Source organism: Bradyrhizobium sp. KZN70725 (assembly GCF_055264925.1).
The window spans coordinates 110,623-166,345 of record NZ_JBUYWT010000016.1 but is presented as its reverse complement, the minus strand read 5'-3'; the positions used below and the strand labels follow the sequence as shown (position 1 = coordinate 166,345).

The following is a 55,723-nucleotide window of genomic DNA, read 5'->3' as shown; positions in this document are numbered from 1 at the left end:
TGGTCGTCGCGCAATGCATAGCGTCGCATCGGCCGGCCCCTCCAAAAGCCGACCACCCATGAATCACTTATCCCCTGATTTGGGAATCCCTCAACTGAAGACAGGCTCTAGTCCGTGCTGCGGCAAATCTCCGCAAATGTGATGATACAGCGACAACAGCGGTTTGTTGACAGGGATCGGGCCTTTTGGCTCAATCGGGGCGGACATAGGCGGCTTTCGGCGCTCCAGACACAAGGGCGTGAAGGCGGGATGCAACGAGCGATCGGATAAGAATCGCCGGGCATCGGGGAGGGAACGATGCTGGACTTTGTTCAGCAGCTCGTCAGCGGCATCGCGCTCGGCTGCGTTTACGGCCTGATCGCGCTCGGCTTCGTGCTGGTCTACAAGGCAACCGAGGTCGTCAATTTCGCGCAAGGCGATTTGATGATGCTGGGCGGTTTTTTCGCCTTCACCTTCATCGGCATGCTCGGGCTGAATTACTGGGTCGGGTTCGCCGGCGCGGTGATCTGCATGGCGCTGTTCGGCATGCTGGCCGAGCGGCTCGTGGTGCGGCCGATCCTCGGTTACCCGCAATTCTCCATCATCATGGCGACGATCGGGCTCGGCTATTTCCTGCGCTCGGTCTCCGGCATGATCTGGGGCACCGACGACTTCAAGATCGAGACGCCGTTCAGCCAGGGCGTGCTTCGGATCGGCAGCCTGGTGCTTGCCTACGACAAGCTGTCGGTGATCGCGGCGACCATCATCCTGTGCGCGCTGCTCTATCTGTTCTTCAACCGGACCACGCTCGGCACCGCGATGCGCGCCAGCTCCGAGAACATGCTGGCTGCTTATTACATGGGCATTCCGGTCAAGCGGGTGGTCTCGATCGTCTGGGCGATCTCGGCCGCGGTCGCGACCTGCGCCGGCGTGCTGCTGGCGCCGATCACCTTCATTCATTCCAATGTCGGCCTGGTTCTGGGGCTGAAGGCGTTTCCGGCTGCGGTGCTCGGCGGCTTCGGCTCGATCCCGGGCGCCGTGGTCGGCGGCGTCCTGATCGGCGTGATCGAGAGCATGGCCGGCTTCTATCTGCCGCAGGGATGGAAGGACGTCGCGCCCTACATCGTGCTGCTCGCGGTGCTGCTGCTCAAGCCCGAGGGCCTGTTCGGCCTTCACGTCCGGAAGAAAGTCTGAGGAGCAACGGATGCGGTTTCTGTTCAAGACCGATTACGAAGACGACATCAAGCTGTTCCCGCATTCGGGCTACATCTATTCCTACGGCCTGTTGCTGGCGGTGCTGCTGATCGCGCCCTACGTGCTCTCGAGCTATCTGATGAGCCAGCTGGTCTTCGTCTGCATCTACGCGACCGTCGGCGTCGGGCTCTTGATCCTGACCGGCTTCACCGGACAGGCCTCGCTCGGCCATGCCGCGTTTCTTGCGATCGGCGCCTATACCGCGGCCTATCTGCAGCAGTTCAATGTGCCGTTTCCGGTCTACTTCCTCGCCGCGGGGTTGTTGACCGGCGTGGTCGGCGCGCTGGTCGGGTTTCCGGCGCTGCGGCTGCAGGGCATCTATCTGGTGATCGCGACGATCTCCTTTGCGTTCATCGTCGAGGAGATCCTGGCGCGCTGGGAAGGCGTCACCAACGGCAATGAGGGCATGCGGGTCAAGACCATGCAACTGCTCGGCACCACGGTGTCGCGCGACGGCCCGACCTTCTATTACCTCTGCCTTGCGGTGCTGGTGCTGACCATCGTCGGCACGCTCAATCTGCTGCGCTCGCCGACCGGGCGCGCCTTTGTCGCGATCCGCGACAGCGAGACCGCGGCGCGCAGCATGGGCATCAATGTCGCGCTCTATAAGGTGAAGTCGTTCGCGATCTCGGCGGCGATCACCGGCTTTGCCGGCGTGCTGTTCGCGCACAAGCTGTCCTTCATCTCGCCCGAGATGTTCACGCTGCAGCTTTCGATCGAGTTCATCATCGTGATCCTGATCGGCGGCACGTTCAGCCTGCACGGTGCGGTGCTGGGCGCGATCTTCCTGGTCATGATCGATCCGTTCCTGACCTATCTGAAGGACGATATGCCCGGCGTGATCGGCGGCATTGCTGCCACCCTCGGCGCCGGCACCGAGCGCGCGGGCCATATCCAGGACGCGGTCGCAGCCTTCGCCTCCGCCAACGGACTGAAGGGCGCGATCTACGGCATCATCATCGTGCTGTTCGTGCTGTTTGAACCGCTCGGACTCTACGGCCGTTGGCTCAAGATCAAGCTCTTCTTCCAGCTGTTCCCGCTCTACAAGCGCGCCACCTTCAAGCGGCAGAAGATCTATGTGAAATCGGAGCGGAACAGATGAGCTATTTCCGCGCCGAGAACCTGTCGCTGCATTTCGGGGGCCTCAAGGCGGTCGATGCGGTCAGCTTCGCGGTCGAGAAGGGCGAGATCCTCTCGATCATCGGGCCCAACGGTGCCGGCAAGAGCTCGATCTTCAACCTGATCTCGCGGATCTATCCGCCGACCTCCGGCAAGATCTTCTTCGAGGATCAGGACATCACCCAGGAGCCGGCCTACGATATCGCGAAACTCGGCATCGCCCGCACCTTCCAGAACATCGAGCTGTTCGAGAACGCGACCGTGCTGAGCAATCTCCTGGTCGGCCGCCATCGCCATTCCACCACCCGGCTGTGGCAGGAACTGTTGTTCCTGCCGAGCGTTCGTGCCGGCGAGAAGGCGCATCGCCGCCGCGTCGAGCAGGTGATCGAGTTCCTCGATCTCGAGCCCTACCGCGACAAGCTGATCTCGGGACTGCCTTACGGCGTGCGCAAGGTGATCGAGCTGGCGCGGGCGCTGTGCTCGGAGCCGAAGCTGATCCTGCTCGACGAACCGTCCTCCGGCCTCAATGTCGAGGAGACCGACGACATGTCGTTCTGGATCCGCGACATGAAGAGCGAGCTCGGCATCACCGTGCTGATGGTCGAGCACGACATGACGCTGGTCAACCGCGTCTCCGACCGCGTCATCGCGCTGAACTACGGCCGCGTGCTGGCGATGGGCTCGCCGTCCGAGGTGCAGCACCATCCCGACGTCGTCGCAGCGTATCTCGGCGCATGAGGATGATGCCATGAGCACAGCGGACATCATCCTGAAACTCTCCAACATCGAAAGCTATTACGGGCCGATCATGGCGATCCGCGGCATCAGCCTCGAGGTGCCGCGCGGCCGGATCGTGACGCTGCTCGGCGCCAACGGCGCCGGCAAGACCACGGTCCTGAAGACGATCTCCGGCATCCTCGACCCGCAGAAGGGCTCGATCGAATTCCTCGGCAAGCCGATCCAGCGCATGGAGGCCGACCGGATCGTGAGGCTCGGGCTGAGCCACGTGCCGGAGGGGCGCGAGGTGTTTCCGTTCCTGTCGGTGCGCGAAAACCTGATGATGGGCGCCTATCTGCGCAAGGACCGCGACGGTGTGGCGCAGGACCTCGAGCGCGTCTACGGCTATTTTCCGCGGTTAAGGGAGCGGCTCGGCCAGCCGGCCGGGCAGCTTTCGGGCGGCGAGCAGCAGATGCTGGCGATCGGGCGGGCGCTGATGAACCGGCCGACGCTGCTGTTGCTCGATGAGCCGTCGCTCGGGCTGTCGCCGATCCTGGTGAAGGAGATCTTCACCATCATCCGCCGCGTCAATGAGGAGCAGGGCATGTCGATCCTGCTGGTCGAGCAGAATGCCAAGATCGCGCTGGAGACGGCGCATTACGGCTATGTGCTGGAGATCGGCCGCGTCGTCATGAACGACAGCTGCGAGCGGCTGATGAATTCACCCGATATCCAGGAGTTCTACCTCGGCGCCAAGGAAGCCGGTGCGCGCGGCGAGCGGCGCTGGAAAAAGAAGAAGACGTGGCGTTGAGAATGACTGGGCGCTGGCAATGGCGCCGAGGAAGGTTTGGCACTGAACGAGAGTTGGAGCTAGATTTCAGGCCCGCTTCGCCAACAAGACCGGCAACACAAGCCGGCGCGTGAGACGGGCGGCAGAGGAGGGAGCGCGCATGGCCGGACCAGCGGTGCTGACGGTTGCCGACACGATCGCGAGGAGCTTTCTGCTCGCGGTTCAAACGCGTGGCGACAGGCCCGCGATCCGCGAGAAGAAGTTCGGCATCTGGCAACCGACCAGCTGGCGCGAATGGCTGCAGATCTCCAAGGACATCTCCTACGGCCTGCATGCCACAGGCTTCCGTCCCGGCGACGTTGGCTCGATCATCGCCAACGCGGTGCCGGAATGGGTCTACGCCGACATGGGCATCCTGTGCGCCGGCGGCGTCTCGTCCGGCATCTATCCGACCGATTCGGCCGCGCAGGTCGAATACCTCATCAATGATTCCCGCACGCGGGTGATCTTCGTCGAGGATGAGGAGCAGCTCGACAAGGTGCTGACCTGCCGGTCGCGCTGTCCGACGCTGGAGAGGATCGTCGTGTTCGACATGGAGGGCCTCTCCGGCTTCTCCGATCCGATGGTGCTGTCGCTCGCGGAATTCACGTCGCTCGGCCGCAATCATGCCTGGGGCAATCCGGCGCTGTGGGACGAGATGACCGGCAGCCGCACCGCCTCCGATCTCGCGATCCTGGTTTACACCTCCGGCACCACGGGCCCGCCCAAGGGCGCGATGCACTCCAACCGCAGCGTGACGCACCAGATGCGCCACGCCAACGATCTCTACCCCTCGACCGACAGCGAGGAGCGGCTGGTGTTTCTGCCGCTCTGCCACGTCGCCGAGCGGGTCGGCGGCTATTACCTCTCGCTCGCCCTGGGATCGGTGATGAATTTCGCCGAGAGCCCGGAGACGGTGCCGGACAATCTTCGCGAGGTGCAGCCGACCGCATTCCTCGCGGTGCCCCGGATCTGGGAGAAGTTCTATTCCGGCATCACCATCGCGCTGAAGGATGCGACCCCGTTCCAGAACTGGATGTATGCCCGCGCGCTCGCGATCGGCAACCGGATGACCGAGTGTCGGCTGCAGGGCGAGACGCCGCCCTTGTCGCTGCGGCTCGCCAACCGCGCGGCCTATTGGCTGGTGTTCCGCAACATCCGCCGCATGCTCGGGCTCGACCGCTGCCGGATTGTGCTGACCGGCGCCGCGCCGATCTCGCCGGATCTGATCCGCTGGTATCTCGCGCTCGGCATCGACATGCGCGAGGTCTACGGCCAGACCGAGAATTGCGGCGTCGCGACCATGATGCCGGCGGATCGCATCAAGCTCGGCTCGGTCGGCAAGGCCGCGCCCTGGGGCGAGGTGATGATCTGCCCGAAGGGCGAGATCCTGATCAAGGGCGATTTCCTGTTCATGGGCTATCTCAACCAGCCGGAGAGGACCGCCGAGACGATCGACGCCAAAGGCTGGCTGCACACCGGCGACGTGGGGACGATCGACAATGAAGGCTATGTCAAGATCACCGACCGGATGAAGGACATCATCATCACCTCCGGCGGCAAGAACATCACGCCGTCCGAGATCGAGAACCAGCTCAAGTTCTCACCCTATGTCTCGGATGCGGTCGTGATCGGTGACAAGCGGCCGTATCTCACCTGCCTGATCATGATCGACCAGGAGAATGTCGAGAAATACGCCCAGGACCACGACATCCCCTTCACCAATTACGCGAGCCTGTGCCGCGCACGCGAAATCCAGGATCTGATCCAGCGCGAGGTCGAGGCGGTCAACGTCAAGTTCGCGCGCGTCGAGACCGTCAAGAAATTCTATCTGATCGAGCGCCAGCTCACGCCCGAGGACGAGGAGCTGACGCCGACCATGAAGCTGAAGCGCAGCTTCGTGAACAAGCGCTACGCGGCCGAGATCGCCGCCATGTATGGCGAACGCGCGGTAGCATAGCCGAGGAGAAAGAAATTGGCGAAGGAGCGAGCAGGCCCGACCCTTCGCTTAACATGGGCCATGTAAGGAGGAGACTGCAATGTCGAAATCGCTGAAGGCGCTGGGCCTTGCGGTGAGTGCGCTGGCGCTGACCTGTCTGCCGGCCGCAGCCCAGACCAAGGTCACCAATGAAGGCATCTCGCCGACCGAGATCGTGATCGGAACGCATCAGGACTTGTCCGGCCCGATCAAGGTCTGGGGCGTTCCGGTGTCCAACGGCATGAAGATGGCGGTTGAGGAGATCAACGCCGGCGGCGGCATCAACGGCCGCAAGATCAAGATGATCCTGGAGGACAACGGCTACGATCCGAAGAAGGCGGTGCTGGCCTCGCAGAAGATGGTCGAGCGCGACAAGGTGTTCGCGATGATCGGCCCGATGGGCTCGCCGACCGTGCTCGCCGCGCAGGACATCCTGTTCGATGCGGGCGTGTTGCAGCTGTTCCCGCTGACGGCCGCCGAATTCACCTTCAAGTTCGATCCCGCCAAGCCGCAGGAGCGGCTGAAGTTCAACAACCTCCTGCCCTATGTCGAGAGCACGCGCGCCGCGCTCAAATACATGATGGAGTGGAAGAACTTCAAGAAGCCCTGCATCATGCATCAGGATGACGAGTACGGCAAAAACGTGCTCGACGGCTTCACCCAGCAGCTTGGCGCGATGAAGGTGCAGCCGGCCTCGGTCACGAGCTACAAGCGCGGCGCCTCCGACTTCTCGGCGCAGGTCGCCAAGATGAAGGCCGATGGCTGCGACCTCGTGGTGCTCGGCACCGTGATCCGCGAGACCATCGGCGCGATGAACGAGGCCAAGAAGCTCGGCTGGGATGTGACCTTCCTCGGCGCCACCCCGACCAACGTGCTCGAAGTGCCGGCGCTCGGCAAGGATGCCGTCGAAGGGCTCTATGCGGCCTCGGGCTTCGAGATTCCCTACGAGGACACGGCCAAGGGCAAGGTGAAGGACTGGCTGGTGAACTACAAGAAGATGTTCAACACCGACGCCAATACCCAGGCGATCATCGGCTACAACGCGGTGATGACCTTTGCCTTCTACGCGCAGAAGGCGGGCAAGGATCTCTCCGGCCAGAAGATGCTGGACTCGCTGGAGTCAGGCGACAAGTTCCTCGACATCTTCAGCTCGCCGCCGACCAAGTTCTCCAAGACGGATCATCTCGCCAACACCATCACCCAGGTGCAGCAGGTCAAGGGCGGTCGCTGGGTGCTGGTGAAGGATAATCTGATGTTCTGACGGGCAGTCGCTCATCTGGATTCACTCGTCATTGCGAGGAGCGAAGCGACGAAGCAATCCATCTTTCCGCGGAGGGATGGATTGCTTCGCTTCGCTCGCAATCACGGAAAGTATGTCTGGCCGGCTCTTAGTTCGTACGCGCCGCCGGCCGCCAAGCGGCCTCGGCGACGAGCGGGGCATCGACATAGCGGCTGATGCCGTGCTGGTCGATCACGAAGGTCGGCCGAAAACTCCTGATGTCGCTGTCCTCGATCATCGCCATGCGGCGGTTGTCGAGCGTCAGCCAGCGGCCGTCGAGCCGCGCGGCGAGCACCGCATGGTCTTCGCCGCCGACGAGGTCATGCAGGACGACGATCCGCAGATCTTCCGGCGCCACGCCGGCCTTGCGCAGCGCCACGAGTTTCGCGATCGCATAGTCCTCGCAGTCGCCGCTGCCGCGGGCGAAGGTGGCGAGCGGCGTCGCCCAGACGTCGGGCTCGCCATAGGCCGCAAGATCGCTGCCCGGACGGATCGCAAGGTTGATCGCGCGGTTGATCTCGCCGAGCCGGGCGCGACCCTGACGCGCCCGTCCGGCTTCGACGATCGCCAGGAATCGCAGCGCCGCCGGCGACGCGCAGCCGGCGCGGTCGCTCTCGCAGGCTGCCAGTTGCTCCAATTCGTCGGCGAGCTGGCGCTGCACGCCGAGCCATTTGTCGTGCAGGCCGCCGTCGGCAAGCAGGCTGGTCGTCAGGCCGAACGGCTCGGTCGATTTTCTGATCAGCGTCGCCGGACCGGGCGAAAGCAGCGAAGCGGCATTGAGCTCGGCAACCGGCGCGGCCAGGGCCAGGCCGAAGCCCAGCATGACGGCGCGCAGCGCAAGCGGGCGAAGCGAGAATCTCATCCGACACCCCCTGTCCGCTCTTCGGCGGGTGGAAATTGCACCGCGCACGCGACCGGATCGTTTCATGCCGGGCAGCATGGCGAACGATCCCTTCGAATCGACTTAAGATGTGGGGAATCAGGGGAAGAGGCTAAAGGGCGCCTGCTTGGGGTCCCGAAAACTTTACCGGTTTGTGAAAGGAAGCGGCGAACCTTTTTCCACTGCTTTGCAATTCATCCTTGCCCTCTGGTTAACCCGGCCGGTCCGCGCACGGGACTGCTGTGATTTGTAAGCTAAGTCACAGCTTTGGCCGGGAAATTGGGGTCAAATGGCCGCTCTGGGCTAAGGGGAAATAGAGGCAAGTACAGAAATGCCAATCAATACCACGAATACGTGGCTCAGTACGTATCTTGGCTTGAATCCCACCTTATGGTACCGTCAAGCGAATCCGAACTACATGGCTCTTCACAGCGTGAGCCAAGTCACATCCAGTCAAACCGCACAAGAGGGCCGCCTTGCGCAAGCACAGAGTGGTTTCGCCAAGCTTTATCCGATGATATGCAGGCATAATCATTCGGATATTTTAACAATATTAACTCTCGTGCGGTGATCCGCAGTGAACTTTGTCGAGAAATTCGACGGCCTGTTGCCGAACACGGACGCTTATGCCCGTGGATACGTGCACGTCGACAGCGTTTCCACGCATGCTCCGCCCGGCGCGATCATCGTCGACGACGGGCAATTGCTGTTCACCGGCGACTTCAAGCGGGCCGGGCTCGACCTCGTCATCGCGAAGGACGATCGGGAACTCGTCCTGCATGACTATTTCAAGGGCGAGAAGCGCGCGCCGCTGGCGTCGCCTGACGGCGCGCATCTCACCGGCGATCTCGTCAGCGCACTCACCGGCTATACTCAATATGCCCAGGCCGGCGGCGCGGCGGAGCCGGCCAAGGTCATCGGCCATGTCACCAAGCTGACCGGGAACGCGACGGCCATCCGCAACGGCGTCGCGATCGTCCTGAACCAGGGCGATAACGTCAACAAGGGTGACGTGGTGCAATCCGGCGGCGACTCGACGCTCGGCATCACCTTCATCGACGGCACCGTGTTCGGTCTCGGCCCGAACGCCAAGATGGTGCTGAACGAAATGATCTACGACCCGAACGGGTCGAGCAATACGTCGCTGATGAGTCTGGTCTCGGGCACGATCTCCTTCGTGGCCGGCGCGACCGCCAAGCACGGCGACATGAAGGTCGATACGCCGGTCGCGACCATGGGCATCCGCGGCACCGCGGTGCTGGTCGAGATCGATTTCGACGTGCAGGGCACCGGCGGCGTGCCGCCGGCCAAATTCCAGGTGCTGGTCGAGCCCGATGGCAGCACCGGCTCCTACATCCTGTTCGACAAGACGACGCTCAATCCGATCGCGACCGTCGATCAGGCCGGCACCCAGACCATTGTCAACGGCCAGGGCAGCGTCAGCTTCGTCTCGTCGGCGCAACTGTCGACCGATGCGCAGAAGCTGATCTCCGACGTCTTTGCGCTGAAGTTCACGGACAACAACAATCCCAACACCAAGCTCACCACCAACTTCACGGACAGCGTCGTCCCGGTCTCGAGCAGCTTCAAGCTCACCAGCAGCGACAGTGGCGCGCCGATCATCATTCTGCTGACCTTCGTCAACACGACCGGCCCTCAGGCCGGCGGCGTTCCCAACAGCAGGATCGAGCACATCCCGGGGCCGCCGCAGGTCGTGACCCAGGACGCGGCGTTTACCGAGCGGCTGGGGCTGACCCAAAGCGGGCTGTTCGACACCGCGACGGGCCAGATCAAATGGCTGGACCTCAATGTCGGTGACATACCGAGTGCGAAGGTCGACTATTCCGCGTTCAGCTACCGGGACGCCAACGGCAGCGACGTGACCTCATCGCTGACGGCAGCGCAGCTTGCGGCCATCAAGACCGTCGAGATCCCGTTGCTGCTCGAGCCCGATCCGAACAACAAGAATGCCGGTTCGGCGACCTGGACCTACAACCTTGCCGACAGCGCGTTCGACTTCCTGGCTGCCGGAGAAACGCTGACGCTGGCCTATGTCGCGCGCGTCGATAACAATTTCGCACCGAACAACGAGACCACGTTCAAGACCTTCACGATCACGATCACCGGCACCAACGACTCCCCGGTGGTGACGTCCTCGGCGCAGGCCGGTTCGATCACCGAACTCCCAGCAACGAGGAATTCCGCCCAGCCTGATACGGCGCACGGCACGCTGACATTTACCGATGCGGATCTGACCGACACGCATACGGTCACCATCACCGGCGTCACCGAGGCCGGCGTCACCACCGGACTTGCCAGCCATGCCACCGTGCTGAGCTGGCTGTCGTTGGGCGCGCTGACGGATTCGACCGATGGCGTGACGGGATTGCGCTCCTGGACGTTCTCGGCCGCCGACAGGAGCTTCGACTATCTCGCCACCGGCGAGACGCTGACGCTGACCTACACGGTCGAGATCGACGACCATCAGGGCGGCGTCGTCACGCTGCCGGTCACCATCACGATCGTCGGCACCGACGACAGGCCGGTGATCACCTCGCCGACCCAGGCGGCCGCCATCACTGAAGCCGAGGAGACGACCGGCTCGGTCGTGCCGGATACCGCATCCGGTACCGTGACCTTCGTCGATGTCGATCTCAGCGACACCCACAGCGTCACCGTTGCCGGCGTCACCGAAACGGGCGTGACCACGGGGCTTCCCGATCAGGCGACGATACTGGGCTGGATGTCGCTCGGCACGCTGACGGATTCGACCGGCGGCGTAACCGGATCGCGCGCCTGGACTTTCTCGGCCGCCGACAGGAATTTCGACTATCTCGCTGTCGGCGAGACGTTGACGCTGACTTACCTGATCCAGGTCGACGACCACCACGGCGGTGTCGTCACCCAGCCCGTCACCATCACCATCACTGGCACCAACGACGTGCCGACGTTCACGTCGGAGCCGCCGACCGCCACGGTCCCCGAGATGATCGGCGAGACCGGATCGATCAAGCTCGACGTGGCCCAGGGCGCGGTGACATTTGCCGACGTCGATCTCGGCGACACCCACATCGTGTCCATCACCGGCGTCGCGGAATCCGGAACGACCACAGGCCTGCCTGAGGACGAGTCCACGATTCTGAACTGGCTCTCGCTGGGGACGCTGACCGATTCGACCGGCGGGGTCGCCGGATCCCAGGCCTGGACCTTCTCGGCCGCCGACCGCAATTTCGATTATCTTGCCGACGGTGAGACACTGACGCTGACCTATACGGTCGAGGTCAATGACCATCATGGCGGCGTGATCAGCCAACCGGTGACGATCACGATTACCGGCAGCAATGACGCGCCGATCGTCACGTCGGCGCCTCAGGCGGCCATCATCCCCGAACAACCCGATACGACCGGTTCATCGACGCTGGACAGCGCATCCGGCACCGTGACCTTCACCGATGTGGATCTCAGCGACACCCACACCATGACCATCACCGGCGTCGCCGAATCCGGGGCGACCACGGGCCTGCCCGACGAGGCCACGATCCTGAACTGGCTGTCGCTGGGGACGTTGACGGACGCGACCGGCGGTTCAACCGGATCGTCGACCTGGACGTTCTCGGCCGCGGACCAGAATTTCGACTATCTCGCCCTCGGCGAGACGCTGACGCTGACCTACACGATCCAGATCGACGACCACCATGGCGGCGTCGTCAACGAGCCCGTGACGATCACGATCAACGGCGCCAACGACGCGCCGACACTCGCCGACGTCAATGCCGGCACGCTCACCGATACCGCCGATAACGACACGTTCGGCACGCTGACCGGCACGCTCCATGGCAACGACGTCGACCATGGCGAAACCGCGACGCTGACTTATGCCGCGCTCAATTCGGACCACGCTGCGGTCACGCAGATCGCGGGCCTCTACGGCTCGCTGACCGTCAACCCGGACGGCACCTACAGCTATGTTCCCGATGCTGCCGCGATCAACGCGTTGGGCAGGGGCACCTATGCCGACACGTTCGATGTGGAGACGATCGACGCGCATGGCGCCGTCGGGACCGCGAAGCTGACGATCGACGTGATCGGCGCCAACGACGCGCCCGTGATCCACACCGACAGCGTCAGTATCACCGAACATCCCAACGGGACCGAGACGATCTCCGGCCTGACCGTGACGGACGCCGATGCGACGGCCGACGAGACCTTCACCATGGCCGCGGCGACGACGCCCGGTGCGGGCAGCAGCGTTGCACCTTCGTCGCAGGAGGGGCTTCTCTCCAGCATCAACACCGCGCTTGGATCGTCGGGTCTCGTTTACAACCCCGGCCAGACAGCTCCAGCGACCGACACGATCGCGCTCTCCGTGACCGATGGCCATGGCGCAACCGATACGGTCAACCTGATCTTCAACGTCCAACAGGATCGGCCCGAGCCCGTGATTCTGACCGGGACCAGCGACAAGGACGTGTTTTTCGGGTCGGGTTACCAGGACAAGTTCGTGTTTGCGCCGAACTTCAACCACGACACGATCCTGAACTTCACGCCAGGCGAGGACCAGATCGATCTGTCCACGGTCGTCTCGGCAAGCACCTTCAGTAGCTGGTTCGATCAGCATGTTGCGATATCGCCGACCAGTTCGGCGGATACGCTGATCACGATCGACAGCGCAGACACGATCACATTGCACAATGTCGCGAAGGCGAGCCTGTCCCAGAACGACTTCATTATTCATTTTGCGTGACGGGCGCGCGGCCGTGCCGCCGGGGGGGTGGCCCGGCTGATTGTGCACTGCGCATGCTTGCTCGATTGGAACAATTCTGCGCGCGTGATATCCAGATGGCATGAAACGGCTGAAGGCGATACGCAGGTGGTTCGCACGGCGCTTCGGCTATGCGCGGCTGGTCTGCGTGGCGCTGTTGATCGGCATTGCTGCGCTGCGGATCGTGGATCCGGCTCCAGTCCAGGAGCTTCGCGTCAGGACGTTTGACACATTCCAGGCGCTGCAACCGCGCCAGAAGACGGCGCGGCCCGTCACCATCGTCGACATCGACGAAAAGAGCCTCGCCGATCCCCGGCTCGGACAGTGGCCGTGGCCGCGGACCCGGCTCGCCGACATCGTCACCAATCTCACCCGGCTCGGCGCCGTGGTGATCGCGTTCGACGCGGTGTTCTCCGAGCCGGATCGTCTCAATCCCGATATCGCCGCCGATACGTTCAGCAGCCTCGATGAGGAGATGCGCGCCAGGCTGCGGCAGCTGCCGAGCAACGACAGCATCATGGCCGAAGCCATCAAGAACTCGCGGGTGGTGCTCGGCGAATCCGGCGGGCCCAACGTGCGCGCCGACCTCAACGAAAAGCTTCCGGTCACCGGACTTGCGATGCTCGGTGAGGAGCCGCAGCCTTTCATGTTCATGTTCCCGGGGTTGCTGCGCAACGTGCCGGTGCTCGAGGAGGCGGCTGCCGGGCGCGGCCTGTTCACGATCAGGCCGGAGCGCGACGGCATCGTCAGGCGCGTGCCGATGATCATGGTGGCGCAGGGCATCACCATGCCGTCGCTGAGCTTCGAGATGCTGCGGGTGGCGAGCGGCTCCGGCACGATCCTGATCAAGGCCGACAAGGCCGGTATCAAGAGCCTGGGTCTCAAGGGCTTTGCGATCCCGACCGATCTCCACGGCCAACTCTGGATCCACTACGCCCGCCGCGATCCCTCGATCTATGTCTCGGCGGTCGATGTGCTGGACGGGCGCGTCTCACCGGACCGAATTGCCGGCAAGCTGATCGTGATCGGCACCTCAGCAACCGGGCTGAACGACATCAAGACGACGCCGGTGACGCCGGCGATGCCCGGTGTCGAGGTTCACGCCCAGGTGCTGGAGAGCGCGCTGACCGGCGATGTCGTTTCGCAGCCGAATTACGGCATCGGCATCGAGTTCTTCGCCGCGCTGATCATGGGGCTCCTTGTCATCGCCTTCGCGCCGAAGTTCGGTCCGATCACGTTGGTCGCCGTCGGCGGAATGTTTGCCTCGGTGCTGATCGGTACCTCCTGGTATTTCTATTCCCAGCACCGGCTGCTGATCGACTTCACCTATCCGCTGATGTCGACCACGGCGATCTATCTCACGCTGATCTTCTCCGCCTTCGTGCGCGAGCAGCAGCAGCGTCGACAGATCAGGTCGCAATTCGTGCAGTACATGTCGCCCGCGCTGGTCGAGCAGCTGGCACAGTCGCCGGAGCGGCTGGTGCTCGGCGGCGAGGAACGCGAGATGACCATCATGTTCTCGGACATGCGCGGTTTCACCTCGATCTCGGAAACCTACAAGAGCAATCCGCAGGGCCTTACGGCGCTGATGAACCGCTTCCTTACTCCGCTTTCCAACGCGATCCTCGCCCGCAAGGGAACCATCGACAAATATATGGGTGACGCCATCATGGCGTTCTGGAACGCGCCGCTCGATGACAAGCAGCACCAGCTCAACGCCTGCGATGCGGCGCTCGACATGCTGGAGCGTGTCGATGACCTCAATCGGGAGCGCGAGCAGGAGGCGAAGGACGGCGGCCACGTCTATGTGCCGCTCAACATCGGTGTCGGTCTCAACACCGGCTCCTGCGTGGTCGGTAATATGGGCTCCGATGTGCGCTTCGACTATTCGGTGTTCGGCGACAGCGTCAATCTGGCCTCGCGGCTCGAGGGACAGTCCAAGGAGTACGGCTTCCCGATCATCGTGGGATCGAAGACTGCGCTTGCGGTGAAGGAGAAGTTTGCGATCCTCGAGCTCGATTTCATCATGGTCAAGGGCAAGAAGGAGCCCGAGGTGATCTACGCGATTGCCGGCCGCGAGGATGTCGCGAGCTCCGGCCGCTTCCAGCGGCTGCGCAACCTGACCATCGAGATGCTCGCCTGCTACCGCGGCCGCGATTGGGACGGCGCGCTCGCCGCGATCGAACGCGGCCGCAAGACCGACGACGCGCAGACGCTGCAATATCTCTACCGCCTCTATGAGGCGCGCATCCACGCCTTCCAAAAGGAGCCGCCGCCCGACGACTGGAACGGCGCATTCGCGTTGACGACGAAATAGACGCCGCAAGCCCGCTGTCGTCCCGGCGAAGGCCGGGACCCATAACCACGAATGGTCGTTGACGGAAGATCGTCTCGCCGCGTGCCCATTGCGGCGGCCGCGGCGTATGGGTCCCGGCTCCCGTGCGCAATTGCGCACTAGGCCGGGACGACGATGGAATGTCTATTCCAGCCCGATCTGGGTCAGATCCTGGAACCAGTGCTGCGCCTGCACGAAGGTCTTCACCTTCGGCGACAGCGCGTGCGGATTGGTGTCGTGCACCACCCACACCAGCGCGGCATCGTCGACGATCAGCGCGTGCGCCTGCGCCAGCAGCGCATCCTGTTTGGCGGAATCGAAGGTCTGCTTGGCCTCGTCGATCAGCGCATCGACCTTCGGGTTCTTGTAGCCGCCCCAGTTGACGCCCACCGGCGCGACCTGGCCGGAGTGGAAGAACCGCACGATGGCGTAGAGCGGATCCGACGTGACATAGGCGATGTTGTTGGCGGTGATGCCGGCATTCATCTCGTCGGCTGCGCCCTTGCGCCAGTGCGTATATAATGTCTCGAGCTCGACCACCTTGAAGTCGATGTCGATGCCGATCTCCTTGAAGCTCTGCTGCAGGAACTCGTTCATCGGCAGCGACAACATCTGCCCGGTGCCGCCCTGGGCGATGATGAAAGTCGTCTTCAGCGGCTTGTCCTTCGAATAGCCGGCTTCCTCCACCAGCTTCTTCGCGGCCGCGAGGTCGTATTTCAGTTCAAAGGTCGGCTTGCCGAACCACGGGCTCGACGGATCGACCTGGCCCTTGGCGGGCTTGGCGAGGCCGTTCATCAGGCCAACCACCGCGTCGCGGTCGATCGCGAGGTTGAGCGCCTTGCGCAGGCGGATGTCGGTCCATGGCGAGCCCGGCAGCACGCTCAAGTGATAGTTCCAGACATGCGGTGTCACGTTGTCGACGATCCTCATGCCGGCGGCCTTGAGCTGCGGCACGGCGTCGGGCGCGGGCGTTTCGATCAGGTCGACCTGGCCGGCCAGCAGCGCGTTGGTGCGGGTCAGCGCCTCCGGCATCGGAATCAGGATCATCTTGTCGACCTTCGCAAGCCGCTTCTTGTCCCAATAGTCCGGGTTCTTCGTCAGTTCGGCGAGCTCGCGCGGCACCAGCTTGGTCAACTTGAACGGACCGGTGCCGGAGGGCTGACTGGCGAACTTGTCCCAGTCCTTGCCGAGCTTTTCATATTGCGCGGGGCTCGAGACCAGGAACCAGAGCATCTGATAGGGGAAGAAGGAGTCGACCGTCTTGGTGGTGATCTCGATGGTGAAATCGTCGACCTTGGCGTAGCTCGCAACCGAAGGCAGGCGGGTCTTGACCTGCGCGCTCTGCCGCTTGTCGAACTGCGGTGCCTTGTCGTTCAGCACCTTGTCGAGATTCCAGATCACCGCGTCGGCATTGAAGTCGCTGCCGTCGTGGAATTTGACGCCCTTGCGCAGCGTGAAGCGCCATTTGGTCTTGTCGTTGTCGTCGACCTTCCATTCGGTCGCAAGCCCGGGCACCAGCTTGCCCGGCCGGTCGGCAACATCCATCTCCCAGGCAACCAGCGGATCGTAGATCGTGTAGGCGGTGAACTGATAGGCGCCCGCGCCGCGATCGGGCTGGCCGGTGGTCAGCGGAATGTCGGCCATCGAAATGCCGTAGCGCACAATGGACTCGGCTTGCGCCGACATGGCCGGCCAGCCCGCGGTCAAGGCAAGCGCCATTGCCGCCATCAGGATCGAATTGCGCGCACGCATATGAAGGCTCCGTTGGAAAGACGTTGGAGCCAAATCCTGCAAGCATGATGCCAGAATAGGCATCTTCGCTTCGTTCAGGCCCGAGGTGGGAAGAAATGACGCGCCCGGCGGTTATTTGCTGATGAACTATTCCCCTTGGCACAGGCATTGCATACGCTTGCCCAAGAAATAATCACCAAAACGTCACCAGACTCGAAGGGGCTGCTCAGATGCGTAACAGGAAAACCAATGCGACGGCGATCATGCTGGCGCTTGCGATAGCCACAGGCGTGCCGGCGATCGCCAGCGCCGAGACTGTGCTGCGCATTGGCATGACCGCTGCCGATATTCCGCGCACGCTCGGTCAGCCCGACCAGGGCTTTGAGGGCAATCGCTTCACTGGGCTTACGATGTATGACGCGCTGACGATGTGGGACCTGTCGTCGTCGGACAAGGCGAGCGCGATGATCCCCGGCCTTGCGACCGAGTGGAAGGTCGACGATGCCGACAAGACCAAGTGGATTTTCAAGCTGCGCTCCGGCGTCACCTTTCATGACGGCTCGCCGTTCAATGCCGACGCCGTGGTCTGGAACGTCGACAAGGTCTTGAAGCAGGACGCGCCGCAATACGATGCGAGCCAGGTCGGCGTCACCGCCTCGCGCATGCCGACGCTGGTCTCGGCGCGCAAGATCGACGACATGACGGTGGAGCTGACCACCAAGGAGCCGGACAGCTTCCTGCCGATCAACCTCACCAATTTGTTCATGGCGAGCCCGGCCAAGTGGCAGAAATTCTACGACAAGGCCGAAGGCGCCGACGCCAAGGCGAAGTCGCAGGCCGCGTGGGCCGCGTTCGCCAAGGACGCGGCGGGCACCGGCCCTTGGAAGATGTCGAGCTTCACCCCGCGCGAACGGCTCGAGCTGGTGAAGAACGAGAACTACTGGGACAAGGCACGGGTGCCGAAGGCTGACAAGATGGTGCTGTTGCCGATGCCGGAGGCCAATGCCCGCACCGCGGCGCTGCTGTCGGGGCAGGTCAACTGGATCGAGGCGCCGGCGCCGGACGCGCTGCCCGAGATCAAGCAGCGTGGCTTCAACCTCTATTCCAACGAGGAACCGCATGTCTGGCCGTGGCAGTTCTCGCGCGTCGAGGGCTCGCCGTGGAATGACATCCGCGTCCGCAAGGCGGCCAATCTCTGCATCGATCGCGAAGGGCTGCGTGACGGCCTGCTTGCCGGCCTGATGGTGCCGGCGACCGGCACGTTCGAGCCCGGTCATCCCTGGCGCGGCAACCCGACCTTCCAGATCAAGTATGACAAGCCGGCCGCGCAGAAGCTGATGCAGGAGGCCGGCTTCGGTCCGAACAAGAAGCTGACGGTCAAGATCCAGACCTCGGCATCGGGCTCGGGCCAGATGCTGCCGCTGCCGATGAACGAGTATCTGCAACAGGCGTTGGCCGAATGCTACTTCGATGTGCAGCTCGACGTCATCGAGTGGAACACGCTGTTCACCAATTGGCGGCGCGGCACCAAGGATCCGACCGCCAACGGCTCGAACGCCATCAACGTCACCTATGCGGCGATGGATCCGTTCTTCGCGCTGGTGCGCTTCCTGCAGTCGGGCATGGCGCCGCCGGTGTCGAACAATTGGGGCTTCAACAACAACCCGAAGTTCGACGAGCTGGTGAAGAAGGCCCGCCAGACCTTCGAGCCGGCGGCGCGCGACGCCGCGCTGGCCGAGCTGCATGCGGCCTCGGTCGACGACGCGGCCTTCCTCTATGTCGCCCACGACGTCGCACCGCGCGCGATGAGCCCGAAGATCAAGGGATTTGTGCAGCCGAAGAGCTGGTTCGTCGACTTCTCGCCGGTCACGGTCGCGCCGTGAGGCGCTAGCCGCGCAATAGGTGTACCCTCTCCCCTTGTGGGAGAGGGTGGCTTCGCGAAAGCGAAGCCGGGTGAGGGGTTGTCTCCGCGGGCGCTCCTCTCCGATCTGAAATGACTTTGTCCGCGGATAGAAACCCCTCATCCGGCGCGCTCGGCGCGCCACCTTCTCCCACAAGGTGAGAAGGAAGAAAGAACGCAACGTGTTCGCCTATACGTCCAGACGGATTGTCTACGTCATTCCGATCGTGCTCAGCGTGGCGCTGGTGTGCTTCCTCTTGGTGCACATCACGCCCGGCGACCCCCTGGTCGCGGTGCTGCCGGCCGATGCCTCGCAGGAGCTCGCCGCGCAATTGCGCACGGCCTACGGCTTCGATCGCCCATTGCCCGTGCAATTCGGTCTGTGGCTGTGGCGCGCGATCCACGGCGATCTCGGCAATTCGATCGCGACCGGGCGGCCCGTCCTGACCGAGGTGATGCGCGCCGTCGGCAACACCGTGATGCTGGCGATCGCGGCCGCGATGATCGGCTTTACGCTCGGCCTGCTGTTCGGCCTGATCGCCGGCTATTTCCGCGACACCTGGGTCGACAAGGTCGCGACCTCGGTTGCGATAGCCGGCGTGTCGCTGCCGCATTACTGGCTCGGCATGGTGCTGGTCATCATCTTCTCGGTGCAGCTCAACTGGCTGCCCGCGGTCGGCGCAGGTCCCGGCGGCTCCGGCGCCTGGGCGTGGGACTGGGAGCATCTGCGTTATCTGGTGCTGCCGGCGATCACCACCTCGGTGATCCCGATGGGCATCGTCACCCGTACGGTGCGCGCGCTGACCGGCGACATCCTGAGCCAGGATTTCGTGGAGGCGCTGCGCGCAAAGGGCCTGCGCGAGACCGAGGTGTTTCGCCACGTCATCAAGAATGCGGCGCCGACCGCGCTCGCGGTGATGGGCCTGCAGCTCGGCTACATGCTGGGCGGCTCGATCCTGATCGAGACCGTGTTCTCCTGGCCGGGTTCGGGCCTGCTGTTGAACTCGGCGATCTTCCAGCGCGATCTGCCGCTGCTGCAGGGCACGATCCTGGTGCTGGCGCTGTTCTTCGTGCTGCTCAACCTCCTGGTCGACATCGCGCAGGCCGCGATCGATCCGCGCATCAAGCGGAGCTAGCCATGAGTGCGATGTTGGATACCGCATTGCAGGCCGTCCCCGCGACCAAGGCGCGTGGCTATTGGGCGACGGTTGGCCGCCGCATCAGGCGCGACAAGGTCAGCATGGCTTGCGCCATCATCCTGGTGCTGATCTTTGCCTCGGCGCTGCTGGCACCATGGCTGCATCTTGCCGATCCCTATCAGGGCTCGATGATCCGCCGTCTCCGCCATATCGGCACGCCGGGCTATCCGCTCGGCACCGACGAGCTCGGCCGCGACATGCTGGCGCGGCTGATCTATGGCGGACGGCTGTCGCTGGTCATCGGCATTCTGCCGGTGATCTTCGCCTTCGTGATCGGCACCTCGCTCGGCCTCGTCGCCGGCTATGTCGGCGGCAAGCTCAACACCGCGATCATGCGCACGGTCGACGTGTTCTACGCCTTCCCGTCGGTGCTGCTGGCGATCGCGATCTCGGGAGCGCTCGGCGCCGGCATCACCAATTCGATCGTGTCGCTGACCATCGTGTTCGTGCCGCAGATCACCCGCGTCGCCGAAAGCGTCACCACCGGCGTGCGCAACATGGATTTCGTCGAGGCGGCGCGCGCGTCCGGCGCCGGGCCCTTCACCATCATGCGCGTCCACATGCTCGGCAATGTGCTCGGCCCGATCTTCGTCTACGCCACTGGCCTGATCTCGGTGTCGATGATCCTCGCCGCCGGTCTGTCGTTCCTCGGGCTCGGCACCAAGCCGCCGGAGCCGGAGTGGGGCTTGATGCTGAACACGCTGCGTACTGCGATCTACGTCAATCCGTGGGTCGCGGCGCTGCCGGGCGCGATGATCTTCGCGGTCTCGATCTGCTTCAATCTGCTGAGCGACGGCATGCGCAGCGCCATGGACATCAGGAATTAGAGCATGAGCGACGCCAATCTCACCGTCGATATGCTGGAGCCGGTCGCCGACATCGGCGGCGCCGCGCAGCCGCTGCTGCAGGTCAAGGGACTGACCAAGCACTTCCCGGTGCGCGGCGGCCTGTTCAGTCCGCGCAAGACCGTGCGCGCCGTCGACGACGTCACCTTCGCGGTCATGAAGGGCGAGACCGTCGGCATTGTCGGCGAATCCGGCTGCGGCAAATCGACCACCGCGCGGCTGTTGATGCACCTGATGGCACGCGATGCCGGCGATATCATCTATGACGGAAGGCAGGTCGGCCCGTCGCTCTCGCTGCGCGATTTGCGGCGCGGCGTGCAGATGGTGTTCCAGGACAGCTACGCCTCGCTCAACCCGCGCCTCACCATCGAGGAATCGATCGCCTTCGGGCCAAAGGTCCACGGCATGGCCGACGACACGGCGCGGACGCTGGCGCGCGAATTGCTCGGTAAGGTCGGCTTGCGGCCGGAGATTTTCGCCAACCGCTATCCGCACGAGGTGTCCGGCGGCCAGCGTCAGCGCGTCAATATCGCGCGTGCGCTCGCGCTGTCGCCGCGGCTCGTGATCCTCGATGAAGCGGTGTCCGCGCTCGACAAATCGGTCGAGGCGCAGGTGCTCAATCTGCTCGCCGACCTGAAACGCGAATTCGGCCTGACCTATCTGTTCATCAGCCACGATCTCAACGTCGTCCGCTACATCTCCGACCGCGTGCTGGTGATGTATCTCGGCGAGGTCGTCGAACTCGGCCCGGTCGATGCGGTCTGGGACGCGCCGGCGCATCCCTATACCCGCGCACTGCTGGCGGCGATGCCGTCATCCGATCCCGACAGGCGCACCGAGGTGCCGCCGATCTCGGGCGATCCGCCCAATCCGATCGATCCGCCATCGGGCTGCCGGTTTCACACCCGTTGTCCGTTTGCGGAGCCGCTCTGCGCAAACGACACGCCAAAACTCAGCGATCTCGATACAATGGGCCATCAAGCGGCGTGCTACATGGCCATTCCTGGCTCGGGGCACAGCCGCGCGCCGGCAAAAGCAAAAGGAGAAAACGCGGCATGACCAGACCTACTCCCAAGGATGTCAAGGTGATCGCGCACGTCGCTGACGTGCCCGCCGACGACGAAGTCGCCACCCGGATCGCCAATTCGATCGGGCCGGCATTCGACGGCTTTGCACCGATCTCCGGTACGCTGCCCTTCGATCTCGAACCCGCGAGCTTCCTGCTGGCGCAGATCGCGCAGAAGATCGAGAAGGTGTCTAAATGAGCTCTGATCCGGCCCTGATGACGCTGACCGCGGTCGCCAAGGCGATTGCCGACAAGAAAGTTTCCTCGCATGAGGTGACGCGCGCCGTGCTGCATCGCGTTGCGGAATGGCAGCCACGCCTCAACGCCTATATGGCGGTCGAATCCGAGCAGGCGCTGGCCGCCGCCACCGAGGCCGATGCCGCGCTCGCCAGGGGCAATAGTCGCGGCGCGCTGCACGGCGTGCCGCTGGCGCACAAGGACATGTATTATGACGCTGGTAAGGTCGTGACCTGCGGCTCGCTGATTCGCCGCGACTTCGTGCCGAAGACGACCTCGACCGCCCTGCAGCGGCTGAAGGATGCCGGACAGGTCCGCCTCGGCTCGTTGCAAATGGTCGAGTTCGCCTATGGGCCGACCGGCCACAACGTGCATTACGGCGCGGTGCGCAATCCCTGGAACACCGAGCACATCACCGGCGGCTCGTCGTCGGGCTCGGGCTCGGCGGTCGCCGCGCGGCTCACCTTCGCCGCGCTCGGCTCCGACACCGGCGGCTCGGTGCGCATGCCGGCGCATTTCTGTGGCGTCACCGGCCTGAAGACGACGGTCGGCCGCGTCAGCCGCGCCGGTGCGATGCCGCTGTCGCAGTCGCTCGATACCGTCGGTCCGCTGGCGCAGACCGCGGAGGACTGCGCGCTGCTGCTCGGCCTGATGGCCGGCGCCGACCCCGAGGATCTGACGGCGTCGACGCAGCTTGTCCCGGACTATATGGCCGCGACCAAACAGTCGCTGAAGGGCCTGAAGATCGGCGTCCCGACGGCGTTCTATGTCGACGACCTCGACCCTGAGGTGGCGCGTATCCTCGACGAGACTATCACCACCTTGAAGAAAGAGGGCGCCGAGATCGTCAAGGTCGAGCTGCCCGATCAGCGCCAGCTCTCCTCGGCATCGCAACTGGTGCTCGCGGTCGAGGCTGCCGCCTTCCACAAGCGCTGGATGATCGAGCGGCCGCAGGATTACGGTGCGCAGGTCCTGATGCGGCTGCAGAACGGCCTGACCATTCCGGCGGTCACCTATCTCGAGGCGATGCGCTGGCGCGGCCCCGCGCTCGCCGCGCATAACGCGGCGGTCAACGGGGTCGATGCGGTGATCGCGCCGTCATCGCCGGTGCCGGCGCCGACGATCGCGGAGAGCGATGTCGGCAATGGTCCGGGCGCCGACGCGGTGCTGCAGCGCCTGACGCGCTTCACCCGCCCGGTCAACTATCTCGGTCTGCCATCGCTCTCGATTCCCTCCGGCTTCACCAAGACGGGTCTGCCGGTCGGCATGCAGCTGATTGGTCGCTCCTTCGAGGAAGCGGTTCTGCTCCGGATCGGCGCCGCGTTCCAGCGTGCCACTGATTTCCACGCCAGGGTGCCCAAGCTCGCATGACCAACCTCGTCGAGATCAACAACCTCAATATCCGCTTCACCGGCGATCGCACGGTCCATGCCGTGAACGATCTCAGCCTGCAGCTCGGCGAGGGCGAGGTGTTGGGGCTGCTCGGCGAGTCCGGCTCGGGCAAGAGCGTGACGCTGCGCGCGTTGATGCGGCTGTTGCCGAAGAAACGCACGCAGATCTCCGGCAGCGTCAAGGTGCTGGGACAAGAGGTGCTGGCGATGGACGATGAGGCGCTGTCCGGATTTCGCGGCCAGACCGTCTCGATGATCTTCCAGGAGCCGGCGCTGGCGCTCGATCCGGTCTACACCATCGGCCGCCAGATCGCGGAGACGGTGATGCGCCACGAGGGTAAGAGCGAGCGCGAGGCCACGGCCCGCGCGCTCGAAATGCTCGAGGTGGTGCGGATCCCCTCCGCGAAGCGGCGGCTGGACTCCTATCCGCACGAAATGTCGGGCGGGATGCGCCAGCGTGCGATGATCGCGCTGGCGCTGGCTTGCAAGCCGAAGATCCTGCTTGCCGACGAGCCGACCACGGCGCTCGATGCCACCGTCCAGATTCAGATCCTGCTGCTGCTGCGCGAGCTGCAGCGCGAGTTCGGCATGTCGGTCATCTTCGTCACCCACGACATTGGTGTCGCGATCGAGATCTGCGACCGCGTTGCGGTGATGTATGCCGGCCAGATCGTGGAGCAGGGCGCCTTGCGCGATATCGTGCGCTCACCGGTGCATCCCTATGCCAAGGGCCTGCTGGCCTCGACCATTCACGGCGCGATGCGCGGCCAGCGGCTGGAAACCATTCCGGGCACCCCGCCCTCGCTCGATCATGCGCCGGCCAGTTGCTCCTTTGCACCGCGTTGCAAGTTCGCCGAGCCGCGCTGCAGCGAGCGCTTGCCGCCGGTCGTGCAGGTCGCTCCCGGCCGTTTGGCACGGTGCATCCTGGCCGAGCCGGCGCCCGCCACGGCCTAGCTCGCCCGCGCGACGGCGTCCGTGATCCAGCGCCGCACCGCCGCGATGCGGCGGTCCCGCGCCTGCTCGGTCCGGGAGACCAGGTAGATCGTCTCGCTGTGCGCCGCCTCGAACGCAAACGGCGCCACGAGCCGCTTGCCGAAGCCCGGCCGCGCCTTGATCAGCGGCGCGATCGCAATCGCGACGCCGAGTCCGTGTTCGGCGGCCTCCAGCATCGCCGGCACGCTGTCGAGCCACAGATGTCCGCGCGGAGCGAGATTCGGCAGCCCGGCCTCCCTCAGCCAGGCCGGCCACGCCCGCGGCTGCGTCGTGACATGGATCAGCACCTCGCGCGACAGGTCCGCTGGGGTCCGAAGACCTGCCTTGACCAGCGCCGGCGTACAGACCGGCAATCCTTTGACCTGTACCAGCGGCTCGACTTTCACCCCGGTGGCATGTTCCCGCCCGTAACGGATCGCGACATCGACGCGTGATCCGTTGAAGTCGGCATATTGGTGGGTGGCCTCGATCCGCAGCGTCAGTTGCGGATGGCGCCGCTTGAAATCCGGCAGCGCCGGCAGCAGCACGGCACTGGTGAAGAACGGCAATGAGCTGATCCAGAGCTCGCTGCCGGCCTCACCGCGTCGCCGCAGCATGTCACGGCTCGCCTCCTGCAGCGTCGCCAGCGCGGCCGACACTTTTGCAAGGTAGCGCTCGCCGTCGTCGGTCAACCGCACCTGGCGCGCGCCGCGGACGAACAGTTTGGTGCCGAACTGCTCTTCCAGCCCGCGGATCTGGTGGCTGATCGCCGACGGGCTCAGCGACAGGTCTCGCGCGGCGCGCCGGAAGCTGAGTTGGGTGGCCGCGCGCTCGAAGGCGAGCAGCGCCGGCAGCGGCGGGATCACCCGCGGATCGGGGGCATCCAATGGGTGAATCTTGCTCACCTGAAGTGATGAATGGCCTTTTGTCATGGCCGCTATTCTTGGATGAGATTGGCTGAACGCTCAATCCTGTTCATCTCAAGGGACCATTCGCCTTGGCCATCTTCGAACCGCTCGCCACGCCCCATCACTGGAAGCCCGCGGCGCTGGCGGCCGGGCCGTTCACCGGCCTTCAGGGCGGGGCGGTCGCAAGCCTGCTGACCGGCGAGGTCGAGGCCATGGCCGGTGCGCGCAATTGGGGCACCGCGATCTCGGCGACGGCCTGGTTCCTGCGGCCGACGCCAATGGCGGAACTGCGCACGCACGTTACCGTGGTGACCGAAGGCGGCCGGGTCAGCGTCGTCGACAACACGCTCTGGCCGGCCGGTGAGGAGCGACCCTGCGCGACGGTGCGCGTGACGCTGTCGCGCGAGCGTGCCGTCGAGGTCCCGGGATTTTACGGGAGCGCAGCCGATCCGGTGGATCCCACGGTGTTTCCGTTGCGCAGCCCACACGCGGTCCATGGCCGCAGCTGGTTCATGGATGCGATGGAAGCCCGTGCCGGCGGCGATACCGCCTGGTTTCGCTTGCATCACGCCGTCATGGCGGGCGCCGGTCCGCTGGCGCGGGTGCTCGGCCCGGCTGACTGGACCCACGGCATCGCGCGGCCCGTCCAGAACGTGGTGGCCGACCCCAATCCGAACCTCGCGGTGCAGCTGTTCAGGCCACCGCGAGGCGCCTGGATCGGCGTTCGCGCCGATGCGCGCTGGCGCCCGGAGGCCGGGCTCGGCGTCGGCAGTGGGGTGTTGCTCGATGTGGATGGCGAGATCGGCCGGGTCTCGATGTCGGTCATTCTCGTGCCGCTTCCGGGAAGCGCGCCCGCGCGAGGCCAGGGTTCCGCCGCCGGTTAACCCTGATTTATTCCGTCAACTGTCGGTGCGATCACAAAATGAGGCCGCGAACCATGCTTTGGTTCACGCGACTTAAAATGGACGGTGGTCGCAAACGTCTATACAACGTGGTGATCACGTAACTCTTTTGTTTTGCAGAGATCAGTTTTTATGGCAGCCGCGCCCGCTGTCCGGCGTTCCGAACTGGCTGAGGCGCTGCGCGCTTGCCGCAGCGCCTTTATCGGCGTCGGCCTCATCAGTTGCATGATCAACCTGCTCTACCTGACAGGTTCGATGTTCATGCTGCAAGTCTACGACCGGGTGCTGCCGAGCCGCAGCGTTCCGACCCTGGTCGGCCTCGTGGTCATCGCCGCGGTCCTCTACATGGCTCAGGGCGTGCTCGACCTGCTGCGCGGACGGATCCTCGGCCGCGTCGGCACCTCGCTCGACGAAGCGCTCAATGCGCGGGTGTTCGACACCGTCGTTCGGCTGCCGCTGATGGCCGGCAATCGCAGCGAAGGCCTGCAGCCGCTGCGCGACCTCGACAATGTGCGCTCCTTCCTCGGCAGCATGGGTCCCGGCGCGTTCTTCGATCTGCCCTGGCTGCCGTTCTACATGGTGATCTGCTTTGCCTTCCATTGGCTGCTTGGCGTCACGGCGCTGATCGGCGCCGTCATCCTGGTGACGCTGACGCTGATCACCGAATACTTGTCGCGCACGCCGGCCAAGGAAGCGATGACGCTCGCGGCGCGGCGCAACGATCTTGCCGCCTCCAGCCGCCGCAACGCCGAGGTGCTGGTGGCGATGGGCATGGCCGGCCGCATGAACAGGCGCTGGAACGAGGCCAACGAGGAATATCTGTCCGGCAACCAGCGTGCGAGCGACGTCACCGGCGGGCTCGGCGCGGTCGCCAAGGTGCTGCGCATGATGCTGCAGTCCGCCGTGCTCGCGGTCGGCGCCTATCTCGTGATCCATCAGGAGGCCACCGGCGGCATCATCATCGCCGGCTCGATCCTGAGCGCGCGGGCACTGGCGCCGGTCGATCTCGCGATCGCGCATTGGAAGGGCTTCGTCGCCGCGCGGCAGAGCTGGCAGCGGCTCAACCGCCTGCTGCAGCAAATTCCGGCGCGGCCCGAGCAGACGCTGTTGCAGGCGCCGGAGAAGAAGCTTTCGGTCGAGGCCGTGACCATGGTCGCGCCGGGCGACCAGCGCGCCATCGTGCAGGACATCACCTTCGCCGTCGAAGCCGGCAGCGGCGTCGGCGTGATCGGCCCGAGCGGCTCCGGCAAGTCGTCGCTGATCCGGGCGCTGGTCGGCGTCTGGATGCCGGCGCGGGGCAAGGTACGGCTCGACGGCGCCGCGCTCGACCAATGGTCGTCCGACCAACTGGGGCGCCACGTCGGCTATTTGCCGCAGGACGTCGAACTGTTTGCCGGTACGGTCGCCCAGAACATCTGCCGGTTCGATCCCGACGCCAAGTCCGACGGCATCATCGCGGCGGCCAAGGAGGCCGGCGTGCATGAGATGATCATCAAGATGCGCGAGGGCTACGACACCCAGGTCGGCGAGCAGGGCACCGCGCTCTCCGCGGGCCAGGCGCAGCGCGTGGCGCTGGCGCGGGCGCTGTACGGCAACCCGTTCCTGATCGTGCTGGATGAGCCGAACTCCAATCTCGACAGCGAAGGCGACGAGGCGCTGACCCGCGCGGTGCGCGGCGCCCGCGAGCGCGGCGCGGTCGTCATCGTGGTTGCGCACCGGCCGATCGGCATCGAGGGCGTCGACCATCTGCTGGTGCTGAAGGACGGCCGCATGCAGACCTTCGGGCCGAAGGAGGCTGTGCTCGCGCAGGTGCTGCAGCGTGCCGCGCCGCCGGTGCCGACGCCGATCAAGATCGTCGCGGATGCGGGAGCCGCAAAGTCATGACCGATCAACCGCGCAACGCACATCGCTCGATCCGCAAGCATCTGATCGTCGGCCTCGCCGTGGTTCTGGTTCTCGGCGGGGGCGTCGGCGGCTGGGCCGCAACGGTGCCGATCTCGGGTGCGCTGATCGCGCCGGGCTCGGTGGTGGTCGAATCCAACGTCAAGAAGGTGCAGCATCCGACCGGCGGCGTGGTCGGCGAGGTGCGGGTGCGCGACGGCGACGTGGTCAAGGCGGGCGACATCGTCGTGCGCCTCGACGAGACCGTCGTGAAGGCCAGCCTTGCGATCGTGGTCAAGACGCTGAACGGTCTTTATGCGCGCGCGGCCCGGCTCGAGGCCGAGCAGCAGGGCCGCGACAAGATCGCCTTCCCGCCGCAGCTGCTCGAGCAGGCCAAGGAGCCGGACGTTCGCGACATCATGGCGAGCGAAACCAAGCTGTTCGAGGTCCGCGTCAACGGCCGCACCGGCCAGAAGGCGCAGCTGCGCGAGCGCGTCACCCAGCTCAACGAGGAGATCTCCGGCCTGCAGGCGCAGGAGAGCGCCAAGGACAAGGAGATCGCGCTGGTGCAGCAGGAGCTGGTCGGCGTCCGCCAGCTCTATGAGCAGCATCTGGTGCAGCTGACCCGCCTGACCACGCTCGAGCGCGACGCGGCGCGGCTCTCCGGCGAGCGCGCGCAGTACATCGCCTCGCGCGCGCAGGCCAAGGGCAAGATCACCGAGACCGAGCTGCAGATCATCCAGGTCGACAAGGACATGCTGGCAGAGGTCTCGAAGGACCTGCGCGAGACCAACGACAAGATCGGCGAGTTCGTCGAGCGCAAGGTCACCGCCGAGGATCAGCTTCGCCGCATCGACATCCGCGCGCCGCAGGACGGCGTCGTGCTGCAATCGACCGTGCACACCGTCGGCGGCGTCATTACCGCGGGCGATGCCATCATGATGATCGTGCCGAAGGCCGACGATCTGTCGGTCGAGGCCAAGGTCAATCCGCAGGACATCGACAAGCTGCAGGTCGGACAGAAGACAGTGCTGCGGCTCTCCGCCTTCAACCAGCGCACCACGCCGGAGCTGAACGGCGTCGTCACCCGCGTCTCCGCCGACGTCACCACCGACCAGCGCACCGGGCAGAGCTATTACACCATCCGCGTCTCGATGCCGCCGGAAGAAGTGGCGCGCCTCGGCAGCGAGGTGAAGATCATCCCGGGCATGCCGGTGGAAGCCTTCGTCCAGACCGGCGACCGCACCATGCTGTCCTATCTGATGAAGCCGATGAGCGACCAGTTCATGCGCTCGTTCCGCGAAAAGTGAGCCGCGCGCTGCTCTTGTAGCCCGGATGAAGCGCAGCGAAATCCGGGAACAGTCGCTCAGCGGATGAAGTCGTCCCGGATTGCGCTTCGCTTCATCCGGGCTACGCAGTCCTCGTTAGATTGCAGGCTCTTTCCCCAAGTCGTCCCTGCGAAACCAAGGACCCATAACCACAGGATCGAGTTGTTGAAGCAGGCTGTGGCTCCAGCGGACCATCGTCAATTGCCATCGGTGATTATGGGTCCCGGGTCGCGCTTCCGCCTCCGCTCTTCGAGCTTCGGTGAGACAAGTCGCTTGCCCGGGACGACAGGGAAAAATTACCGTTCCAGATTCTTCAACAACAGCTCCAGCGCCGCCTTCGCAAATGCCTGCATGTTCGCCTGCCGGTCGCCGCTCGCGGTCTCCAGCGTGATCACCTGCTGGTGGGGGCCTGCGACCGCCATGCAGCTGTGGCCGGCGGCATCGCCGTAGCGGTTGCCGGTCGGGCCGGCGGCACCGGTCTCCGACAATCCCCAGTCGGTCGCGAGGCGCTCGCGGATCTGCCGCGCCAGCAATTGCGCGTAAGGTTCCGACGCCGAGCGGAGCCCACGCATGGCGTCGTCGGGAATGTCCATCAGCGCGCGCCGCGCGTCGCGGGTGTAGATCACGCCGCCGCCGAGGAAATAGGCCGACGCGCCGGGAACCGCGAGCAGCGATGCGGAGATCAGTCCGCCGGTTGAGGATTCCGCGACCGCAATCGTCTGCTTGTTCGCGATCAGTTTTGCGGCGACCTGTTCGGCGATGGATGTGAGCGCGTTCATCGGCCTTCTTTCTCGTTGCTTGCCATGAAAATCCCGTGGGGCGTCCTGCCCTCCTAGCACACCACGCAGCCGTTTGCCGAGTTGCAGGCCGCGGCATGGCCTGATTGAATGCAAGACAAGAACCAGGCGCCGCCCGACAAGCTTGTCGTGAGAGCGTGCGCGGAGGAAACATCATGACGTCGCCGATCGCGGGCGGCGTGGATTGCGATCTGCATCCCGCCGTGCCTCACCTCACCAGCCTGCTGCCGTACATGAACGACTACTGGCGCGACCAGGTGACGACGCGCGGCATGACCGACCTGATCTCGCAATCCTATCCGACCAATTCGCCGATCTCGTCGCGGCCGGACTGGCGTCCAGCGCAAGGCAAGCCGGGCTCAAGCCTTGCGGACATGCAGCGCCAGGCGCTCGACCAGTTCGGCACGGCCTACGGCATCTGCAATCCGCTCTACGGCGTGCAGATGGTGTTCTCCGAGGACATGGCCGATGCGTTCTGCCGCGCGCTGAACGACTGGCTGGTCAAGGAATGGCTCGACAAGGACGATCGCCTGCGCGGCTCGATCGTGATCCCGGTGCAGAGCATCGAAAAGGCGGTCGCCGAGATCGAGCGCTGTGCGCAGGACAAGCGCTTCGTGCAGGTGTTGATGCTGGTGATGGGCGACATGCCGCTTGGCAAGCGGCACTACTGGCCGATCTACGCCGCGGCGGAACGGCTCGGCCTGCCGGTCGGCATCCATGCCGGCAGCGCCTATCACAATCCGCCGACCTCGGTCGGCTGGGGCTCCTATCACATCGAGGATTATGTTGCGCAGGCGCAGGCGTTCCAGACCCAGCTCACCAGCCTGATCGTCGAGGGCGTGTTCGCGCGCCATCCGAACCTGAAAATGGTGATGCTGGAGTCCGGCTTCACCTGGCTGCCGCCATTCCTGTGGCGGCTGCACAAGTTCTGGCGCGGCGTGCGCATGGAGACCCCGTGGGTCGACCGCGCGCCGCTGGAGATTGTGCGCAGCAACATCCGCTTCTCGCTGCAGCCGGTCGATGCGCCGCCGGACGGAGACACGCTGAACCGCCTGTTCGACCATATGCAGTCGGACGAATTGATCCTATTCTCGTCAGATTATCCGCATTGGCAGTTCGACGGTGACGAGGTGCTGCCGCACGGGTTGTCGCAGGATCTGGTACGCAAGATCATGATCGATAATCCGCATGCGACCTATGGCCGGCTCAAGGTGAAGGAGAAGACGCCATGAACATCCAGCTCCGCGAGCGTCCCGAAACCGCATCGCCGACCAGCATCAAGACCGCGATCGCCGACTGCGACATCCATCCGGCCCGCGCCACCAAGGATGAATTGTATCCTTATCTCGAAAAGCGCTGGCATGCGCATCTCGAGACCTTCGGCGTCCATGCCTATCAGGGCATGATGGGAGGCCCGCCCTATCCGAAGGCGCAGCCGAATGCGTCGCGCCGCGATGCCTATCCGCCGGAAGGCGGCCCGCAGGGCTCGTCGCTGTCCTTCATGCAGAAGCAGCACCTCGATCCCAACAATGTCGCGCTCGGCGTGCTCAACCCGCTCAACACCGGACAGGGCATCCGCAACCAGGATCTCGCCGGCGCGATCTGTTCGGCAATCAACGACTGGCAGATCGAGAAATGGACCAGCAAGGATTCCCGCCTGAAAGGCTCGGTCGTCGTCGCCAATGAGGATGGCATGTCGGCCGCCGCCGAAATCCGCAAGCGCGCGGGCGACACGAATTTCGTCCAGGTGCTGCTGCTCAGCCGCAATGTCGAGCCGCTCGGCCAGCGCCGTTACTGGCCGATCTATGAGGCGGCACAGGAAGCCGGCCTTCCGATCGGTGTGCACGCCTTCGGCTTCGGCGGCAACCCGATTACCGCGTCGGGGTGGCCGAGCTACTATATCGAGGAGATGGTCGGGCATTCGCAGTGCCAGCAGACCGCGCTGGCGAGCCTCGTGCTCGAGGGCGTGTTCGAGCGCTTCCCGAAACTGAAGATGGTGATGGTCGAGGCCGGCTTCGGTTGGGCGCCGTCGCTGGCCTGGCGGCTCGACAAGGTGTTTTCGCGGCTGCATGCCGAGGTGCCGCATCTGAAGCGCAAGCCGTCGGAGTATATCCGCGACCACATCTGGTGGACGACGCAGCCGATGGAGGATCCGGAGAGCCGCGACCATCTGTTCCAGACCATCGAGTGGATCGGCTGGGACAGGCTGCTGTTCGCGACCGATTACCCGCATTGGGATTACGACGAGCCGTCGCGCGTGCTGCCGGCCGGCGTCAGCGATGCCAATCGCCAGGCGTTCTATCTCGACAACGCCAAGCAGCTGTACGGTATCGCATGATCCGAAAAAGTGGGAACCGGTTTTTCGAATCAGATCATGCGTGAGAACGATTGATGGCGCGGCATGTGATAGCCCCGGTGGACGAGCTGCCGCCGGGTTCGCGAAAATTTCTCGAGATCGACGGACGGCCGATCGCGGTCTTCAACGTCAAGGGCGAGTTCTTCGGCCTGCTGAACCGCTGCCCGCATCAGGGCGCGGCGCTGTGTGAGGGGCCGCTGATCGGGCTCGCGTCGTCGTCGGACCCCGGCGAAATCGAATACACCAAGCTCGGCGAGATCCTGCGCTGCCCCTGGCACGGCTGGGAGTTCGACATCCGCACTGGCCAGTCCTATTGCGACCCGCGCCGCTTCCGCGTGCGCGCCTATCCGGTCAGCGTCGAGCCGGGCACCAATGTGGTGAAGGGACCGTATGTCGCCGAGACCATCAAGGTCGCGGTGGAGAGTGACTACGTGGTGGTGGATTTGTAGCCGCGACCGTCCCGAAATCCTGTTCACCGGAGATGGCAATCGGTGAGCGTCGTGCAAAGCATCCTCTTGCGTGCGTTTGGCCGCCCCCGGGGCCTGCTGGGGAGGCTCGGCGGCATGATCATGGCGCGCACCAATGCAGATTGCGGCGCGTGGGTCGCAGATCGCCTAGAGGTAGGACCTGATGACAGCGTGCTCGAAGTCGGGTTTGGTCCGGGCGCCGTCATTCATCGCCTGTCGACATTGGTGCCGGTCGGACGCATCGCGGGCATTGATCCGTCGCAGGAGATGGTCGGGCAAGCTCGCGCCCGGAACGCGGCCGCGATCGAGGATGGTCGTGTCGAGCTTCGGCTTGGCTCCGTGGAACGCATGCCATTCGATGCGAATAGCTTCGACGCGGCGCTGGCGATCAACTCGATGCAGGTCTGGCCGGATGCCGTCGCCGGGCTACGTGAGGTCCGTCGCGTGATGAAGCCGAGCGGCAGGATCGCACTCGGCTTTACGCGCTACTCCGGACAGCCCAAGGAAGGGGTGACGGAAAAGCTGGCAGCGGCCGGCTTCACGCAGGCTCAGCTGGTCGAGACAAATGAGTGGTTCTGTGCGCTGGCGACAAAGCCCGATGCAAGATGAGTTCGTAAGCCGGGCTACGCTGCGCTAACCCACCACCATTCATTCCGCCATCATCTGCCGTTCGCGCGCATAGCGCACCAGCGCGACAAAGCGGTAGATACCGTGCACGAATTTGCCGTAGGGCATGGTGATGAACAGCGCGAACACCACGCCCAGATGCAGCGCCAGCAGCGGGCCCATCGCGGCGGTCTCGCGCCACAGCAGCAAGGCGAGGCCGGTGATGCTGGTCAGGAACAGCATCAGGATGAACGCGGTGTCCATGCCCATGCGCTGCTCGTCGACCAGCACGCGGTCGCGCTTCCATTTCTCGCCGAGCAGGCCGAGCGGGCCGACCACGAGCCCAATGCCGCCGAGCGTGCCGAGCACGACGGGCAGGTCCCACCACGCATAGGGTGCCTCGCGCGCCAGGAGGTAGTGATACAGCGTGCCGACGCAGGTCGCGGCGAAGCACAGCGCGAAGCCATAGAAGGTGAAGTGGTGATACAGCTTGCGGCGGTCGGTCGGCTGGTCGTCCTCGTTGAAGCAGCCGACACCGCCGCCGTCGAGGTAGCGCAGCTCGCCGGCGTCGCGGACCGCCTGCAACAGCGCCTTCGCATCCGTCGTCATGCCGACCGGCTCGCCGATGTCGCGCCAGAAGGCGCGCACGCCCATTACCAGCGCCAGGATCGCGTAGAGCAGGGCTAAGCCGAACAGCAGCGCCATCGCATTGTGCGGCATCAGTTTGTAGAACGCGCCGGGACCGGTGTGGATGCCGGTGAGCACGCCGCGATCATTGACCGCGGCGAAGCCGAAGATAAAGGCGGCGACGCTGAGCGCTGCGATCAGGCTGATGACGAGGCCGTTGCGCGCGAACGCGCCGGCAAAGGCGCGCGGCCAGGCATAGGCGGCATAGGATTCGGCGCGCGCGACCGCGAGCGTCTTCGGTACATTGACGTTGAATTCGTGCGGCGGCGAGAACTGGCAGTCGGTGTAGCAGGCGCCGCAGCCGTGGCAGAGGTTGGCGAGGTAGTTGAGATCGCCGTCGGAGAAGGCGCGGCGCATCTCCATCGCGGGAAACACCGCGCACAGGCCCTCGCAATAGCGGCAGGAATTGCACACCGTCATCAGACGGTCGGCTTCCTGCAAGATACTCGTCCCGTGCATCGCGTCAGTCCCGCCTTCAGTTCCGCGCATTCTTGGCTGCTTCCCGGCCGGCGACGCGGCCGAACACGCTGCCGATGGTCATGCCGATGCCGGCGGCATAGCCCTTGCCGAGCACGTTGCCGGCCATGATCTCGCCGGCGGCGAACATGTTGGCGGACGGCTTGCCGTCCTTCATCAGTATCCGCGCCTCCCTGTTCACGCGGGTGCCGAGATAGGTGAAGGTGATGCCGGGCCGCACCGGATAGGCGAGATAGGGCGTCGTCTCGATCCGGCGCGCCCAATGCGTCTTCGGCGGCGTGATGCCTTGGGTAGCGCAGTCGTCGAGGATGGTGTGGTCGAAGGTGCCGGGCTGCACCGCGGCGTTGAACTCGGTGATGGTCTTTTCCAGCGCGGCCGCGTCGAGCTCGAGCTTGCCGGCGAGCTCGGCAATCGTCGCACCCGCGATCGGCGGAAACAGCGTCGGCATGAAGCTCGTCACCACGGTCGAGTCGAAGATGATGTAGGCGATCTGGTCCGGCTGCGCGGCGACCAGCCGGCCCCAGATCGCATAGCGCTTGGGCCAGATGTCCTCGCCCTCGTCGTAGAAGCGCTCGGCATGCTTGTTGACGACGATGCCGAACACGACCGAATCGTGACGCGTGATGATGCCGCCGTCGAATTTCGGCGCGCGGGCGTCGATCGCCACGGCATGGCATTGCGTCGGATCGCCGATCTCCTGCACGCCCTTGGCGAGCAGCATCTTGAGGATCGCGCCGCGATTATAGGGCGTGCCGCGGATCAGGAAATTGTCGGCCGCATCGCCCCAGGATTCCTTCAGCCATTCGATGTTGGCCTCGAAGCCGCCGGCGGCCGCAACCAGGGTCGAGGCGCGGACCTCGGTCTTGCCGCCGACCGGCTGCTTCAGCTGCGCCGAAAGGAACATGCCGTCCTCGACCGTGAGATCGATGACCTCGGCATCGTAGAGGATGTCGACGCCGAGCTCCTCGGCGGTGCGATAGAGCGCGTTCAGCATCGCGCGGCCGCCGCCGAGGAAGAACGAGTTGGTGCGGCCAAGGCTCAGCGTGCCGCCGAGCGACGGCTGCCAGCGCACGCCCTGCTCGACGATCCAGTTCAGGATGTCCTTGGACTCGTGGATCATGAAGCGGGCCAGTTCCTCGTCGGTCTGGCCGCCGGTCACCAGCAGCAAATCCTTCCAGAACTCCTCCTCGGTGTAGGGACCGGTGAGGATCTCGGTCGCCGCGTCATGGGCGCAGCGCATGTTGCGGGTGTGGCGGGTGTTGCCGCCGCGATAGAATTTCGGGGCGCCTTCCAGCACCAGGACGGAAGCGCCGGCGCGCCGTGCGCTGATCGCAGCGCACAGCGCGGCGTTGCCGCCGCCGATCACCAGCACGTCGAACCTGCGCGTCAGATCAACCATGCGCTCTTGTTATCGTTGTTGGCATGGAAAGCAACACGGCCGGGCGCATGAGCATGATCCGGAAAAGCGTGTCGCGATTTTCCGGAGAAGTCATGCCCAGCGAGCCCACCCGGCCGCGAAGTGGAATATCAGGCCGCAACCGTCTCGCGCTGCTCGATGGTCTGGCCGCCACGATAGACGATCAGCGCGGCGACGATGCCGAGAGCTGCGGCGCACATCAGCCAGTAGCCGGGCGAAGCCTTGTCGCCGGTCTGCTGGATCAGCCAGGTCGAGGCGAACGGCGTGAAGGTGCCGAACAGCCCGGCCGCCAATGCAAAGGCCAGCGAGAAGCAGGTGGTGCGGACATGCGCCGGCACGATCTCGACCAAGCAGCCCAGCATGGTGCCGCTGTAGACGCCGAAATAGAAGGAGAACATCATCTCGACCGCCAGCATCTTGCCGAACGAGGGATTGGTCACCAGCCAGTGCAACGCCGGATAGGCCGTGATGAGGGACAGGCCGGCGATCGCCAGCAGCACCGGCTTGCGGCCGATCCGGTCGGACACCGCGCCGCCGACCGGATTCCATATGAAATTGGTCACCGCAACCAGCAGCGTCACCAGCAGCGCATCCTGGGTCGAGAGCTTCAGCACGGTCTTGCCGAAGGTCGGCGTATAGACGGTGACGAAGTAGAAGGTGGTGGTGGTCAGCACCGCGATCATCATGCCGAGCACGACGATGCGCCAGTTCGCGATCGCCGAGGCGAACACCTCGCTTGCGGTCGGATGCTTCTTCATCGCGAGGAACGCCGGGGTCTCCTCCAGCGTCCGGCGCAGGAAGAAGATCACCGGGATGATCAGGCAGCCGACGAAGAACGGGATGCGCCAGCCCCAGGAGGCCACGGTCGCGGCCGGCATGCTCTCGCTGAGGACGAAGCCGAGGATCGAGGCGACGAAGATCGCGACCTGCTGGCTCGCCGACTGGAACGAGGTGTAGAAGCCGCGATTGCCGGGCGTGGCGATCTCCGCGAGATAGACCGAGACGCCGCCGAGCTCGACGCCGGCGGAGAAGCCCTGCAGCAGGCGCGCGATCAGCACGATGATCGGCGCCGCAATGCCGATGGTCGAATAGCTCGGGCAGAGCGCGATCACCACGGTGCCGATAGCCATGATCGACAGCGTCACGATCAGGCCCTTGCGGCGGCCGATGCGGTCGATATACGCGCCGAGCACGACGGCGCCGACCGGGCGCATCAGGGCGCCGAGCCAGAACACGCCGAACGCGTTGAGCAGCGCCGCGGTCTCGTTCTCGGAGGGGAAGAAGGCCTTCGCAATCGCCTGGGCATAGAAGCCGAACAGGAAGAAGTCGAACTGCTCGAGGAAATTGCCGCTGGTCGCGCGCAGGATGGCGCCAAGACGCGATTTGATCTGCGGGACTTGCGATGAACTCGACTGCGACATAACGCCCTTTCCTCCCCGTGACAAAAACGGCCGGCGCAAATTGTCTCGCCGGCCAAAGCAGTTAACTGCCATGTGCGGCAATTTGGCACGGCTGTCCGGCGCGACCAACCCGGAATCACGCGGGGGGCTATGGGAAAAAAGCCGTAGGTGGAAATCGCAGGGAGCCTTTCGAGCGAAGGGGATATTGGTTCGCGCGAAGAAACCTCGTCAAAACAACGATCTGGCGCTTCGGCCCAGGTCCAATCAGAACCGAAGCTCCGGCCGGCGCGTGCGGCGCATCAAGGCGCCGCGTGCGCCGTTGTGCCGAGCCAGCTCCGGAACGCGGAGAGCTTTGGCGTATCGGCGCGTCCCTGCGGCGAAACCAGGTAGAAGCCGGCGTCGGCCGGTAGCGCGATCTTGAAGGGAACCACGAGGCGACCCTTGGCGATGTCGTCCTGCACATAGGAGGTGCGGCCCATCGCGATGCCGATGCCGTCGATCGCGGCCTGGATCGTCACGAACAGCAGGTCGAAGGTGACGCCGGGCTGCTTGGAAATATCGGTCGGCAGCCCCGCCGCGGTCAGCCACAGCCGCCAGTCGTCGCTGTTGGCGTTGCTGGTGTGCAGGAGCGTGTGGTCCCTGAGGTCTTCAGGGCATTTCAGCGGTCTGGTTCCCTGCAGCAGCGACGGGCTGCATACCGGAAACAGCTCATCCGCCATCAGCCAGTCCGCACGCAAGCCCGCCCATTGGCCGCGGCCATAGCGGATCGCCGCGTCGACCTTGTCGCGCTGGAAGTCGACCAGGCTGGTCGAGGTGGTGATGCGAACGTCGATGCCGGAATGCGCCTCCTGGAAGGCCGACAGCCGCGGCAGTAGCCATTTGGCGGCAAGCGATGCCAGCGTCGAGACCGTCAGCACGTGATCGTCGTCCCGGCGCAACAGGCGGTCGGTGGCGAGCCTGAGATCGTTGAAGGCGGCCCGGACGCCGGGAAGGTATTCGGTAGCCTCCGGCGTCAGGCTCAGCGAGCGGTTTTGGCGGACGAACAGGCGGACGCCGAGCTCCTCCTCAAGCCGCCGGATCTGATGGCTGATCGCGGTCTGCGTCACGTTCAGTTCGGACGCCGCCAGCGTGAAGCTCATATGCCGCGCGGCGGCCTCGAACGCCCTCAGGCCATTCAGCGAAGGCAGGCGGCTGGTCATCTCTGGGGCGTCTCCAAATACATGACTTTAATTCATGCGAAACGGTACAAAGTGTCGTTTGTGAGCGGGCCGAATAGCCCCGATATTACCGCCAACAGGTTACCGACAGGAGCCGCAGATGTCCATTTTCACCCATGAATCGATGACAAATCATCATACGCCAAATCATCACGCATCGGGCCTGCTGAGCCAGGTCGGCGAGACGCTGCATGTCTGGTGGGAGCGCTACGAGCGCCGCCGCGAGCTGTCGCAGTGGACCGAGCGCGACCTGCACGACATCGGCATGTCCCGCAGCGACATCGTGTTCGAGACCGAGAAGCCGTTCTGGCGGGCCTGAGAAGGACGCCACCGCTGGCGTCGCCTCGATCGAGGGACGCCGGCTAATTTCTTCACCCGAGGAGCGTGTCATGGTTGCGCTGCATCTCGACGATCTCCAGCAATACTCTGACGTGCTGCGCGCCAAGAACGGCAGCGAGGTCAAGGTGCGCTTCGTCGAGCCGCGCGACCGCGAAGAGCTGCAGAGCTACATCCGCTCGCTCTCCGCGGGGTCCCGTTACAACCGCTTCCTGGGCGCGTTGAGCGAGCTGCCGAAGACGGAGCTCGAACGTTTCATCCATGTCGGCGAGGCTGACCGGTTCACGGTGGTCGCGACGATGCTGGTCGATGGCTTTGAGACCATCGTCGGCGAAGCCCGCTACGCCTTCCATGCCGATACGTCGAGCGTCGAGTTCGGCCTGTCGATCGATGACCGGTGGCAGGGCCACGGCATTGGCAAGGCGTTGCTCAGGAATCTCGAATGCCGTGCGGCGTCCTTCGGAGCCGAACGCATCTTCGGCGACACGCTGCGTTCCAATGCGACGATGATCGGCCTCGCCCGCAAGTCGGGCTACGCCTTCACCCAGAGCCCCGGCGACTGGAAGCTGGTGCGCTTCGTGAAAGAGATCCACGTCGAACCGCAAGACATTCCCTGTGCCAGCTGGCGGCTTGCCGCCACTTCCCGCTTGGCCGCGATGTCCTCGCTTGCGGTTTGACTGACTAGGCCCGGTTCTGGCCCCTCCAGAACCGGGCCCTTTTCTTTTCCCAACCGGTGCTGCGACTGCTACTCGTCATGCGCGGGCTTGACCCGCGCATCCATCGAGCGAAAGCGTTTCTTTCGATGGATTGCCGGGTCAGGCCCGGCAATGACGGACATCGAACTAGGATCAACTCCCCCGAAACACCGGCTTGCGCTTCTCGATGAAGGCCTGCACCGCCTCCTTGTGATCGGCCGTCGTGGTGAGCCGGATCAGCCGCTCGGCCTCGTGGTCGCGTGCGGTGGCGAAGTCGAACTGCAGCGCCTCGTCGAGATTGTCCTTCATGTAGCGCAGCGCCAGCGTCGGGCCTTCGGCGATGGACTTCGCCAGCGCAAAGGCGTCGTCCTGCAGCGTTTCGTCCGGCACCACGCGATTGACGAGACCGATCTGCTCGCATCTCGTGGCGTCGACCTTCTCCGAGGTGAACATCAGCTCGCGGGCGCGCGAGGTGCCGACCAGCCGCGTCAACAGCCATGCCATGCCGTAATCGCCGCTCAGCGCCACGCGCAAGTAACCGGTCGAGATGAAGGCGGATTGCGCCGCGATCCGGATGTCGCAGGCCATCGCGATCGCAAGGCCGGCGCCGACCGCGGGACCGGGAAGGGCAGCAATGGTCGGCTTGCGCACCGAGGCCAGCGAGCCGGTGAGCAGGCGCTGGCGCTCCTGCAAATCCGCGACCTTGTCCTCATAGGACATTTCGAGCTTCTTTTTGTCGCGATGCGCGCCCATGCCCTTGACGTTGCCGCCGGCGCAGAAAGCCTTGCCGGCGCCGGTGACGAGCAGCACGCCGACCTCGGGGTTCTCGCCGCAGGTCTTGATCATCGTGCGCAGCGCCGGCGTCAGTGTGTCCGACAGCGAGTTGCGGGCGTCCGGGCGATTCAGCGTGATGACGGCGACGCGATCGCGGATCACGCAGAGCAGTTCGTCGGTGCCGGTCTCGATCTTGATTTCAGCGGTCATGTCGTCGCTCCCCATGTCTGTTTGTTTCGTCATTCCGGGATGGTGCGCTAGCACCAGACCGGAATCTCGAGATTCCGGGTCTGGTGATAGCGCACCATCCCGGAATGACGGTGAAAGTTACTTCACGCGGTGAGCAAAAGGCGCCAAGCCTCGTGCGCACCGCCTCACAGCTTGCTCGCGATCTTGATCACGTTGGCGTTTCGTCCAGCCTACGCTGCTTACATGATCTTCGTCATCTCAAAACTTCTCAACCCAGGGCCGCAATTCCAGCTCCCAGGTCCAGGCACTGCGCGGCTGCTGCAGCACGCTCCAGTAGCTCAGTGCAATCGCGTCGGGATCGAGCATCGAGTCCGGCCGGTCGGCGGGCTCGGCGCGGGCAGCGCTGCGGATGCCGCCGTCGATCACGAAATGCGCGACGTGAATACCCTGCGGCGACAGTTCGCGCGCCATGCTCTGCGCGAGGCCGCGCAAGGCGAACTTGCCCATCGCGAACGGCGCCGATTGCGCATAGCCCTTCACGCTGGCGGAGGCGCCGGTGAACAGGATTGCGCCCTTCTTGTTGGGCAGCATGCGCTTCGCCGCCTCCTGCGCCACCAGGAATCCGCCGAACGCCGAGACCGCGATCGCCTGCTCGACCTCTGAAGGGACCAGTTCAACGAAGGGCCCGCGCGAGCGGCCGGAGGCGTTGTAGACCACGAGATCAGGCGTTCCAATCTCGCGCTCGACCAGACCAAAAAGACGTTCGACATCCTCGGCCTTGGTGGCGTCGCAAGCATAGGCCCGCGCGCCGGTTTCGGTGCAGAGCGCGCCGAGCTTCTCGATGCTGCGGGCGCCGAGTGCCACGCGAATTCCCTCCCGCGAAAATAGCCGCGTCAACGAGGCGCTGAGACCCTCGCCGGCGCCGACGATCAGGGCGATCTTGTATTTTGGAATATCCATTGGGCTTTCCTTTGCTCGGCCGGAGGAGGATAGTCGTGCCCAAACAAATGAGCACCGAAGCCGGGAATTCAATGCAGCCGCACAAGCAGGATCCGAAAACGTCAGCCGCCAGCCAGCCGGGCCTGCTGGCGCCCGACACGACGGGAATGAATTTCTACCGGGCCGATCCGGCGCTGACCGATCTTCTGAAGCTGCATTTGCCCGATGCATTGTTCCGCCATATCGAGCCGCATCTCGACCGCCTCGGTGGATTGGCCGGAGGCTATCTCGACGAATGCGCGCGGCTTGCCGACCGGCATACGCCGGTGTTGCACCAGCGCGACAAGTTCGGCCGCGACGTGCAGCACATCGAATATCATCCGGCCTATCGCGAGATCGAGAAGGCCGCGTTCGGCGAGTTCGGCATCCATGCGCTGTCGCTCCGCAAGGGCATCATGGGCTGGCCCGACAAGTATCCTGTCGTGGCCAAGCACGCCTTCACCTTCCTGTTCAACCAGACCGAATTCGGTATGGGCTGCCCGATCAATGTCACCGACGGTTGTGCAAAGCTGCTGGCAAATTTCGGCAGCGAGGCGTTGAAGGCGAAATATCTCGACGGCCTGACCCAGACCGACATGAGCAAGCTGACGCAGGGCGGCCAGTTCATGACCGAGAAGGAGGGCGGCTCCGATGTCGGCACGCTGACCACGCGCGCCGTGCAGGAGGGCGACCACTGGCGGCTCTATGGCGAGAAGTGGTTCTGCTCCAACGCCGATGCCAAGGTGGTGATGCTGCTGGCGCGGCCGGAAGGCGCCGGGCCGGGCACCCGCGGCGTCGGCCTGTTCCTGATGCCGCGTTTCCTCGACGACGGTTCGCAGAACCATTACCGGATCGTGCGGTTGAAGGACAAGCTCGGCACCCGCTCGATGGCCTCGGGCGAGATCAAGTTCGACGGCGCGATCGCCTACGCCGTCGGCAAGCTCGACCGCGGCTTCGTGCAGATGGCCGAGATGGTGAACTCGTCGCGGCTCTCCAACGGCGTGAAATCGACTGCGCTGATGCGCCGCGCCTGGCACGACGCGATGACAGTGGCGCGTGGCCGCGTGGTGTTCGGCCAGCGCATCATCGACCTGCCGCTGGCGCGGCGGCAGCTGATGAAGATCATGCTGCCGACCGAACAGGCGCTGTCGATGAGCTTTTTGACCGCTGACGCGCTGGACCGCGCCGAGGCCGGCAGTCAGGACGCCGCGGCGCTGCTTCGCATCCTGACGCCGACGCTGAAATTCCGCGCCACTCGCGACGCCCGAAAGGTCTGCGGCGATGCGATGGAGATGCGCGGCGGCATCGGCTACATCGAGGAATTCGTCACGCCGCGGCTGCTGCGCGACGCGCATCTCGGCTCGATCTGGGAGGGCACCGGCAATATCGTCGCGATCGATGCGCTGAAGCGTGCGGTCGGCCGCCATGGCGCCGACAATGCGCTCGCCGCCGATCTGCATGCGCGGCTCGATGACAGCCCGAATGTTCCGCAGGCCTGGCGCAACCGGCTGCGCGATCTCAGCGACCGTGCGGTCGCGTTTGCGCGCGAGGTGGCGAGCCGCATCGACAATGAGGGCGACGCGCGCCGCGCCACCAGCCTGCTCTATCATGTCGCAAGCGCGGTCGCGCTGGCGTGGGAGGGCGGGCGCATCCACCAGATGCGCGGCGATGCGCGCCGGCTGTTGCTGTCGCGGATGGTGATCGATCACCGCGTGCTGCCGGGCGATCCGTTCCGGCTAACGGAAAATACCGTTCAGCGCACGATGACCGAGCACCTGCTCGGCGATGGCGCGGTCGGCATGGCCGAGGTTGGCGAATTGCTTGACGCAGCGTAGGCTGCTGCGCGAGCGAACTTTTCAAACAATCAAAAACGTCAAGGGAGACCCCGATGAAGGCCGCCGTCCTGCATGAAGTCAATCAACCGCTGGTGATCGAGGATGTCAGCGTGCCCAATCCGGGGCCGCGCGAGGTCCTGATCCGCACCGCGGTCGCGGGCCTCTGCCATTCCGATCTGCACTTCATGGAAGGCCTCTATCCGCATCCGCTGCCGGCGGTGCTCGGCCATGAATCGGCCGGCGTGGTCGAGAAGGTCGGCTCCGACGTCAATTACGTGAAGCCCGGCGATCACGTCGTCACCTGCCTGTCGGTGTTCTGCGGCACCTGCGACAACTGCACCACCGGCCGCACCGTGCTGTGCACCGACACCACGGTGAAGATGCTGCCCGGCGCCTCCAACCGCCTGTCATGGGGCAGGAAGGAGAAGCTCAACCAGTTCCTCAATCTGTCGTCCTTCGCCGAGCAGATGCTGGTGCACGAGAACGCCATCGTGAAGATCAAGAAGGAGATGCCGCTCGATCTCGCCGCGCTAATCGGCTGCGGCGTCATCACCGGTTATGGCGCGGTGGTGAACACCGCGAAGGTGACCGCCGGCGAGACGGTGGCTGTGATCGGTTGCGGCGGCGTCGGCATGGCCGCGATCAACGGTGCGCAGATCGCCGGCGCCGGCCGCATCATCGCGATCGATACCAATCCGGCCAAGTTGCAGCTTGCGACCAAGCTCGGCGCCACCGATATCGTCGATCCGGCCCGCGGCGACGTGGTCCAGCAGGTGCGCGAGCTCACCGGCGGCGGCGTGCAGCACTCCTTCGAGGTGCTCGGCCGCAAGGACACCGCCGAGCAGGCCTTCGCCATGCTGGCGGCGGGCGGCACCGCGACCATCGTCGGCATGATCCCGTTCGGCCAGAAGATCGAGCTGCACGGCTTCGACTTCCTGCGCGAGCGCCGCATCCAGGGCTCGTCGATGGGCTCCAACCACTTCCGCGTCGACATGCCGCGCCTCGTCGACTTCTACATGCGCGGCAAGCTGCATCTGGAAGACTGGATCTCGGCCAAGCTGAAGCTCTCCGAGATCAACGAGGGCTTTGCCAACATGAAAGCCGGCAAGACGCTGCGCAGCGTGATCATGTTTGATAGCTGAGCGTGTGTCGTCCCGGCGTAGGCCGGGACCCATACGCCGCGGCCTCGCTTTGGGCACGTGGGTGGACGACTTTCTTTACTCACCACAAGCTGCGGTGGTTATGGGTCCCGGCCTGCGCCGGGACGACACCTGAATCGCTCACCGCGCGACATGCGCGGATACCGCGCGCCATTTTCCGTTCTGCCGCGCCCAGCAATCGGTATAGCGGCCGTGCGCCGGCTCACCGTCCGCGTTGGTGTAGCTGGTCTGGGCGTGGATGATGGCGAAATCGCCGAGGATGCGGATTTTGACGTCCTCGGCCTTCAGGCCCTTGATCTTCACCGGGATCGCGGTCTGCTTCAGGAAGGCAGCGCGGTCGACCAGGCTCTTGTCGGGATTGGTGCAGTAGAAGTCCTGCGCCAGAATTTCGTCGAAGCGCTTGACGTCGCAGTTCTGAACGGAGTCAACGTAGTCCTTGTTGAGCTTCGTGAGCTCCTCGAGATCGTTGCTCATTGGTTTCCTCCCTGGTTCTGCTGTCCGTCATTGCTGTGTCGGCGGCGGCGGCCTCGATACCGTCATCCTGAGGAGCCGCGAAGCGGCGTCTCGAAGGATGCACGGCCCGGCCGGTGGCCGTCGACCCTTCGAGACGCGCGCAACGGCGCGCTCCTCAGGGTGACGGCGATAGAGTTAGGTGCCCTTCGTCGCTCTGCAATGACCGCTGATCAATCATCGAACATCTTCGGCGGCACGAAGCCGCCGAATTCGCGCTCGATCAGCTCGGCGAGCTTGAGCGGCGTGCGGTCCTCGAGCCAGGGGCCGACGATCTGCGCGCCGACCGGCAATCCGTCGGGCGCAAAGCCGGTCGGGATCGCGGTCGAAGGCAGGCCGGGCAGGGTCGCGATGCCGGGCCAGGCGAGCTGGTCGGTGTAGATGTAGGGCTCGCCGTCGATCAATATCCGCCGCTGCTCCTGGTCGGGCGCATGATCGTGCGGATAGGCCGGCGTCGGCATGATCGGGCAGATCACCGCGTCGAACGATTTGAACAGCTCGCGCCATTGCGCGCGCAGCCGCGAGCGGGCGACCGTCGCCTGTACCCAGTCGCGGTGGCTGAGCGCGATGCCGCGCAGCCGTTCGGCCTGCAGGCTGTTGTCGCCGGCGGGCAGCGCGGCCGCTGCCGCGCAGGCGCCGGCATAGACCTCCGGCGGGAAGGTCGCGGCGAGGAACGACAGCAACATCCGCATATAGAGCCGCGAGGACGCCGCGAAATCCGGCAGCAGCGGGCTCGACCGCGATATCTTGGCGCCGGCCTTGTCGAGGTGGCTCGCGAGCTTGTCGATGCTGCCGCGAACCGCCTTGTCGGTCGGCAACACCGAATCGGTGTCGATCACGAGGATCCGGAAATCCTTCAGGCTGGCGTGGCGCGCCGCCGGCAGGTCGAGGCGATAGGCCTTGCCGGCATCGAGCGGATCGGGAGCGGCCATCACGTCGAGCAGCAGCGACAGGTCGGCCGCGCCGCGCGCCATCGGGCCGGTTACCGCAAGGTCGCGCTCATAGATGATGGGCGGTGCCGGCGGCGCGGTGTGGCCGCGCGACGGCAGCAGCGCGAAGGTCGGCTTGTGCGCATAGACGCCGCAATGAAACGCCGGCACGCGCAGCGAGCCGCCGATGTCCGAGCCGAGCGACAGCGCGCCATAGCCCGCGGCGAGCGCCGCCGACGATCCGCCGGAGGAGCCGCCCGGCGTGCGGCCGAGGTCGTAGGGATTGTTGGTGGTGCCGTAGATCTCGTTGTAGCTCTGCCAGTCGGCGAGCCCGACCGGCACGTTGGTCTTGCCGAGGATGACGCCGCCGGCGTCCTTCACGCGCTGAATCGAGAGCGCGTCCTCGGTCGGGACAAAATCCTTTTGCGGCAGGAAGCCCCAGGTCGTCGGCAAGCCGGCGACGTTGAAGGATTCCTTCACCGTCATGGGGATGCCGAGCAGCGGCCTGTGCTCGCCGCGCGCGATCGCGGCATCCGCAGCGCGCGCAGCGGCGAGGCCGCGCTCGAAGTCGCGCACGCAGACCGCGTTGACCTTGCCGTCGTGGCGCTCGATGCGGCCGATCGCGTCCTGTGCGAGCTCAACTGCCGAGACCTGCTTGTTGCGCAGCGCCTTCGACAACTCGACGGCGGTCTTGAAGCTGTATTGCGATTTGGCCACGGCGTGCTCCCGGTTTGTTGTTGGCGCGATGATGGGCAGTTTGGCTGCCGCCCGCAAGCGCTGTAGCCGTGACGTTGTCGCCGTGTTTGATCGGAATTGCTCTGCTCTACCTCGCCCCGCTTGCGGGGAGAGGTCGCCGCGCGCTTGCGCGGCGGGTGAGGGGGTACAGGTACGTCGACTTGCGTCACGTGTGGATATGGCCCCTCACCCCAACCCTCCCCGTAAGAACGGGGAGAGGGAGAATTGAACCGTTGCTACGCCGCGCCGATCAGGATGCCGACCGCGAGCACGATCGCGCCGCCGAGCACGATCTGGAATACCGCCTGCAGGAACGGCGTGTCCATGTAGCGCGCGCGGATGAAGGCGATCGCCCACAATTCGAAGAACACCACGATCCCGGCGATCGCGGTCGCGATCCAGAATGCGTTCGGCCAGGCATCGGGCACCAGATAGGGAATGGTGTGGCCGAGCCCGCCGAGCGTCGTCATCAAGCCGCAGGTCAGGCCGCGCAGCCAGGGCGAGCCGCGGCCGGTCAGCGAGCCGTCGTCGGACAGCGCCTCGGCAAAGCCCATGCTGATGCCGGCGCCGATCGAGGCGGCAAGCCCGACCAGGAAGGTTTGCCAGTTGTGATGCGTTGCGAAGGCGGCGGCGAACAGCGGCGCCAGGGTCGAGACCGAGCCGTCCATCAATCCGGCGAGACCCGGCTGCACATATTGCAGCACGAACATCCGCCGCCGCGTGCGGTCTTCCTCGGCGCGCACGTCCGGCTTGAGGATCTCGCCGGTCAGCTTCACCGCGAGCTTCTCGTGGCCCTTCTCCTCCTCGGCGAGATCGCCGAGCAGCCGCCGCACGCCGACATCCTCGGCCTTCTCGGCGGCTTTGGCATAGAAGCGCTCGGCTTCCAACTCCATGGTCTCGACTTCCTTGCGGATGGTGTCGAGCGGCAGGTTCTTGGTGAGCCAGATCGGGCGGCGGCGCAGGAAGCCTTTGACGTCCTCGCGCCGGATCGGCGGCAGATGCGCCCCGAAGCGCTGCTCGTAGGTTTCCAGCAGTCGGTGGCGATGGCCGCGCTCCTCCTCGGCCATCTCCTCGAAAATCTTGGCGGTATCGGGATAGCGCCCGGCGAGATCCTCCGCGAACGTCATGTAGATGCGGCTGTCCTCCTCCTCGGAGGCGATCGCGACCGCCAGCACCTCGCGCTCGGTCAGATCGGCAAAGTTCTTCACGGCAACGCCTTGTTCACAGAGTTTAAAATTAGAATAGTTCTAAACTATAGGGTTGCACCGGCGCCGGGTCAAATCCGGATCGGCCCGGATTCGCTGTTGCAGCACCGGCAAGCCGCGCGGGTTGAGCGAAGAAAACGCCTGAGATCAACGGGATGCGACGCGACGGCCGAACGGGAATCTAGCGCTGTGCGCCGGCGTCTCGCAGGAATGTGAGCAGCAGCCGGCTCACCTCATCGGGCTGCTCCTGCTGCACCCAGTGCCCGGCACCGTCGACCAGATGACAGCCGATCATGTTGGTGCAGGCTTTCGTCTGCATCGCCTCGAACACGCCAGGCCGCTGATAGGTGCCCCAATCCTGTTTGCCCGAAATGAAGGCCGACGGCTGGTCGATCGTGCGGCCGCTCCAGGTCTGTAGCTCCGGGACGAACGCCCCCGAGGTGCCGCAGCGATACCATTGCAGCCCGCCCTGGAATCCGGTCCGCCGATATTCGGCGCTGTAATATGCGAGCTCGCTATCCGGCAGCCACGTGTTGGCGGCGATCGCCTCGCGTGACGGCATCTCCTCGGCGACGGTCGCGGCCATGTTCTTGGCGATATCCATCACGTAATAGGTCGGCAGTTTTGCCAGTTCGCCTGCCGACCAGGATTGCAGCGGATACGGCTTGTTGTCTTTCCAGTCCGCGCTTTTGTGGTGGTAATAGGCACGCAGGAAGTCGTGCACGCCCTGCGGCGCGCGATGCATGTCGTCACTGGCCGGGCGCGTCGAATAGTACCATTGGTAGTGCTTGCGCGGCCGCGGCAGCGCGGCGAGCTCGCGATGCACGGGGTCGTCGGTCGCTGGCTTTGTCGGCGCGCTCGCGGTGTTGAACGGCAGCGACGGCGGCCCCGAAAACGGCGCGCTCATCATCACCACCGCGCGGAACACGTCGGGCCGGATCAGTGCGCACCACGCCGCAACCGACGAGCCGAAATCGTGCCCGATCACCGCATCGACGTGCTTGTAGCCGAACGCAGCGACCAGCCCGAGCGCATCGCGCACCAGATTGGGCAGGCGGAATGACGCAAGATCGCCGTCATACTCCGCACTCCAGCCTGATGTGCGGCCATAGCCGCGCTGGTCCGGCGCGATCACATGATAGCCGGCGGCGGCGAGCTTCGGCATCACCTTGCGCCAGGAGAACGCCAGCTCCGGAAAGCCGTGCAGCAGCAACAGGCAGGGCCGGCCGGATGTTTCGAAGCCCGCTTCCAGCACATGCATGCGCAGGCCGTTGATCCCGTCGACATAACGCGAGCGGATGGTGGAGGGCAGCGGGATGTCGGGGAGGGCTGGCATCGGAGATCACCTGTTTGGCATCGCCGCACAACCAGCGCATTTCGCTGTATGCTGGCGGCCATTGTTTCACGATAGCAACTTTGCCCAGGGGATGCATACCGCATGCGCCACGCCAGGATTGCAGAGCTGACCGGCTCGATGTCGCGCCTCGGTCTGACGGTCGTGGCCGCAAGCTTGATGCTGGCATCGGCCGTGCGTGCCGCCGACATCAAGCAACTGACCGAAAGACTGCCGCACGCCTATATCGGCGAATTCCTGTGGGACGGTGACGCGACGGTGCAGCACCTCGTCATCACCTTCGACAAGGTGCAAGCGCTGAACGAGCAGAACGCGGAAGCGCGCGGCTGCGGGTCATACGAGGTCGGCGGTCACGTAACCAAGATCGGCGTGCAGATGTTCATCCGGCTGTCCGATCTCGAGGTCGAGCTGTTTGAGCGGTCGCCCGACGACAGTGGATCGTTCGAGACCGAGGGCAGCCACCGCGGCAAGCTGTCGGAGGATTTTAAGCAGATCGATGCGCAGTGGACCACCACGGCAAATGGCAAGCACGGCCAACTGCATCTGCGCGCCGCGGCGTCTGCCGCGTGCGAACCGGCGGCGGAGTTGTAGGTCGGCGGGGTGCGCGCAAGCGGCGTCCCGCGTGCGCTCTTCATCCTCCCCCGGATCGTTTGCACTATTTCGGAATATTGGAAATCTATCTCTGAGTTGCCCGACGTGTCAAGCTGCCTTGTCGAACGCGGGCAGCCGCCAGCTCCTTTGCATGGGGTTGTTTTCGATATTTTGGCCGCGGCGCGACGACGGCCCCTCCGGGGAGCGGCGAACCGCGGTCACGGCCTGGCAGGCACCTTCGGCCAATAGCGGTCGCGCAGATGGCGCTTCACCAGTTTGCCGGTCGGCGTGCGCGGCAGCTCTTGCTCGAAGTCGATGCTCTTGGGGCATTTGATCGGCGACAGATGCTGCCGGCAGAACGCGATCAGCTCGGCCTCGAGCTCCTTGCCGGCCCTGGTGATGTCGTGCGGCTGCACCACGGCCTTGACCTCTTCGCCCATCTCCTCGTTCGGCACGCCGAACACCGCGACGTCGGACACCGCCGGATGCGTGATCAGGACGTCCTCGGTCTCCTGCGGATAGATGTTCACGCCGCCGGAGATGATCATGTAGCTCTTGCGGTCGGTCAGATAGAGGAAGCCCTCTTCGTCGAGGTAGCCGACATCGCCGAGCGTCGACCAGCCCTTGGTGTTGTAGGCCTTCTTCGTCTTCTCCGGATCGTTGTGATAGGAGAACGCCGGCGCGTCGGCGAAAAAGACCTGACCGATCTGGCCGGTCGGCGCTTCCTCGTCGTTCTCGTCGAGGATCTTGACCTTGCCGACCACCGCGCGGCCGACCGTGCCGCGGTGGGTCAGCCATTGCTGCGAGGTCGAGACCGTGACGCCATTGCCTTCGGAGCCGGCGTAATACTCGATCAGGATCGGTCCCCACCATTCGATCATCTCGGCCTTGACGTCGACCGGGCAGGGCGCCGCGGCGTGGATCGCGCCTTTCAGCGACGAGACCTTGTAGCGTGCGCGCACTTCGTCGGGCAGCTTCAGCATGCGCACGAACATGGTCGGCACCAGCTGCGACTGCGTCACCTTGTGCTTCTCGACCTGCTTCAGAAATTCCTCGGCGTCGAAATGCTCCATGATGACGGAGGTGCCTCCGAGCACGGTGGCCATCATGTTGAAGCGCAGCGGGGCCGCGTGATAGAGCGGCGCCGGCGACAGATAGATGCTGTCGGCATTCATGCCGCACATGTCGGCGGTGAGAATGCGCAGGAACGGGTTCGGCACGTCGATCCGGTTGCCCTCGAACTGCTTCTTGATGCCCTTGGGTCGGCCGGTGGTGCCGGAGGAATACAGCATGTCGTAGCCGGCGACCTCGTCGGCAACCGGCGTGGTCGGCTGCGCGCCGGCTTCCTTGTCGTAGGAGCGGAAGCCCGGTGCGGGCTCGTCCATCATGTAGAACAGCGGCTCGCCCGCCTCGCCCTTGATCAGGCCCTTCACCTTGTCGGCGCACTGCGGGGTGGTGATGAACACCTTCGCGCCGCAGTCCTTGATGATGTAGGCGATCTCTTCTTCCGTCAGATAGCGGCTGATCGCCGTGTAATAGAGACCCGAGCGCTGCGCTGCCCAGCAGATCTCCATGAATGCGAGCCGGTTTTCCATCAGCAGCGCGATGTGGTCACCGGCCTTCAGGCCGAGCGAGCGGAACAGATTCGCGCCCTGGTTCGAAAGCTCGTCGAGCTCGCGATAGGTGATGGCCTTGCCGGACGCCGCCATCTGATAGGCGATCTTGTTCGGATGGGTGCGCGCGTGGATCGACGGATGGGTCATTGTGTTTCCTCGGAGCATCAATAGTGGTCGTCCCCGCGAACGCGGGGACCCATAACCACCAATTTTTCTTGTTGGACTGAGTTGTGGCCCCAGCCGCGCCTAACCACAAACGGCTGTGGTTATGGGTCCCGGCCTACGCCGGGACGACATCATTGTTGTGGCCGCTGATGCGGACTTTTCTTACAGCCGCTCGACAATCGTCACATTGGCCATGCCGCCGCCTTCGCACATGGTCTGCAGGCCGTAGCGCTTGTTGCGCTGCTTGAGGGCATGCAGCAGCGTCGTCATCAGCTTGGTGCCGCTGCCGCCGAGCGGATGGCCGAGCGCGATCGCGCCGCCGTTGACGTTGAGCCGGGCCGGATCGGCGCCGGTGGTCTTCAGCCAAGCGGTCGGCACCGAGGCGAAGGCCTCGTTGACCTCGAAGAGATCAATGTCGTCAATCTTCATGCCGGCCTTCTGCAGCGCGCGCTGGGTTGCCGGCAGCGGCGCTTCCAGCATGATCACGGGGTCGCCGCCCATCATGGTGAGGTGATGGATGCGCGCCATCGGCTTGACGCCGAGCGCCTTCAGGCCCTTCTCGTTGACGACCATGACGCCGGAGGCGCCGTCGCAGATCTGGCTGGCGCTCGCCGCGGTGAGCTTGCCGTTCTCGGCGATCAGCTTGACGCCCTTGATGCCGTCGAGGCTGGCGTCGAAGCGGATGCCTTCGTCGATGTGATGGGTGTCGGTCGAGCCGTCGGCGCGGGTGATCTTGACCGGCACGATCTCGTCCTTGAAGTGGCCGGCTTGCGTGGCCGCGATCGCGCGCTGATGGCTGTTATAGGAGTATTCGTCGAGCTCGTCCTTCGACAGGCCGTACTTCTCGGCCATCATCTCCGCGCCGGTGAACTGGCTGAACACGATGTTGGGATACTTCGCCTCGATGCCCGGGCTCTTGTAGTGGCCGAAGCCGTTCTTGGCGGGCAGCGAGGAGGCGAGGCCCATCGGCACGCGGGTCATCGATTCCACGCCGGCGGCGATCACGCAGTCCATCGTGCCAGACATCACCGCCTGCGCCGCGAAGTGCAGCGCCTGCTGCGAGGAACCGCACTGGCGGTCGATCGAGGTCGCCGGCACGCTCTCCGGCAGCTTCGAGGCCATGACAGCGTTGCGCGCGATGTTGGTGGACTGCTCGCCGGTCTGCATCACGCAGCCCATGATCACGTCCTCGACCTGCGCCGGGTCGGCGCCGGTGCGCTCGACCAGCGCATCGAGCACGGTCGCGGCCAGATCGGCCGGATGCCAGCCGGCGAGGCGTCCTCCCTTGCGGCCGCCCGCGGTGCGAGCGGCGGCGACGATATATGCCTCGGCCATGTCTGATCTCCCTGATGTTTCCGGATTGGGCGGTCTGAAAGTTGGGCCGGATTTAAGGGGTGGCTCAGCATTTAGTCAATCAATCAATTAACTCTTGAGTGCGGCCCCGCCATGGGCTTATGTGCGGCCTCGATTTACCGTCGAACCCTGACCTAGAGCGGGACCAGAGCGCAGTTGAATACCAGCGTACCGACGAAACTTCCGGCCGGCAAAAATGCCACCGCCGACAAGCTTTTGGTTGCGGCCAGTGAGCTGATGATCGAGCGCGCCTCGATCGAGGTGTCGCTGTCCGACATCGCGCAGAAGTCGGGCGTCAACGCCGCGCTGGTGAAATATCATTTCGGCAACAAGGACGGGTTGTTGCTGGCGCTGCTGGCGCGCGACGCCGCCACCGAGATATCGCAACTCGAATATCTCATCAGCCAGCCGATCACGCCGTCCGCAAAATTGCGGCTGCATATCGGCGGCATCATCCGCGCCTATCACCAGTTCCCCTATATGAACCGGCTGATCCATTATCTCCTGCACGAGAGCTCGCCTGCCGCTGCGAACGAGGTGTCGAAATTCTTCGTCGCGCCGCTTTTGGATTTTCACCGCCGGCTGCTCGCAGAAGGCATCAAGGCCGGTGAATTCCGCAAGATCGATCCGGTGCTGTTCTACACCAGCCTGATCGGCGCCTGCGATCATCTGTTCTTCGGCCGCCACGCGATGTCGCGCGCGGTCGGCGTCGGTCCGGTCACCGACGAGGTCTGCCGCGATTACATCAAGCACATGGAAGCCTTGATCTTCGGCGGCGTGCTCAATCCCGATAAGGAAACGGCAGCAGTCGCCGCCGGATAACAAAGTTCGAGTCTAGAGAAGAAACGCCCAAGGAAAGGTTGTATCCATGCAGTTGAAAGACGTTGCTGTTCTCATCACCGGCGGTGGCTCCGGCCTTGGTGCCGCAACCGCGCGCGCCATGGCCGCCAAGGGCGCCAAGATCGGCGTGATCGACCAGAACAAGGAAAACGCTGAGAAAGTCGCCGCCGAGGTGAAGGGCGTCGCGCTGCATGCCGACGTCACCGACGAGGACGCGATCAAGGCTGCGATCGCCAAGGCCGAGGCCGCGCACGGCATCGCGCGCGTCTTGATGAACTGCGCCGGCATCGGCGGTTCGCAGCGCATCGTCGGCAAGGACGGCGTCTATCCGCTGGCAAAGTTCGTCCGCATCATCAACGTCAATTTGATCGGCACCTTCAACGTGCTGCGCCTGTTCGCCGAGCGGCTGGCGACCGAAGCCCCGATCGGCGAGGAGCGCGGCGTCGCGATCAACACCGCATCGGTCGCGGCCTATGAAGGCCAGATCGGCCAGATCGCCTATTCCGCCTCGAAAGGCGGCGTCGTCGGCCTCACGCTGCCGGCTGCGCGCGACCTCGCCAGCCTGAAGATCCGCGTCAACACCATCGCGCCGGGCCTGTTCCTGACGCCGCTGTTGATGGGTCTGAACGAGGAAGCGCGTAAGAGCCTCGGCGCCCAGGTGCCGCATCCGGCCCGCCTCGGCGATGCCTCGGAATACGGCAACCTCGCGGTCCACATCGTCGAGAACCCGATGCTCAACGGCGAAACCATCCGCCTCGACGGCGCCATCCGCATGGCGCCGCGCTAACGGCGAATTCCGCTGTCGTCCCGGCCTTGCGCGCAATTGCGCGCTGGAGCCGGGACCCATACTCCGCGGCGTCTGTAACAGGCAAGCTGGCAGACACCGCGCAAAACAACAAAAGCCTGTGGTTATGGGTCCCGGCTCGCGCTTCGCTTGGCCGGGACGACGGTCGGGAGGACCATGCGCGTGTCTCAGCCGCTGCTGATCGAACATCACGACGGGGTCGATTGGGTCACGCTCAATCGTCCCGAGAGCCTCAACGCACTCGACCCTTCGCTGATCGACGCGCTCAACGTCTATTTCCAGGGCCTGCAGCGCAATCGCGACACCCGCGTCGTGGTGCTGAAGGGCGCCGGTGCGAATTTCTGCGCCGGGCTCGATCTCAAGCACGCGATGGCGCGCCGTGGTGGACAGACCGAGCCGCCCGGCGTCACGGAGTCGCTGGACTCGCAGCGGCGCATCGCCGACATCGTGATGCTGATGCGGCGCGCTCCGCAGCCGATCATCGCGCTGGTGCAGGGTGCGGCCGCCGGCGGCGGCTTCGCGCTGGCGCTTGCCGCCGACATCCGCATCGCGGCGAAGAACGCGCGGATGAATTGCGCCTTCATCAAGCTCGGTCTCGGCGGCTGCGATATCGGCACCAGCTATTTCCTGCCGCGCCTCGTCGGTGTGTCGGTTGCGTCCGAATTGATCCTCACCGGGCGCTTCATCCATGCCGACCGCGCGCTTGCGGTCGGCCTGGTGTCCGAGGTGGTCGAGGT

At 64.7% G+C, this 55,723-nt stretch carries 46 protein-coding genes (1 of these 46 cut by a window edge); 30 read left to right on the top strand and 16 right to left on the bottom strand.

Going from position 1 to position 55,723, the window contains the following annotated elements:
- Positions 1 to 297: 297 nt before the first annotated feature.
- From ACZBJS_RS18075 to ACZBJS_RS18050, 6 genes are all read left to right on the top strand, one after another.
- The gene (locus ACZBJS_RS18075; protein ID WP_028336612.1) at positions 298 to 1,173 is read left to right on the top strand and encodes a branched-chain amino acid ABC transporter permease; all 876 of its coding nucleotides are present in this window, start codon (positions 298 to 300) and stop codon (positions 1,171 to 1,173) included.
- A 10-nt stretch (positions 1,174 to 1,183) separates the two neighbouring features.
- Positions 1,184 to 2,335, top strand: a complete 1,152-nt coding sequence (locus ACZBJS_RS18070) for a branched-chain amino acid ABC transporter permease (RefSeq protein WP_229190245.1) — start codon at positions 1,184 to 1,186, stop codon at positions 2,333 to 2,335.
- The gene (locus ACZBJS_RS18065; RefSeq protein WP_028336610.1) at positions 2,332 to 3,090 is read left to right on the top strand and encodes an ABC transporter ATP-binding protein; all 759 of its coding nucleotides are present in this window, start codon (positions 2,332 to 2,334) and stop codon (positions 3,088 to 3,090) included. Before ACZBJS_RS18070 ends, ACZBJS_RS18065 begins: the two co-directional genes overlap by 4 nt.
- A 10-nt stretch (positions 3,091 to 3,100) precedes the next feature.
- Positions 3,101 to 3,880, top strand: coding sequence for an ABC transporter ATP-binding protein (locus ACZBJS_RS18060; protein ID WP_076832616.1), 780 nt, complete (start codon positions 3,101 to 3,103; stop codon positions 3,878 to 3,880).
- A gap of 139 nt (positions 3,881 to 4,019) precedes the next feature.
- Entirely contained in the window at positions 4,020 to 5,858 is a 1,839-nt protein-coding gene (locus ACZBJS_RS18055; protein WP_316398810.1) for an AMP-dependent synthetase/ligase, read from the top strand.
- 79 nt (positions 5,859 to 5,937) lie between these two features.
- Positions 5,938 to 7,137: an ABC transporter substrate-binding protein gene (locus tag ACZBJS_RS18050; RefSeq protein WP_229190242.1), complete on the top strand. Its 1,200-nt coding sequence runs from the start codon at positions 5,938 to 5,940 to the stop codon at positions 7,135 to 7,137.
- Positions 7,138 to 7,264: 127 nt separating this feature from the next.
- Here the strand turns inward: ACZBJS_RS18050 and ACZBJS_RS18045 are convergent, their stop codons facing one another.
- A complete protein-coding gene (locus ACZBJS_RS18045; RefSeq protein WP_463438943.1) occupies positions 7,265 to 8,017 on the bottom strand; it encodes a transglutaminase-like cysteine peptidase in 753 nt (250 codons plus the stop codon).
- 595 nt (positions 8,018 to 8,612) lie between these two features.
- On the opposite strand from ACZBJS_RS18045, the gene ACZBJS_RS18040 reads away from it, so the two are divergent.
- Together ACZBJS_RS18040 and ACZBJS_RS18035 are read left to right on the top strand one after the other, a co-directional pair.
- Entirely contained in the window at positions 8,613 to 12,779 is a 4,167-nt protein-coding gene (locus tag ACZBJS_RS18040; protein WP_463438942.1) for a VCBS domain-containing protein, read from the top strand.
- Between the two features lie 100 nt (positions 12,780 to 12,879).
- A complete protein-coding gene (locus tag ACZBJS_RS18035) occupies positions 12,880 to 15,114 on the top strand; it encodes a CHASE2 domain-containing protein (protein WP_463438941.1) in 2,235 nt (744 codons plus the stop codon).
- A gap of 162 nt (positions 15,115 to 15,276) precedes the next feature.
- On the opposite strand, the gene ACZBJS_RS18030 is transcribed toward ACZBJS_RS18035, so the two are convergent.
- Positions 15,277 to 16,884: an ABC transporter substrate-binding protein gene (locus tag ACZBJS_RS18030; protein WP_057020088.1), complete on the bottom strand. Its 1,608-nt coding sequence runs from the start codon at positions 16,882 to 16,884 to the stop codon at positions 15,277 to 15,279.
- 209 nt (positions 16,885 to 17,093) lie between these two features.
- Between ACZBJS_RS18030 and ACZBJS_RS18025 the strand changes: the two genes are divergently transcribed.
- From ACZBJS_RS18025 to ACZBJS_RS17995, 7 genes are all read left to right on the top strand, one after another.
- Positions 17,094 to 18,746 (top strand): ABC transporter substrate-binding protein, encoded by a 1,653-nt coding sequence (locus ACZBJS_RS18025; protein ID WP_410469766.1) that lies wholly within the window; start codon positions 17,094 to 17,096, stop codon positions 18,744 to 18,746.
- A gap of 199 nt (positions 18,747 to 18,945) precedes the next feature.
- Positions 18,946 to 19,899, top strand: coding sequence for an ABC transporter permease (locus ACZBJS_RS18020; RefSeq protein ID WP_050382524.1), 954 nt, complete (start codon positions 18,946 to 18,948; stop codon positions 19,897 to 19,899).
- Between the two features lie 2 nt (positions 19,900 to 19,901).
- On the top strand, positions 19,902 to 20,789 hold the full coding sequence (locus tag ACZBJS_RS18015; RefSeq protein ID WP_156436506.1) for an ABC transporter permease: 888 nt from the start codon (positions 19,902 to 19,904) through the stop codon (positions 20,787 to 20,789).
- Between the two features lie 3 nt (positions 20,790 to 20,792).
- Entirely contained in the window at positions 20,793 to 21,866 is a 1,074-nt protein-coding gene (locus ACZBJS_RS18010) for an ABC transporter ATP-binding protein (RefSeq protein WP_316397510.1), read from the top strand.
- The gene (locus ACZBJS_RS18005) at positions 21,863 to 22,072 is read left to right on the top strand and encodes a hypothetical protein (protein ID WP_076832604.1); all 210 of its coding nucleotides are present in this window, start codon (positions 21,863 to 21,865) and stop codon (positions 22,070 to 22,072) included. Before ACZBJS_RS18010 ends, ACZBJS_RS18005 begins: the two co-directional genes overlap by 4 nt.
- Positions 22,069 to 23,481 carry an amidase gene (locus ACZBJS_RS18000; protein WP_316397509.1) on the top strand — a complete coding sequence of 471 codons (1,413 nt, stop codon included), beginning with the start codon at positions 22,069 to 22,071 and terminating at the stop codon, positions 23,479 to 23,481. Before ACZBJS_RS18005 ends, ACZBJS_RS18000 begins: the two co-directional genes overlap by 4 nt.
- Positions 23,478 to 24,455 carry an ABC transporter ATP-binding protein gene (locus tag ACZBJS_RS17995; RefSeq protein ID WP_076832598.1) on the top strand — a complete coding sequence of 326 codons (978 nt, stop codon included), beginning with the start codon at positions 23,478 to 23,480 and terminating at the stop codon, positions 24,453 to 24,455. The genes ACZBJS_RS18000 and ACZBJS_RS17995 overlap by 4 nt, the downstream gene beginning before the upstream one ends.
- Here ACZBJS_RS17995 and ACZBJS_RS17990 read toward each other — a convergent pair.
- Positions 24,452 to 25,360 (bottom strand): LysR substrate-binding domain-containing protein, encoded by a 909-nt coding sequence (locus ACZBJS_RS17990; protein ID WP_316397508.1) that lies wholly within the window; start codon positions 25,358 to 25,360, stop codon positions 24,452 to 24,454. The two genes, ACZBJS_RS17995 and ACZBJS_RS17990, sit on opposite strands and share 4 nt — an antisense overlap.
- Positions 25,361 to 25,470: 110 nt before the next feature.
- Between ACZBJS_RS17990 and ACZBJS_RS17985 the strand changes: the two genes are divergently transcribed.
- The 3 genes from ACZBJS_RS17985 to ACZBJS_RS17975 all read left to right on the top strand — a co-directional run bounded on the left by ACZBJS_RS17985 (position 25,471) and on the right by ACZBJS_RS17975 (position 29,474).
- Positions 25,471 to 26,265, top strand: coding sequence for an acyl-CoA thioesterase domain-containing protein (locus tag ACZBJS_RS17985; protein WP_316397506.1), 795 nt, complete (start codon positions 25,471 to 25,473; stop codon positions 26,263 to 26,265).
- Positions 26,266 to 26,415: 150 nt separating this feature from the next.
- Complete coding sequence (locus ACZBJS_RS17980) at positions 26,416 to 28,167, top strand: type I secretion system permease/ATPase (RefSeq protein WP_253625132.1); 1,752 nt, start codon at positions 26,416 to 26,418, stop codon at positions 28,165 to 28,167.
- The gene (locus tag ACZBJS_RS17975; RefSeq protein ID WP_057020081.1) at positions 28,164 to 29,474 is read left to right on the top strand and encodes an HlyD family type I secretion periplasmic adaptor subunit; all 1,311 of its coding nucleotides are present in this window, start codon (positions 28,164 to 28,166) and stop codon (positions 29,472 to 29,474) included. The genes ACZBJS_RS17980 and ACZBJS_RS17975 overlap by 4 nt, the downstream gene beginning before the upstream one ends.
- A 314-nt stretch (positions 29,475 to 29,788) precedes the next feature.
- Here ACZBJS_RS17975 and ACZBJS_RS17970 read toward each other — a convergent pair whose 3' ends face one another.
- On the bottom strand, positions 29,789 to 30,271 hold the full coding sequence (locus ACZBJS_RS17970; RefSeq protein WP_253604962.1) for a CinA family protein: 483 nt from the start codon (positions 30,269 to 30,271) through the stop codon (positions 29,789 to 29,791).
- 173 nt (positions 30,272 to 30,444) lie between these two features.
- Between ACZBJS_RS17970 and ACZBJS_RS17965 the strand changes: the two genes are divergently transcribed.
- Genes ACZBJS_RS17965 through ACZBJS_RS17950 form a run of 4 tightly spaced genes read left to right on the top strand, consistent with a single transcriptional unit; the run spans position 30,445 to position 33,721 of the window.
- Positions 30,445 to 31,521: an amidohydrolase family protein gene (locus ACZBJS_RS17965; protein WP_076832583.1), complete on the top strand. Its 1,077-nt coding sequence runs from the start codon at positions 30,445 to 30,447 to the stop codon at positions 31,519 to 31,521.
- A complete protein-coding gene (locus tag ACZBJS_RS17960) occupies positions 31,518 to 32,627 on the top strand; it encodes an amidohydrolase family protein (protein WP_253625130.1) in 1,110 nt (369 codons plus the stop codon). Before ACZBJS_RS17965 ends, ACZBJS_RS17960 begins: the two co-directional genes overlap by 4 nt.
- 53 nt (positions 32,628 to 32,680) lie before the next feature.
- Complete coding sequence (locus ACZBJS_RS17955) at positions 32,681 to 33,094, top strand: Rieske (2Fe-2S) protein (protein ID WP_016846808.1); 414 nt, start codon at positions 32,681 to 32,683, stop codon at positions 33,092 to 33,094.
- Between the two features lie 42 nt (positions 33,095 to 33,136).
- A complete protein-coding gene (locus ACZBJS_RS17950; protein ID WP_210263000.1) occupies positions 33,137 to 33,721 on the top strand; it encodes a class I SAM-dependent methyltransferase in 585 nt (194 codons plus the stop codon).
- A 39-nt stretch (positions 33,722 to 33,760) separates the two neighbouring features.
- Here ACZBJS_RS17950 and tcuB read toward each other — a convergent pair whose 3' ends face one another.
- From tcuB to ACZBJS_RS17930, 4 genes are all read right to left on the bottom strand, one after another.
- Positions 33,761 to 34,864, bottom strand: a complete 1,104-nt coding sequence (tcuB, locus tag ACZBJS_RS17945; RefSeq protein ID WP_316397500.1) for a tricarballylate utilization 4Fe-4S protein TcuB — start codon at positions 34,862 to 34,864, stop codon at positions 33,761 to 33,763.
- 16 nt (positions 34,865 to 34,880) lie between these two features.
- Entirely contained in the window at positions 34,881 to 36,281 is a 1,401-nt protein-coding gene (tcuA, locus tag ACZBJS_RS17940) for an FAD-dependent tricarballylate dehydrogenase TcuA (protein WP_410469765.1), read from the bottom strand.
- A gap of 128 nt (positions 36,282 to 36,409) precedes the next feature.
- Positions 36,410 to 37,720: an MFS transporter gene (gene tcuC / locus ACZBJS_RS17935; protein ID WP_076832572.1), complete on the bottom strand. Its 1,311-nt coding sequence runs from the start codon at positions 37,718 to 37,720 to the stop codon at positions 36,410 to 36,412.
- Between the two features lie 278 nt (positions 37,721 to 37,998).
- Positions 37,999 to 38,898, bottom strand: a complete 900-nt coding sequence (locus ACZBJS_RS17930; protein WP_057020076.1) for a transcriptional regulator GcvA — start codon at positions 38,896 to 38,898, stop codon at positions 37,999 to 38,001.
- Positions 38,899 to 39,016: 118 nt separating this feature from the next.
- Here ACZBJS_RS17930 and ACZBJS_RS17925 point away from each other — a divergent pair, with 118 nt between their 5' ends.
- Both ACZBJS_RS17925 and ACZBJS_RS17920 read left to right on the top strand, forming a co-directional pair.
- A complete protein-coding gene (locus ACZBJS_RS17925) occupies positions 39,017 to 39,235 on the top strand; it encodes a DUF1127 domain-containing protein (protein ID WP_316397497.1) in 219 nt (72 codons plus the stop codon).
- Between the two features lie 70 nt (positions 39,236 to 39,305).
- On the top strand, positions 39,306 to 39,929 hold the full coding sequence (locus tag ACZBJS_RS17920) for a GNAT family N-acetyltransferase (protein ID WP_316397496.1): 624 nt from the start codon (positions 39,306 to 39,308) through the stop codon (positions 39,927 to 39,929).
- A 171-nt stretch (positions 39,930 to 40,100) separates the two neighbouring features.
- Here ACZBJS_RS17920 and ACZBJS_RS17915 read toward each other — a convergent pair whose 3' ends face one another.
- Together ACZBJS_RS17915 and ACZBJS_RS17910 are read right to left on the bottom strand one after the other, a co-directional pair.
- Entirely contained in the window at positions 40,101 to 40,931 is an 831-nt protein-coding gene (locus ACZBJS_RS17915) for an enoyl-CoA hydratase (protein ID WP_057020172.1), read from the bottom strand.
- Positions 40,932 to 41,168: 237 nt separating this feature from the next.
- Positions 41,169 to 41,870: an SDR family NAD(P)-dependent oxidoreductase gene (locus ACZBJS_RS17910; protein WP_316397494.1), complete on the bottom strand. Its 702-nt coding sequence runs from the start codon at positions 41,868 to 41,870 to the stop codon at positions 41,169 to 41,171.
- 71 nt (positions 41,871 to 41,941) lie between these two features.
- On the opposite strand from ACZBJS_RS17910, the gene ACZBJS_RS17905 reads away from it, so the two are divergent.
- Both ACZBJS_RS17905 and ACZBJS_RS17900 read left to right on the top strand, forming a co-directional pair.
- The gene (locus ACZBJS_RS17905) at positions 41,942 to 43,723 is read left to right on the top strand and encodes an acyl-CoA dehydrogenase family protein (RefSeq protein ID WP_316397515.1); all 1,782 of its coding nucleotides are present in this window, start codon (positions 41,942 to 41,944) and stop codon (positions 43,721 to 43,723) included.
- Positions 43,724 to 43,776: 53 nt separating this feature from the next.
- Positions 43,777 to 44,865 carry a Zn-dependent alcohol dehydrogenase gene (locus ACZBJS_RS17900; protein WP_018269116.1) on the top strand — a complete coding sequence of 363 codons (1,089 nt, stop codon included), beginning with the start codon at positions 43,777 to 43,779 and terminating at the stop codon, positions 44,863 to 44,865.
- Positions 44,866 to 45,003: 138 nt separating this feature from the next.
- Here ACZBJS_RS17900 and ACZBJS_RS17895 read toward each other — a convergent pair whose 3' ends face one another.
- The 4 genes from ACZBJS_RS17895 to ACZBJS_RS17880 form a co-directional block, all read right to left on the bottom strand.
- Entirely contained in the window at positions 45,004 to 45,357 is a 354-nt protein-coding gene (locus tag ACZBJS_RS17895; protein ID WP_057020071.1) for a nuclear transport factor 2 family protein, read from the bottom strand.
- Positions 45,358 to 45,566: 209 nt separating this feature from the next.
- Positions 45,567 to 47,039, bottom strand: coding sequence for an amidase (locus tag ACZBJS_RS17890; protein WP_316397492.1), 1,473 nt, complete (start codon positions 47,037 to 47,039; stop codon positions 45,567 to 45,569).
- A 254-nt stretch (positions 47,040 to 47,293) separates the two neighbouring features.
- Positions 47,294 to 48,265, bottom strand: coding sequence for an iron exporter MbfA (gene mbfA / locus ACZBJS_RS17885; protein WP_057016287.1), 972 nt, complete (start codon positions 48,263 to 48,265; stop codon positions 47,294 to 47,296).
- Between the two features lie 178 nt (positions 48,266 to 48,443).
- The gene (locus ACZBJS_RS17880) at positions 48,444 to 49,598 is read right to left on the bottom strand and encodes an alpha/beta hydrolase (protein WP_316397491.1); all 1,155 of its coding nucleotides are present in this window, start codon (positions 49,596 to 49,598) and stop codon (positions 48,444 to 48,446) included.
- Positions 49,599 to 49,700: 102 nt separating this feature from the next.
- Between ACZBJS_RS17880 and ACZBJS_RS17875 the strand changes: the two genes are divergently transcribed.
- Entirely contained in the window at positions 49,701 to 50,207 is a 507-nt protein-coding gene (locus tag ACZBJS_RS17875) for a hypothetical protein (RefSeq protein ID WP_316397490.1), read from the top strand.
- 218 nt (positions 50,208 to 50,425) lie between these two features.
- Here ACZBJS_RS17875 and ACZBJS_RS17870 read toward each other — a convergent pair whose 3' ends face one another.
- Positions 50,426 to 51,970, bottom strand: coding sequence for an acyl-CoA synthetase (locus tag ACZBJS_RS17870; RefSeq protein WP_316397489.1), 1,545 nt, complete (start codon positions 51,968 to 51,970; stop codon positions 50,426 to 50,428).
- Between the two features lie 180 nt (positions 51,971 to 52,150).
- Entirely contained in the window at positions 52,151 to 53,323 is a 1,173-nt protein-coding gene (locus ACZBJS_RS17865) for an acetyl-CoA C-acetyltransferase (RefSeq protein ID WP_057016283.1), read from the bottom strand.
- Positions 53,324 to 53,497: 174 nt separating this feature from the next.
- Here ACZBJS_RS17865 and ACZBJS_RS17860 point away from each other — a divergent pair, with 174 nt between their 5' ends.
- From ACZBJS_RS17860 to ACZBJS_RS17850, 3 genes are all read left to right on the top strand, one after another.
- On the top strand, positions 53,498 to 54,163 hold the full coding sequence (locus ACZBJS_RS17860; protein WP_057016282.1) for a TetR family transcriptional regulator: 666 nt from the start codon (positions 53,498 to 53,500) through the stop codon (positions 54,161 to 54,163).
- A 46-nt stretch (positions 54,164 to 54,209) separates the two neighbouring features.
- Positions 54,210 to 54,968 carry an SDR family NAD(P)-dependent oxidoreductase gene (locus ACZBJS_RS17855; protein ID WP_016847447.1) on the top strand — a complete coding sequence of 253 codons (759 nt, stop codon included), beginning with the start codon at positions 54,210 to 54,212 and terminating at the stop codon, positions 54,966 to 54,968.
- Positions 54,969 to 55,148: 180 nt separating this feature from the next.
- Positions 55,149 to 55,723: the 5' portion of an enoyl-CoA hydratase/isomerase family protein gene (locus ACZBJS_RS17850; RefSeq protein ID WP_168858655.1), read on the top strand. The gene runs 232 nt beyond the window's last position; the window shows 575 of its 807 coding nt (coding positions 1–575); the start codon lies at positions 55,149 to 55,151; its stop codon lies off the right edge, out of view.

Coding starts and splice junctions, on each gene's coding strand:
- ACZBJS_RS18075 (WP_028336612.1), top strand. CDS start 298: ATGCTGGACTTTGTTCAGCAGCTCGTCAGCGGCATCGCGCTCGGCTGC.
- ACZBJS_RS18070 (WP_229190245.1), top strand. CDS start 1,184: ATGCGGTTTCTGTTCAAGACCGATTACGAAGACGACATCAAGCTGTTC.
- ACZBJS_RS18065 (WP_028336610.1), top strand. CDS start 2,332: ATGAGCTATTTCCGCGCCGAGAACCTGTCGCTGCATTTCGGGGGCCTC.
- ACZBJS_RS18060 (WP_076832616.1), top strand. CDS start 3,101: ATGAGCACAGCGGACATCATCCTGAAACTCTCCAACATCGAAAGCTAT.
- ACZBJS_RS18055 (WP_316398810.1), top strand. CDS start 4,020: ATGGCCGGACCAGCGGTGCTGACGGTTGCCGACACGATCGCGAGGAGC.
- ACZBJS_RS18050 (WP_229190242.1), top strand. CDS start 5,938: ATGTCGAAATCGCTGAAGGCGCTGGGCCTTGCGGTGAGTGCGCTGGCG.
- ACZBJS_RS18045 (WP_463438943.1), bottom strand. CDS start 8,017: ATGAGATTCTCGCTTCGCCCGCTTGCGCTGCGCGCCGTCATGCTGGGC.
- ACZBJS_RS18035 (WP_463438941.1), top strand. CDS start 12,880: ATGAAACGGCTGAAGGCGATACGCAGGTGGTTCGCACGGCGCTTCGGC.
- ACZBJS_RS18030 (WP_057020088.1), bottom strand. CDS start 16,884: ATGCGTGCGCGCAATTCGATCCTGATGGCGGCAATGGCGCTTGCCTTG.
- ACZBJS_RS18025 (WP_410469766.1), top strand. CDS start 17,094: ATGCGTAACAGGAAAACCAATGCGACGGCGATCATGCTGGCGCTTGCG.
- ACZBJS_RS18015 (WP_156436506.1), top strand. CDS start 19,902: ATGAGTGCGATGTTGGATACCGCATTGCAGGCCGTCCCCGCGACCAAG.
- ACZBJS_RS18010 (WP_316397510.1), top strand. CDS start 20,793: ATGAGCGACGCCAATCTCACCGTCGATATGCTGGAGCCGGTCGCCGAC.
- ACZBJS_RS18005 (WP_076832604.1), top strand. CDS start 21,863: ATGACCAGACCTACTCCCAAGGATGTCAAGGTGATCGCGCACGTCGCT.
- ACZBJS_RS18000 (WP_316397509.1), top strand. CDS start 22,069: ATGAGCTCTGATCCGGCCCTGATGACGCTGACCGCGGTCGCCAAGGCG.
- ACZBJS_RS17995 (WP_076832598.1), top strand. CDS start 23,478: ATGACCAACCTCGTCGAGATCAACAACCTCAATATCCGCTTCACCGGC.
- ACZBJS_RS17980 (WP_253625132.1), top strand. CDS start 26,416: ATGGCAGCCGCGCCCGCTGTCCGGCGTTCCGAACTGGCTGAGGCGCTG.
- ACZBJS_RS17975 (WP_057020081.1), top strand. CDS start 28,164: ATGACCGATCAACCGCGCAACGCACATCGCTCGATCCGCAAGCATCTG.
- ACZBJS_RS17970 (WP_253604962.1), bottom strand. CDS start 30,271: ATGAACGCGCTCACATCCATCGCCGAACAGGTCGCCGCAAAACTGATC.
- ACZBJS_RS17965 (WP_076832583.1), top strand. CDS start 30,445: ATGACGTCGCCGATCGCGGGCGGCGTGGATTGCGATCTGCATCCCGCC.
- ACZBJS_RS17960 (WP_253625130.1), top strand. CDS start 31,518: ATGAACATCCAGCTCCGCGAGCGTCCCGAAACCGCATCGCCGACCAGC.
- ACZBJS_RS17955 (WP_016846808.1), top strand. CDS start 32,681: ATGGCGCGGCATGTGATAGCCCCGGTGGACGAGCTGCCGCCGGGTTCG.
- tcuB (WP_316397500.1), bottom strand. CDS start 34,864: ATGCACGGGACGAGTATCTTGCAGGAAGCCGACCGTCTGATGACGGTG.
- tcuA (WP_410469765.1), bottom strand. CDS start 36,281: ATGGTTGATCTGACGCGCAGGTTCGACGTGCTGGTGATCGGCGGCGGC.
- tcuC (WP_076832572.1), bottom strand. CDS start 37,720: ATGTCGCAGTCGAGTTCATCGCAAGTCCCGCAGATCAAATCGCGTCTT.
- ACZBJS_RS17930 (WP_057020076.1), bottom strand. CDS start 38,898: ATGACCAGCCGCCTGCCTTCGCTGAATGGCCTGAGGGCGTTCGAGGCC.
- ACZBJS_RS17925 (WP_316397497.1), top strand. CDS start 39,017: ATGTCCATTTTCACCCATGAATCGATGACAAATCATCATACGCCAAAT.
- ACZBJS_RS17920 (WP_316397496.1), top strand. CDS start 39,306: ATGGTTGCGCTGCATCTCGACGATCTCCAGCAATACTCTGACGTGCTG.
- ACZBJS_RS17915 (WP_057020172.1), bottom strand. CDS start 40,931: ATGACCGCTGAAATCAAGATCGAGACCGGCACCGACGAACTGCTCTGC.
- ACZBJS_RS17910 (WP_316397494.1), bottom strand. CDS start 41,870: ATGGATATTCCAAAATACAAGATCGCCCTGATCGTCGGCGCCGGCGAG.
- ACZBJS_RS17905 (WP_316397515.1), top strand. CDS start 41,942: ATGCAGCCGCACAAGCAGGATCCGAAAACGTCAGCCGCCAGCCAGCCG.
- ACZBJS_RS17900 (WP_018269116.1), top strand. CDS start 43,777: ATGAAGGCCGCCGTCCTGCATGAAGTCAATCAACCGCTGGTGATCGAG.
- ACZBJS_RS17895 (WP_057020071.1), bottom strand. CDS start 45,357: ATGAGCAACGATCTCGAGGAGCTCACGAAGCTCAACAAGGACTACGTT.
- ACZBJS_RS17880 (WP_316397491.1), bottom strand. CDS start 49,598: ATGCCAGCCCTCCCCGACATCCCGCTGCCCTCCACCATCCGCTCGCGT.
- ACZBJS_RS17875 (WP_316397490.1), top strand. CDS start 49,701: ATGCGCCACGCCAGGATTGCAGAGCTGACCGGCTCGATGTCGCGCCTC.
- ACZBJS_RS17870 (WP_316397489.1), bottom strand. CDS start 51,970: ATGACCCATCCGTCGATCCACGCGCGCACCCATCCGAACAAGATCGCC.
- ACZBJS_RS17865 (WP_057016283.1), bottom strand. CDS start 53,323: ATGGCCGAGGCATATATCGTCGCCGCCGCTCGCACCGCGGGCGGCCGC.
- ACZBJS_RS17855 (WP_016847447.1), top strand. CDS start 54,210: ATGCAGTTGAAAGACGTTGCTGTTCTCATCACCGGCGGTGGCTCCGGC.